The following is a 57671-nucleotide window of genomic DNA, read 5'->3' on the forward strand; positions in this document are numbered from 1 at the left end:
CGCATGGTCAGCCGAGCAGCCCCAGGGCCCGGTCGTAGAGGTCCAGCACCGCGCAGGCCACCGGGACCACGGAGACCACCAGCGCGGTGTCGGTCAGGTCGGCCAGCCGACCGAGGTACGGGGAGACCGGTCGCCGGGCGTACGTGGCGCCGGCCGCCACGGCGGCCAGGGCGAGCAGCAGCCCGCCGACGGCCAGCACGAGCCGTCCGGTCGGGTCGGCGGGCCCGGCGAGGACCACGCCGAGCAGGGCGTACCCGGCCAGGCCGGCGGCCACCGGCGGCAGCCGGTGCCGGACCGCCACGAAGAGCCGGGAGCGCAGCAGCAGCACGGCACAGCCGACCGCCGCCAGCACCCGGCCGGCCGGCCCGCCCGTGGTGGCCAGCACCGCCGTGGCGGCCACCGCCAGTACGGCGTGCCCGAGCAGCAGGCCACCCAGCACCTCCTCGGTCCGGGCCACCGCCGCGCGTACCCGCCTTCGGTCGGGCAGGTCGCGTACGCCCTCCGGACCGCCGGTGGGGGTGGCGGCCGGCAGGGTGATCGGCGGCAGCGGCACCTTCCCGAGCCGGAGGGCCAGCAGCGGCAGCCCGCCGAGCGCGAAGATCAGCACGCAGAGCAGCACGGCGGCGGTGCCGGCCGGGTCGAGCAGGAGGCCGCCGAGAGCGGCGGACGCGCCGGCCAGGCCGGTGGTCGCGCCGGCCACGAAGACCCGGCCGCGGCTGGCCACACCGAGCAGGCCGAGCACCGAAACCAGCAGCAGGGCCACCGAGCCGGCCAGCAGCTCCGGCGCGCCGACCCAGCGCAGCGGGGCGATCGGGCCGACCGGGTCGCCGGAGCCGACCGACAGGGCGCCGGCTGCGGCGGCCCAGGGCAGGGCGTACCCGCCGAGGGTGCTGCCGGCCGGGCCGTCGCCGTACGCCCGGGAGGCGGCGGTGCCGGCGAGCACGAGCAGCAGCGCCACCGCGACCGCCACGGGCCAGCCGGCGCGCTGGGCGGGGCCGGCGGCCAGCAGGGCGAGGAGCCCCACGGCCAGCGGCACGCCCGCCCCTGCCAGGGTGGCCGTCCGGGTGGCCGCGGGCGACCAGGCGGCGCCCCGCCGGCGGGCCCCGTCGGCGATCGCCTCGACGACGTCGTCGTACTCCAGTTCGGGCCACTCGGCCCGGGCCGGCACAAGGTGCAGCACCTCGCCGTCCCGTATCCCCTGGGGTAGCAGCGCCTGGGCGGTGGCCAGCACCGCGCCGTCGGTGCGCCGCAGCACCCAGCCGCCGTGCCGTTCCCCGTCGTCGGCCAGCCCCTTCCCGGCGTGCCGGAGCACCTCGGGCAGCAGCTCGGCCAGGGGGACCTGTTCCGGCAGGGCCACGTCCACCCGCCGCTGGGGCGCGCTTATGGTGACTCGCGCCAACCCGGGTGTCATCGAGGTCTCTCCATATCGAGCGGTACGGGTGACTGACGGATGACAGGACTTTACCTACCATGAGCCAGGCTCGGGTTACCGAGAGCCATCGGGAGGCTCAGTGTCCACAGTCGTCATCAAGCGGCCGGCGCGCCGCCCGGCGCCGGAGATCCCGGCCGGCGAGCTGCCCGTCGAGGCGCCGCCGGAGATCCCCGTGCTCACCGGGGGGCGCTGGCAGCAGGCCCTGATGGTGCTGCCCATGCTGGGCGGCACGGTGGCGATGGCGATGATGTTCGGCCGCGGCGGCGGGGCCTACTCGTACGTGGTGGGCGGCATGTTCGGCCTCTCCTCGGTGGCGATGCTGCTGACCTCGTGGGGCAGCGCCTCCGGCACTCCGCGCAAGTCCGAGATGATGGCCGCCCGCCGGGAGTACCTGCGCCACCTGGCCGCGCTGCGCCGCCGGGTCCGGGAAACCGCCGGGGCGCAGCGGGCGGGGCTCTACTACCGGCACCCCGACCCGGGCCGGCTCTGGTCGACCGTGGACAGCCACCGGATCTGGGAACGCCGGCCGGGCGACCCGGACTTCGCCGTGGTCCGGGTCGGGGTGGGCCCGCAGACCCTGGCCACCCCGCTGATCCCGCCGGTCACCCGCCCGTTGGAGGAGCTGGAGCCGATGACCGCGGGGGCGCTGCGACGCTTCCTCGACGCGTACTCGGTGGTGCCGAACCTGCCGGTGGCGCTGTCCCTGCGCAGCTTCGCGCGGGTCTTCGTCCGGGGCCCGGGCCCGCGACAACTCCAGCTCGGCGCGTCTGACACCGCGCAGCGACCTGGAGCCGTCGTGCGACGCGGCGCCGGCTCCCCGGCCGCGCAGGGGCTGGCCCGGGCCATGCTCACCCAGCTCGCCGTCTTCCACGCCCCCGACGAGCTGCTGATCGCGGTCTGCGCCGGACCGGAGCGGCGGGCGGACTGGGAGTGGGTGAAGTGGCTGCCGCACGCCCACCACCCCCGGCGGGTCGACGCGCTCGGGGCGGTCCGGCTGGTCACCAGCTCGGCCGTCGAGCTGGAGCGGCTCCTGGACGACGTGCTGGCCAGCCGGTCCCGGTTCAGCCCGGCCGGGCCGGCCACCGACGGCCCGCACGTGGTGGTGCTGCTCGACGGCGGCGACGTGACCGGGGCGACCGGCCTGGCCGGGGACGGCGGCATCGACGCGGTCACCGTGATCGACCTGGACACTTCGCCACCCCGCCTGCTCGACCGGTACGCCCTCCTCCTCGACCTGGCCGGCGGCCGCCTGCACTCGCACTCCGCTGAGGGGCACGCCGAGGTCGGCACCGCCGACATGCTGGAACCCGCCGACGCCGAGGCCGTCGCCCGCCGGCTCGCCCCGCTCCGGCTCGCCGGCGCGGTACGCGGACCGGACGTCCCGCCCGGTGCCGAGCCGGGCCTGCCCGAGCTGCTGGGCATCGGCGACCCGGAGAACTTCACCGCCGAGCAGGGCTGGGCGTCGCGGGCCGCGCGGGACCGGCTGCGGGTGCCGATCGGGGTGGGCAGCGACGGCGGCGCGATCGAACTGGACCTCAAGGAGTCGGCGCAGGACGGGATGGGACCGCACGGCCTGCTCATCGGCGCCACCGGCTCCGGCAAGTCGGAGCTGCTCCGCACCCTGGTGCTGGGGCTGGCCGCCACGCACAGCTCGGAGCAACTCAACTTCGTGCTGGTCGATTTCAAGGGCGGGGCCACCTTCGCCTCGTTCGAGCGGCTGCCGCACACCGCCGCCGTGATCACCAACCTGGCCGACGCGCTGCCCCTGGTCGACCGGATGGTCGACGCGATCAACGGGGAGCTCACCCGCCGGCAGGAGCTGCTCCGCCGGACCGGCAACTTCGCCAGCCTGCGCGACTACGAGCGGGCCCGGGCCGCCGGCACGCCGCTCGCCCCGCTGCCGTCGCTGCTGCTCATCTGCGACGAGTTCTCCGAGCTGCTCTCCGCCAAGCCGGACTTCATCGACCTGTTCGTTCAGATCGGCCGTTTGGGCCGGTCGCTCGGGGTCCACCTGTTGCTGGCCTCGCAGCGGTTGGAGGAGGGCCGGCTGCGCGGGCTGGACACCCACCTGTCGTACCGGATCGGGTTGCGCACGTTCTCGGCGCTGGAGTCCCGGACGGTGCTCGGGGTGCCGGACGCGCACGAGCTGCCCCGCACCCCCGGGCACGGCTACCTACGCTCGGGCACCGACCCGCTGGTCCGGTTCAGGGCCGCGTACGTCTCCGGTCCGGTCCGCCGCCGGGGCGGGCCGGTGAGCGCGGCCGGCGACGGTGCGCCGCGGCTGCTCACCTTCTCCACCCACCTGGTGCCGGTACCGGAGCCGCCCACCCCGGCCGCGCCGCCCGCCGAGGAGAAGGCCGCGGAGAGCCTGCTGGACCTGGTCGTGGCGCGGCTGGCCGGGCAGGGGCCGCCGGCACACCAGGTGTGGCTGCCGCCGCTGGACGAGTCCCCCACCCTCGACGAACTGCTCGGCCCGGTCGGTGTCGATCCGGTACGCGGGTTGGCCGTCGCGAACCCGGAGCTGCACGGCGCGCTCCAGGTGCCGGTGGCCGTGGTGGACAAGCCGCTGGAACAGCGCCGGGACCTGTTCTGGCTGGCCCTGGACGGGGCGGCCGGGCATGTGGCGGTGGTGGGAACCACCCGCAGCGGGCGGTCCACCCTGCTGCGCACGCTGGTCTGCGCGCTGGCGCTCACCCACACCCCGACCGAGGCGCAGGTCTACTGTCTCGACTTCGGCGGCGGGGCGCTCGGCGCGCTGCGCGACCTGCCGCACGTCGGCGGGGTGGCCGGGCGGACCGACGACACGGCCGTGCGTCGGACCGTCGGGGAGATCGCCGGCCTGCTCGCCGAGCGGGAGCGGCGCTTCGCCGAGGCGAGGGTGGAGTCGGTGGCCGCGTGGCGCCGGCGGCGGGCCGCGTCGCCGGCCGGCGGGCGGCCGGGCGCCGACCCGTTCGGCGACGTGTTCCTGGTGGTCGATGGCTGGAACACCCTGCGCAGCGACTACGAGGACCTGGAGCCCCTGGTCACCGAGCTGGCCACCCGGGGGCTGGCGTACGGGGTGCACGTAATGGCCAGTTCGCTGCGCTGGTCGGACTTCCGACCGGCGATCCGGGACCTCTTCGGCTCCCGCCTCGAGTTGCGCCTCGGCGACCCGGCCGACTCGGTGGTGAGCAAGCGGCAGTTCGCGGCGACCGTGCCGGAGGAGCGGCCGGGGCGTGGCATCACCGCCGGCGGGCTGCACTTCCTCACCGCCACCCCCGTCGTCAGCGGTCTGGGCGGCGAGACGGCGGACCTGGTCAAGGCGGTCGCCGGCGCGTGGGCCGGCCCGGCCGCGCCCCCGGTACGGCTGCTTCCGCCGGTGCTGCCGTACGCGGAGCTGGACCAGGGCGCGACCAGCGGGTTGGCCTTCGCGATCGGGGTGGCCGAGGCGGACCTGCGCCCGGTGGTGCTGGACTTCGCCGTCGAGCCCAACTTCGTGGTCTTCGGCGACGCCGAGTGCGGCAAGTCGTCGTTCCTGCGGGCGCTGGCCACCTCGATCGTCAACCGGTTCGCCCCCGAGCAGGCCCGGGTGATGCTGGTGGACTACCGGCGCAGCCTCATGGGCACGATCGAGACGCCGCACCTGATCGGCTACGGCACCGCCGCACCGCACACCACCGAACTGCTGGAGTCGGCGGCCGGCTACCTCCAAGGGCGGCTGCCCGGGCCGGAGGTCACCCCGGCCGAGCTGCGCAGCCGGTCGTGGTGGACCGGGCCGGAGCTGTTCGTGCTGGTGGACGACTACGACCTGGTGGCCGGCGGGCCGACCAACCCGCTGCGCGCGCTCGAGGCGCACCTGCCGCACGCCCGGGACGTCGGGCTGCACCTGGTACTGGCCCGCCGCGCCGCCGGTTCCGGCCGGACGTCGTTCGAGCCGATCGTCCAGCGGCTGCGGGAACTCTCCACCCCCGGCCTGGTGATGTCGGGCGGTCCGGAGGAGGGCCCGCTGGTCGGGCAGGTGAAGGCGGGGCCGCTGCCGCCGGGCCGCGGGCGGCTGGTGACCCGGCGCGAAGGCGTCCGGTTGGTCCAACTGGCCCACCTTCCGCCAGGGTGAGCGGTGTCCACGAGTTTCACCGTGGCGTCAGGGAAAACCGGTAATCTCCGAGCAGCATGGTCTTGTCGCGATGAATGGCTGGGGAATGTGACCAGGGATCGGCAGGCGGCTCCGGCCGCGACCCGACGCGCCGTCGGCCGCGCGCTGCTCGGCGTGGCGGCCACCGTGGCCGTAGTGGCGGGCCCGTGGGCGCCCCCCGCGCACGCCGCGACCGTGCTGGCGGAGCCGGCCTGGGTGGCGCCGGTGGAGTCCCCCGCCCGGGTCGACCAGGTCCGCGCGGAGCAGTGGCAGCTCGACCTGCTGAACGCGAAAACCGCGTGGCGGACGTCGACGGGGCGGGGCGTGGTGGTCGCGGTCGTCGATTCCGGGGTGGACGGTTCCCATCCGGACCTCGACGGCCAGGTGCTTCCCGGCATCGACCTGGTCTCCCCCGGCGGCTCCGAGGGTCCGGACCCGGTGGGGCACGGCACCACGGTCGCCGGCCTGATCGCCGGGCGCAACGACGACGACCGCGGCGTGGTCGGCCTCGCCCCGGATGCCAAGATCCTTCCGGTCCGGGTGCTCGACGACGAGAACCGGTACGACGACGCCCTGATCGTCGCCAAGGGGGTGCGCTGGGCGGTCGACAACGGCGCGCGTGTGATCAACCTGTCGCTCGGCGGCAGCGGGGACAGCCCGGCCCTGGCCGCCGCTCTCGACTACGCCTTCGCCCGGGACGTGGTGGTGGTCGCCTGCACCGGCAACCTCGCCACCTCGAACAGCCGGAAGGTCTGGTACCCGGCCCGGGAGCCCGGCGTGATCGCCGTCGCCGGCCTGGAGCGCAACGGCAGGGACCTCTGGTCCGGCTCGATCACCGGCCACGAGACGGTGCTGACCGCGCCCGCGACCGGGCTCAACGGGGCCCGCCCGGGCGGGTACTGGCGGATACAGGGGACGAGCTTCGCGTCGCCGCTGGTCGCGGCGACGGCCGCGCTCGTCCGCTCCCGCTATCCGCAGATGTCCGCCGGCGACGTCGTCAACCGGATGATCGGCACCGCGAAGGACCTCGGCCCCACCGGTCGCGACGACCGGTTCGGGTACGGGCTGGTGGACCCGGTGGCGGCGCTGGGCACCGACGTGCCGTTGATCGGGCGCAACCCGCTCGACGACAACGACTCCCCGGGCGTGGTGGGTTTCGGCCCGGCACCCGGCCCGGCCGGGGACACCCGGGCCGCCGGGCAGGGCGGCGACCCGTTCTACGCCGCTCCCTCACAGACCAGGTGGTCGGCCCGGGCGGCCGGCCAGGCGGCCGATTCGGCACCGGAGCGGCTCTGGACCGGCCTGGCTCTCTTCGTCGCCCTGGTCACCGGCGCCGCACTGATGATCCGCCGGTTCCGCCAGGCCCGCCGCTGACCGGCCGGTCTGACCGGCCCTCGGCTGGGTAGTGGACGACCCATGAACAGCTTGGGCACGGACCGGCGGTCCTGGCGTACCGCACGTCTCGATCCGGACCGGTCGCTGGGGCTGCGCCTCACCCTGGCGGCCGTCGCCGCCTTCCTGGTGCTGGTGCCGTTCGCCCTGCTGGCGCTCCTGGTGCTGGGCGCGTGGCCGCCGCTGTTCCGGCTCGACGCCGCCCTCACCGGCGCGCTGCACCGGTACGCGCTGGACCACCCGGCCTGGGTGGCCGCGATGAGCGTCTGGACCGACGTGTTCGCCCCCAACCCGTTGCGGGCGGCCGCCGCCGTGCTGGTGGCGTGGCTGCTGTACCGCCGGGCCCCGCGGCTGGCGCTCTGGGTGGTCGCCACGATGACCGTGGGCGGGCTGCTCGGCGGGCTGCTCAAGCTGCTGGTCGGGCGGCACCGCCCGGATCTGCTCGATCCGGTGGCCCGGGCGGCCGGCTACTCGTTCCCCTCCGGGCACGCGCTGAACGCGACCCTGGCCGCCGGGGTGCTGCTGCTGGTCTTCCTGCCGTACACCCGGAGGCGGCGGTGGCTGCGCTGGACGCTCTGGGTCGCGGCGGTGCTCCTCGCCGTGGTGACCGGGCTCAGCCGGATCGCGCTCGGCGTGCACTGGAGCAGCGACGTGGTCGGTGGCTGGGTGCTCGGCGCCGCGGTGGTCGCCGCCACGGCCGCGGCCTTCACCACCTGGCGGACGCGGGTCGGCCGGCGGCCGGTGCGTACCACCCGGGAGGGCGTGGAGCCGGAGCTGGCCGAGCCGGACCCGGACGGGACGCACGCGTAGTTCGGCACCGGTCGGGGTAAAGGGCGGCCCATGTCCGATGTCGTGGTCCAGGTCGCCAAGCGGGTCGTGCTGCCGGTGGCCCTGCTCTTCTCCGTCATGGTGGCGCTGGGCGTCCTGGTCACCCGGGTGCTCGCGAGGTCCTGGCCGTTCACCGTGGAGGACACGGTCAACCGTGAGCTGGCGGCCGACCGGACGCCGGGGTGGAACGACGTCTCGCTGGTGTTCAGCACGCTGGCCAGCACCCAGTTGATCGTGGTGGTGACCGTGCTGGTCGCGCTGGTGCTGCGGCTGGTGCTGCACCGCTGGCGGGAGCCGCTCTTCCTCTGCGCGGCGGTGAGCGCGCAGGCGCTGGTGTTCCTCTTCACCACGATGGTCATCGACCGGCACCGCCCGGCCGTCGAGCACATGGACGCCTCCCCGCCGACCTCCAGCTTCCCGTCCGGGCACACCTCCGCCGCAACCGCGCTCTACGTCGGTATCGCGGTGCTGCTGGCGCTGCGGGCGAAGCGCACCCCTGCCAAGATCACCTGGTGGGCGCTGCTGGTGCTGGTGCCGGTCGGGGTGGCGGTCACCCGGATGTACCGGGGCATGCACCACCCCAGCGACGTGGTGGCGTCCTTCCTCAACGGCGGCGCCTGCGTGGCGATCATGGCCCGCGCGGTGCTCGACCACACCCTCACCTGGGGTCGGGCCAAACTGCCGGTCGACAGCTCGGGCGACGACGTGGCCCCCGCCCCGGCGTCCGCCGGCTGACCGGGGCCGCCCGCCGGCCGGGCCGGGCGCCGCCCCCGCTCAGGTGCAGTCGCCCGTGCCGACCCCCCGGGTGCGCTCCGCGCCAGCCAGCGCGACCGGCCGGGCCTCGGCGGCGGTCACCGCGAAGCCGGTGTTCGGATCGTCCGCCGCCGCCGCGAAGATCACCCCGAGCACCAGCCCGTTCGAGGAGACCAGCGGTCCGCCGGAGTTACCGCTGCGGACCCACGCCCGGATGGTGTAGATCTCCCGCGTCACGTCCCCGGCGGAGTAGATGTCCGGGCCGGTGATCCGGTCGACGTCCCGGATCCGGGCCGGCCGGGCGTCGTACGGGCCGTCGAGGGGGAAACCCAGCACGATGGCGTCCGCCCCGCTGCCGGCCTGCCCGGCGGCGAAGCGCAGCGACGGGCCGGGCAGCCCCGGCACGTGCAGCACGGCCAGGTCCCGCTCCGGGTCGTAGACGATCACCTCGCCGTCGTACCGCTCGCCGCGCAGCTCGACGGCGACCGAGCGGGTACCGGCCACCACGTGTGCGTTGGTCATCACCCGGTCGTCCGCGTACACGAAGCCGGAGCCCTCGATGCGGCGGGCGCAGCTCGGCGCGGAGCCGAGCACCTTCACCACCGACCGCTGGCTGGTCTGCACCACCTGGGAGCCGGCGAGCGCCGGGTCGGGCGGGGCGACCTGGCGGGCGCGGGTCGGGGCGAGGCCGCCGAAGACGTCCGGGAAGCCGTTGGTGTCGACGGTGTCGCGCAGCGCGGTGGAGAGTTCCTGCGCCTTGTCCGGCAGGATCCGGTCGATCACGGTGAGCACGGCGCTGTTCCGGACCGAGGAGGCCACCCAGGGCACGGCCGACGAGCCCAGCGGCACCGCGACCAGCCAGGCAACCAGCATCACCGCGACGACCGAGACGAGGGCGCCGCCGATGTCGTCGAGCCGCTTGGCCAGGTCGTTGGTGATCGTCTGGCGCAGGTGCGAGCCGAGCCAGCCGGCGAGCGCCTGCCCCAGCACGGCGAGCCCGAAGATCGCGACGAGGGAGACCAGTACGCGGGTCCCGCTGTCGCTGAACTGCCGGGCTACCAGCGGGCCGACCTGGAGGCCGAGGAGCGCGCCCAGGAAGAAGCCGGAGAGCGACAGCGCCCCGATGGCGAAGCCCTGCCGGTATCCGCTGATCGCGAACACGAGCATGAGCAGCAGCAGGAGGAGATCCACGACGGACACCCGTCCAGGGTACGGGCAGCTGGCACGGGAGTCCCTGAGCGCTCGCTGAACGTGACGCTCAGGTAGGCGGCGGTGACCCGGCCCGGTTCAGCGGACCGGGCTCTCGTCGACCGCGTCGGTGCCGGCCGAGGGAGCCGGGGTGGCCCGGGTCGGCGGCAGCTCCACCACCCGGGAGCGCGGCCAGGGCCGGGCCCACCCGCCCATTTCCAGCAGCGTGTTCAGCACTCCGGCGGTGAAGCCCCAGACGAGCATGCCGCGTACCGAGAAGGCCGGGCCGATCCAGCCGCTCGGGTGGCGGACCCGCATCCGGTTCTCCGGGTCGACCAGCTCGGCGACGGGCAGCCGGGCCACGTGCGCCACCTCGGCCGGCTCGCGCGGGTGCACCGGGTGCGGCGCATGCCACCAGCCGAGCACCGGGGTGACCACGAAGTCGCTGACCGGGATCCACAGCTTCGGCAGCTGGGCCAGCACGGTGACGCTGCCCGGGTCGAGGGCGACCTCCTCGTTCGCCTCGCGCAGCGCGGTGGCGCTGGCGTCGGCGTCCTCCGGGTCGGCCGCGCCGCCGGGGAAGGCCGGCTGCCCGGCGTGGTTGCGCAGGGTGGCGGCGCGTTGCAGGACCAGCACGTCCGGGCCGGCCTGCGGTTCCTCGCCGAGCAGCACCAGCACCGCACTCTCCCGACCCCCGCTCTCCGGGGTGGTGAGCCGGGTGAAGTCCTCGGCGCGGGCGGTGCCGAGGCGGCCGAGCAGCGGGTCCAGCCAGGCCGGGGGCTGCCGGTGGGCGCTCATGCGGCCACCACGCCGTCGCGCTGGGCCGCCAGCTGACGCTCGCTCATGAGGCCACCGCCACGCCGAGGTGCCGGCGGACCAGCTCGGCCAGGCGGGCGTCGGTCAGCTGGCCGGTCGAGTCGATGTGCCGGATCCGGCCGTCCGACCCGACGAGAACGGTCAGCGGGAAGGCGTTGCGGCCGAGCGCCCGCTCGAAAGCGTCGCCCTGGTCGACCAGCATCGGAAACCGGACGCCGAAGTCCTCGCCGATGGACTGCGCACCGGCCCGGTTGTCCCGGCTGTTCACCCCGAGCACCTGCAACCGCCCGCCGGCCCGTTCGCTGAGCCGTTGGAAGGCGGGCAGCTCCTTGCGGCAGGGCGGGCACCAGGACGCCCACACGTTGATCACGGCCGGACCCTTGACGTCGCGCAGCGCGACCGGGCCGCCGCCGGTGAAGCAGGGGAAGGTCAGCTCGGGCAGCGGGTCGCCCGGCGTGCCGCTCGCCGTGGCGGCGGCGGAGGCCGGCGCGGCGGTCAGCGGCGCGCAGTCGGCGAACGGCGAGGGCCGTTCGGCCCGGGTCGCCGGGACCGGGCCGGGCCGCTCCCCGCCGGTGCCGGTGCAGCCCGCGAGGGCCAGCAGCGCCGGGACGAGCAGGTACGCGAGGCGACGGTTCACGGCACGTCCGCCGCTGCGGCCTGGCCCGGGACCAGGTCGGGGTCGATGCCGACGGCCGCCGCGAGATCCCGGGCACGGGGTCCCTTGAGCAGCTTGACCGCCGCCACCGGGTCGGTCGGCCCGGTGCCGTACGAGGGGCAGAGCTTGACCAGGGTGCAGGCGCCGCAGGCCGGCTTGCGGGCGTGGCAGACCCGCCGGCCGTGGAAGATGATCCGGTGCGACAGCATCGTCCAGTCGCGCCTCGGGTACAGCGCGCCGATGGCGTGTTCGATCTTGACCGGATCGGTTTCGCCGGTCAGTTTCCACCGCTGCACCAGCCGCTGGAAGTGGGTGTCGACGGTGATGCCGGGGACGCCGAAGGCGTTGCCGAGGATCACGTTGGCGGTCTTGCGACCGATGCCGGGGAGGGTGACGAGGTCGGCGAGCTTGCCGGGGACCTCCCCGCCGTACCGCTCGCACAGTTCGCGGCCCAGGTTGATCAGGGAGCTGGTCTTGTTGCGGTAGAAGCCGGTCGGCCGGATCAGTTCCTCCAGCTCGGCCCGGTCCGCCCCGGCGTAGTCGGCGGCGGTGCGGTAGCGGGCGAAGAGCTTCGGGGTGACCTCGTTGACCTTCTTGTCGGTGCACTGCGCGGACAGGATGGTGGCGACCGCCAACTCCAGTGCGTTGGAGTGGTCGAGTTCACAGTGCGCGTCGGGGTGCGTCTCGGTCAGCACCCGGCCGATCCGCCGGGCGCGGCGGGTGCGACCGAGGTCGGTCTCGGGGGTACGCGTGGTCACGCCGGTCAGCCTACGTCGCGCGGCCGGCCTGCCGGCGGGCCCACGCGGGCCGGGTCGGGTCAGGCGCCGGTGCCGGACGGCTCGCTGATCCTGCCCGCCTGGTCGAACTGGGCCCCGGACTTTGGGAAGTCGCCCCGGCTGACGTCGCGGACCAGGCCGAGGCCGTGGTGCTGCCGGTCGATCGCCGGCCGGCCGACGCCGTTCATCTGAGTGGAGGTGAAGGTGCCGTCGACGAAGCTGCCGTCCGCCTTGAGCGAGACCTTGAGCACCCCGCCCCAGCCGAGCCGGCCGGCGCTGTTCAGCGACTTCCCACCCCCGGCGAAGTTGCCCAGGCTGTAGGCGATCAGGCGGCCCTGGTAGAACTCCATGCCGCGCAGCACGTGCGGGCCGTGCCCGACGACCAGGTCGGCGCCAGCGTCGATCATCGCGTGGGAGAACTTGATCGGATCGCCCCGGTTCTCGCCGGCGTACAGCTCGGTGCCCGGCTTCACCCGGCTCTTGTCGGCGCCTTCGGCGCCCATGTGCACCTGGACCACGACCACGTCGCCCATGCTGGCCGCCTTGGTCACCACCTTCTTGGCCGACTCGATGTCGACGAGGCTGTTGGACCAGACGTACGACGAGAAGCCCGCCACCGCCACCTTGACGCCCTCGACGTCGACCACGGTGATCTCATCCGGCGCGCCGGTGTGCTCCAGTCCGTGCTCCTCCAGCGCGTGCTGGGTGTTCTCGTAGCCCCGCGGGCCGTAGTCGTAGCCGTGGTTGTTGGCCTGGTTGAGCAGTTCGAAGCCGGCGTCCTTGAGGTGCGCCGCGTACTCCGGCGGGGCGCGGAACTGGTAGCAGTTCTTCGGGTTCGGGCCGCACTTGCCGACGCCGGTGTCCTCGGTGAGCGGCTCCTCCAGGTTGCCCATCACCAGGTCGGCCTTGAGCGCCGCCTTGACGTCGTCGAAGAAGCCCTCGCCGTCGTTCGCCGGTAGCCGGGACGGGGCGTTGCCCATGATCACGTCTCCGGTGGCGGCCAGCGAGATCGCCTTCTCGGACTCGTCCACCGGCTGGGCCGGCTGCTCGACCTCGACCGGGTCGTCGCTCGCCGCCACGCCCGGCTGCCAGGCCGGCGCGTCGTCGGACTGCGGGGCGCAGCCGGCGACGAGCAGGGCGGCCAGCAGCGCGCCGAGAGCGATCGCAGGTCTGCGCCACGGTCGGGACGCGACCGCAGGTCCGCGCCACGGACGGAACGCCAAAAGGCCGGGAGCGTACATCGTCCGCGACGCTACCGCGCGGGAACGCCTCCGACGACGGCCGATCGGTCGGAAAACTTGTTCGGATCGCGCGGGCGGCCGGGTCAGCCGGCTCGCCGGTCGGACCAGGGGACGACGGGTCCGGCGCCGCCGGCCAGGACGGCCGCGTGCACCGCGCGGGCCAGCGGGGCACCCCAGGTCGACCGGGGACCCCCGTACGGGGCCGGTTCACCGTCGGCCGGACAGAGCAGGGTGACCGCGTCCGTCGGGGTGCCGGTGGCGGGTAGCCCCAGTTCCCAGATCGCCTGCGCCTTCGCCTCGGTGGCGGTGGCCACCGCGTTGATCAGGGCGGCCTCGCTGAGCCGGGCCGGGACGTACCCCACGATGTTGACCGTGCCGACGCGCTGGGCCGGGGCGGCGGGCACGGGGGCGGCGGCCCAGACCGGGGTGCCGAGCCCCACCGTCGCCCAGACCCGGACGCCGGTGTCGGCGCGGGCCACCACCTCGGCGACGTCGACGCCGGTCAGCAGGCCCACGCCGGGTCCGTCCAGGCCCAGGCCGTCGGCCATCTCGGCGAGGTGTTCGGCCGGGTCGTCCCGGTCGTACGACATCGGCACGGTCGCGTTGACCACCCACCGGCGGACGCCGATCCCCCCGCCCAGCGGGGCGGTGCCGACCGCCAGCAGCGGCACCTCCGCACGCCAAACCAGCAGCGGGATGTCCCACCCGACTTCGGGGCGGGTGGTCAGGAACGGCTCACTCAGCACGTCGCCGACCCTACGATCAGGGTGGGAACGGACGGCGGACACCCGGAGCGGGGGCGGGATCTTAGTCGTTGATCGGGTCGGGCGGGTTACGCCCAACGATCAAGATTCCAGGGGTGCACCTCTGATTCCTGCTCATGTGCGCCTAGACTGGCGGCGCGCGAGGGATCAGCGGACGGCGGACCCGGCCGACGGACGGCACGCGCAAGCGGAGGTGCGCGATGGACGAGGTACTGGCCCGCAGCGGGATCTTCCAGGGTGTCGACCCGGAGGCTGCCGAGGCGCTCGCCAAGGAGATGGAGACGATCGAGGTCCGCAAGGGCGAGGTCGTGTTCAACGAGGGCGAGCCCGGCGACAGTCTCTACATCCTCCTGTCCGGCAAGATCAAGGTGGGTCGCCGCGCGGCGGACGGCCGGCAGAACCTGATCGCCGTGATGGGCCCGTCGGACATGGTCGGCGAGCTGTCGCTCTTCGACCCCGGCCCGCGCACGGCGACGGCCACCGCAGTGACCGACACCCGCCTGGTCCGGCTGCGCAAGCAGGCGCTGCGGCCCTGGCTGAACAACCGGCCCGAGATCGCCGAGCAGCTGCTGCGGGTGCTCGCCCGCCGGCTGCGCCGGACGAACGACTCCCTGGCCGACCTGATCTTCACGGACGTGCCCGGCCGGGTCGCCAAGAACCTGCTCCAGATGGCCGGCCGGTTCGGCACCCGTGACGGCGGCGTGCTGCGGGTGACCCACGACCTGACCCAGGAGGAGATCGCCCAGCTGGTCGGCGCCTCCCGGGAGACCGTCAACAAGGCGCTCGCCGACTTCGCCTCGCGTGGCTGGCTGCGCCTCGACGGCAAGAGCATCATCATCCTCGACCCGGAGCGCCTGGCCCGCCGCGCGCGGGTCTGACCAGTCTGGCATCAGCTCCCGGCCCGGCCCGCCGTCGTGCGGTCCGGGCCGGTCCGGTTTTCGCCCGGCCCGGACCGTCGTGCCGTTCCAGGCGTCGGCGTTCCCGGCAGGCGGGGACGACAATGTCGCGCCCCCTCTGCCCGGCGCAGAATTCCTGGACTCCGCGGCGGCTCCGGGGCAGGGTGGGGTGATGCCTGAGCGGGTGGCAGTTCTCTCCGACATCCACGGCGCGCTGCCGGCGCTGGAGGCCGTGCTGGCCGAGCCGGACGTGGCCACGGCCGACCTGATCGTGCTCACCGGTGACATCGCCGCCGGACCGCAGCCGGTCGAGGTGCTGGACCTGCTCGGCAGCCTCGGCGAGCGGGCCTGCTGGGTCGGGGGCAACGCCGATCGGGAACTGGTCAAGGCCCGAGCCGGCAAGAAGTCTCCGATCGACGTCTCGAACTGGGCCGCCGAGCAGCTCCGCGACGACCAGGTGGCCCGGCTGGCCGCGCTGCCGCCGACCGTCACGCTGCCCGTCGCCGGCCTGGGCGAGGTGCTCTTCTGCCACGCGACGCCCCGTGACGACGAGGAGGTCGTGCTGGTCGACTCACGGCTCGACCGGTGGGCCGAGGTCTTCGCCGGCCTGCCGGCCGAGGTGGGCACGGTGGTCTGCGGGCACACCCACATGCCGTTCACCCGGCTCGTCGACCGCCGCCTGGTGGTGAACCCGGGCAGCGTCGGCATGCCGTACGGCGGGGCGGGTGCCTGGTGGGCGCTGCTCGGCCCGGGCGTGCAGCTGCGCCGCACCCGGTACGACGTGGACGCCGCCTGCGCCCGGGTGGCCGCCGAGTCCGGCTTCCCGGACGCCGCCGCCTGGTCCGCCGAGTATCTGCCGTCCCACCACTCCGACGTGGACGCGCTCACCGTCTTCGGTCCACGCGACGGCCGTTGAGCTGCCGCACCCGACGGGCCGGCCGGCCACGCCCGGCCGGGTCCAGCCGCCCGACGGTGGGTAGGGATGGGCCCGCTTTGGAGCCGACTCGTTCGTGAGGTCGCCGGGGACGCCGGCCGGGCGCCGCACTCCGCACGGCTCGCCCACCGCGTGGCGCCGAGCAGGCGGACCGGATGGGCCGGCGACGGCGCGAGATCGTGAATCGTTTGTGACATCAACTCCACAGTGGTGTCCGGAGCACTGGCCCTGCGACGGAGTGTCCTGGCGCCAATAAAAAGTCAGGCTTGACTGTTTGTTTCGGCGGCGGCACGCTGTCCCCGTGCCCACCGCACCGACCCGCGTCCCGCAACAGGAACGCAGCCGTGCCACCCAGGCCCGGCTGCTGGAGGCGACCGTCGACTGCCTGGTCGAGCACGGCTGGTCGGGCACCACCACCACCGTGGTCGCGGCCCGGGCGGGCGTCTCCCGGGGCGCGCAGCTGCACCACTACCCCACCAAGGCCGCCCTGGTCACCGCCGCCGTCGCCCACCTCGCCGAACGACGGGCGGCCGAGCTGCGCAACGAGGCCGAGGCCCTGCCGGCCGGCCCGCAGCGGCTCGACCGGGTGGTGGACCTGCTCGCCGCCGCCTTCACCGGGCCGCTCTTCGTCGCCGCCCTGGAGCTGTGGGTGGCCGCCCGCACCGACGCCGAGCTGCGGAAGGCGCTGGTGCCCCTGGAGGCACGGATCGGGCGGGAGATGCACCGGGCCACCGTCGACCTGCTCGACGTGGACGAGCGCCGGCCCGGCGTACGCGAGGCGGTGCAGGTCACCCTCGACCTGCTCCGCGGGCTGGGCGTGGCCAACCTGCTCAGCGACGACTCGGCCCGGCGCACCGCCCTGCTGCACACCTGGAAGCGCCAGCTCGCCACCCTGCTCACCACCGACGACGACCCGCCGGCGCAACGGAGCGCGCGGCCGCACTGACCCCCGGAGGCACCATGGTCGACCTGACAGCCCTGCTCGCGGATATGGCCGCCGAGTCCGAGCAGCTCGACGCCCTCGTCGCCGCGCTGCCACCGGAGGGATGGGCCCGGTCGACACCAGCACCGGGCTGGACGGTCGCCCACCAGATCGCGCACCTCGCCTGGACCGACGAGATGGCCCGCCTCGCCGCCACCGACGTCGAGGCGTTCTTCGCCTCCATCGCCGCCGCGCCGGACCCGACCCGGCTGGTCGACGACGGCGCCGAGTCCTTCCTCGCCCCACCCGCCGAGCTGCTCACCCGCTGGCGGGACGGCCGGACCGCGCTCGCGGCCATCCTGGCCGCCATGCTCCCCGGCGAGAAGATTGCCTGGTACGGCACCCGGATGTCGCCCGCGTCGATGGCGACCGCCCGGATCATGGAGACCTGGGCGCACGGCGAGGACGTGGCCGACGCGCTCGGCGTCACGCGAACCCCCACCGACCGGCTCCGGCACATCGCCCACCTCGGCTTCCGTACCCTCGGCCACGGCTTCGCCGCCCACGGCCGGCCGGCACCGACTGCGCCGGTACGGCTCGAACTCTCCGCCCCCGACAACACCACCGTCTGGGAGTTCGGCCCGGCGGACGCGGCCGACCGGGTCACCGGCCCGGCGCTCGACTTCTGCCTGCTGGTCGCCCAGCGTCGCCACCGCGCCGACCTGGCGCTCGTCGCCACCGGGCCGGTCGCCGACGAGTGGCTGGACGTGGCCCAGGCGTTCGCCGGCCCGGCCGGCGCCGGCCGGGAACCCACCGGGGTGACCGGGTGACCGGAGCGCTGCGGGTCGGCAACGCCTCCGGCTTCTACGGCGACCGCCTCTCCGCCTGGCGGGAGATGCTCGACGGCGGCGAGCTGGACGTGCTGACCGGTGACTACCTGGCCGAGCTGACCATGCTGATCCTCGGCCGGGACCGGCTGCGGGACCCGTCCCTCGGGTACGCGAAGACCTTCCTCCGGCAGCTGGAGGGCTGTCTCGGCACCGCACTGGACCGCGGGGTCACGCTGGTCACCAACGCCGGCGGGCTCAACCCGGCCGGGCTGGCCGCCGCGATCGGCGCGCTCGCCGACCGGCTCGGCCTCACCGTGCGGGTCGGGTACGTCGAGGGCGACGCCGTCGCCCGGCCGGACGCGCTGACCGCGAACGCGTACCTGGGGGCGTTCGGGATCGCGGCCTGCCTCGACGCGGGCGCTGACGTGGTGGTCACCGGCCGGGTCACCGACGCCTCGCTGGCGGTCGGCCCGGCGATCGCCCGCTTCGGCTGGGGCCGGGACGACCTGGACCCGCTGGCCGGAGCCACCGTCGCCGGGCACCTGATCGAGTGCGGCGCGCAGGTCACCGGCGGCAACTTCAGCTTCTTCACCGAACTGCCCGACGGCGGCCACCGGCCGGGCTTCCCGATCGCCGAGATCCACCCGGACGGCTCGTCGGTGCTCACCAAGCACCCGGGCAGCGGCGGCGCGGTGACCGTCGAGACGGTCACCGCGCAGTTGTTGTATGAGGTGGGCGGCCCGGCGTACCTGGGGCCGGACGTGGTGACCCGGCTGGACACGGTCGAGCTGCACCAGGACGGACCGGACCGGGTACGGGTCGCCGGAGTCCGTGGCACGCCGCCACCGGACACGCTCAAGGTGGGCGTCAACAACCTGGGCGGCTTCCGCAACTCGATGACGTTCGTGCTCTGCGGGCTGGACATCCCGGCGAAGGCGGCGCTGGTCCGGGCCCAGCTGGCGGAGGCGGTCGGCAAGGAGGGCCTGGAGTTCACCCTGGCCCGGACCGACCATCCGGACGCCCCCGACACCGAGACGGCGAGCGCCCTGCTGCACGTACACCTGCGGGACGGCGACAAGGCGCGGGCCGGACGGGCGTTCTCGGCGGCGGCGGTGGAGCTGGCGCTGGCTTCCTACCCGGGCTGCACGCTGACCACGTTGCCCGGCGACGCCACCCCGTACGGGGTCTTCACCGCCGACGCCGTGCCGCAGGGCGCGGTGTCGCACGTCGCGGTGCTGCCCGACGGGGTGCGGGTGCCGATCGCCCCGCCGGCCCGGACGGCGGCCGCGCCGGAGACCGCACCCCCGCATCTGCCAGGGGCGGTGGCGACCGCCGACCCCGCCGCGCCGACCGGCGGAGCCGGGTGGCCGGCGACGGGTCCGACCCGGCGGGCGGCCCTCGGTGAGGTGGTCGGGGCCAGGTCCGGGGACAAGGGCGGCGACGCCAACCTCGGGGTCTGGGCCCGGGCCGACGCGACCTGGGCCTGGCTGCGCGGCTGGCTCACCGTCGACCGGCTGGCCGAGCTCCTGCCGGAGACCGCCCCGCTGACCGTCGAGCGCTACGAGCTGCCGAACCTGCGCGCGATCAACTTCGTCATCCGCGGGCTGCTCGGGCGGGGCGTGGCAGCCTCCACCCGGTTCGACCCGCAGGCCAAGGCGTTCGGCGAGCTGCTCCGCTCGCGAGTGGTCGACCTGCCGGCGGGCCTGCCCGGCGGGCCGTCCGCGACCGTCGAGGAGGGACGCCCGTGACCATTGTCGACACGCCGGAACGCCGGCAGCTCCGCGAGCTGACCCGGGCCTTCGTGAAGAAGGAGGTCCTGCCGTACCTGGACGGCTGGGAGCGGGCCGGCGAGGTGCCCCGTTCGCTGCACGAGACCGCCGCGAAGATCGGCCTGCTCGGCATCGGCTTTCCCGAGAAGGTCGGTGGCAGCGGCGGCGACCTGCTCGACTCGATCGTGGTCACCGAGGAGATCATCCGGTCCGGCGGCTCGTCCGGGCTGGTCGCGGCGCTGTTCACGCACGGCATCGCGCTGCCGCACATGGTCGCCGCCTGCGGTGGCGGTGCCGACTCGGCCGACGCCGGGCCACAGCATCTCATCGACCGGTACGTCCGGCCGACCCTGGCCGGCACGATGATCGGCGCGCTGGCGATCACCGAGCCGGACGGCGGCTCCGACGTGGCGGGTATCCGCACCTTCGCCCGCCGGGACGGCGACCACTACGTGGTGAACGGGTCGAAGACGTACATCACCAGCGGCGTGCGGGCCGACTTCGTGACCACCGCCGTGTGCGCCGAATTTCCCCGGTCCGGCGAACTGCACCTGCTGGTGATCGAGAAGGGCACGCCGGGGTTCACCGTGGGCCGGCGGCTGGAGAAGCTGGGCTGGCACTGCTCGGACACCGCCGAGCTCTCCTTCGTGGACGTGCGGGTGCCGGTGGCGAACCGGGTCGGTCCGGAGGACACCGGATTCCTGGCGATCATGCAGCAGTTCGCCACCGAGCGGCTGTCCCTGGCCACGAGCGCGTACGCGACCGCGCAGCGCTGCGTCGAGCTGGCCACCCGCTGGTGTCGGGACCGGTCCACGTTCGGCCGGCCGCTGGCCGGGCGGCAGTTGATCCGGCACCGGCTGGCCGAGATGCACACCCGCGCCGAGGCCGCCCGGGCGTACGTGCACGACGTGGCGGAGCGGGTGGCCGCCAGTCAGCCGGTGGTGACCGAGGTGGCGATGGCGAAGAACATCGCCGTCGGGGCGTGCGACTGGGTCGTCGACCAGGCGCTGCAACTGCACGGCGGCTTCGGCTACCTGCGCGACGCCGAGGTGGAGCGGCACTACCGGGACGCCCGGATCCTCGGCATCGGCGGCGGCACCACCGAGATCATGAACGAGATCATCGCGAAGGGTCTGGGCCTATGACCACGCTGGACAGCGCCGTCGACCCGTCCTCGCCGGGCCACCTGGCCAATCGGGAGGCCCTGCTGGAGCGCCTCGGCGAACTGGAGGCCGCGCTCGATCAGGCCCGGGCCGGTGGTGGCGAGAAGTACGTGACCCGCCATCACCGGCGCGGCAAGCTGCTGCCCCGGGAGCGGATCGAGCTGCTGCTCGACCCGGACAGCCCGTTCCTCGAGCTGTCGCCGGTGGCCGCGTACGGCACCGACTTCCCGGTCGGAGCCAGCACGGTGACCGGCATCGGCGTGGTCGAGGGCGTGGAGTGCCTGATCGTCGCCAACGACCCGACGGTACGCGGCGGCGCGGTGAACCCGTGGGCTCTCGCCAAGACCCGGCGGGCCGGCGAGATCGCCCTGGCCAACCGGCTGCCGATGGTGAACCTGGTCGAGTCGGCCGGCGCGGACCTGCCCACCCAGGCGGAGATCTTCATTCCGGGCGGCCGGGTGTTCCGCGACCTGACCCGGCTCTCCGCCGCGAAGATCCCGACGGTCAGCGTGGTCTTCGGCAACGCCACCGCCGGTGGCGCATACGTCCCCGGAATGTCCGACTACACCATCATGATCCGGGACCGGTCGCAGGTGTACCTGGCCGGGCCGCCGCTGGTGAAGATGGCAACCGGCGAGGTCACCGACGACGAGTCGCTGGGCGGGGCGGCCATGCACGCCACGCGGTCCGGCCTGGCCGACTTCCTGGCCGAGGACGAGCGGGACGGCATCCGGCTGGCCCGGCAGTGCCTACGCCGGCTCAACTGGCGCAAGGAGGGACCGCCGCCGCGCAACCCGGTCCCGCAGCCGCCGAAGTACGACCCGGAGGAGCTGCTCGGCATCGCCAGCGCCGATCTCAAGGTGCCGTTCGACCCGCGCGAGGTGCTGGCCCGGGTGCTGGACGGCAGCGAGTTCGACGAGTTCAAGCCGAACTACGGCACTGCGCTGGTCACCGGCTGGGGCGAGCTGCACGGGTATCCGGTCGGGGTGCTGGCCAACGCCCGGGGCGTGCTGTTCAGCGAGGAGGCGCAGAAGGCCGCGCAGTTCATCCAGCTCGCCAACGCCGCTGACACCCCGCTGGTCTTCCTGCAGAACACCACCGGCTACATGGTCGGCACCGAGTACGAGCAGCGCGGCATCATCAAGCACGGCGCTCTGATGATCAATGCGGTGTCGAACTCGAAGGTCCCGCACCTGACGGTCAACCTGGGCGCCTCGTACGGGGCCGGCAACTACGGCATGTGCGGTCGGGCGTACGAGCCGAGGTTCCTGTTCACCTGGCCGAACGCCAAATCGGCGGTGATGGGGCCGGCGCAGCTCGCCGGGGTGCTGTCGATCGTGGCCCGGCAGGCCGCCGCGGCCCGGGGACGCGACTACGACGAGGACTCCGACGCCGCCATGCGGATGATGGTCGAGCAGCAGATCGAGTCCCAGTCCGGGGCGCTCTTCCTCTCCGGCCGGCTCTACGACGACGGGGTGATCGACCCCCGGGACACCCGTACCGTCCTCGGGCTCTGTTTGTCGGCGATCCACAACGGACCGGTACGGGGCGCCGACGGCTTCGGCGTCTTCCGGATGTAGCCGTGAGCGCGAGGAACGCAGCGAAGCGGAGTCCCGCAGTCGCGAACGAAAGGCAGGCACCCGTGAGCGCGAGGAACGCAGCGAAGCGGAGTCCCGCAGTCGCGAACGAAAGGCAGGCTCACCCCGGATGATCAACAGACTTCTCGTGGCCAACCGTGGTGAGATCGCCCGCCGGGTCTTCGCCACCTGCCGCGCGCTCGGCGTGGAGACGGTAGCGGTGCACTCCGACGCGGACGCCGACGCGCCCTTCGTCGCCGAGGCCGACCGGGCCGTACGCCTGCCCGGGCACACGCCGGCCGAGACGTACCTGCGGATCGACCTGATCCTGGACGCGGCCCGCAAGGCCGGCGCGGACGCCGTGCACCCGGGCTACGGGTTCCTCGCCGAGAACGCCGAGTTCGCCGGCGCGGTGACCGACGCCGGGCTGATCTGGGTGGGTCCGCCGGCCAAGGCGATCGCCGCGATGGGCGACAAGATGGCGGCCAAGGCGCTGCTCGCCGACGCGGGCGTCCCGATGCTGTCCACCTGGACCGACGCCGACCAGGTCACCGGCTTTCCGGTGCTGGTGAAGGCGGCGGCGGGCGGCGGCGGCCGGGGCATGCGGGTGGTCCGGGAAGCGGCCGGGCTCGCCGAGGCCGTGGCCTCCGCGCGCCGTGAGGCGGCCGCGGCGTTCGGCGACGGCACGGTCTTCATCGAGCGGTACGTCGAGGGTGGCCGGCACGTCGAGGTGCAGATCTTCGGCGACAGCCACGGCACGGTACTGGCCCTCGGCGAGCGGGACTGCTCGATCCAGCGCCGGCACCAGAAGATCGTCGAGGAGGCTCCGGCGGTCCTCGCCCGGGAGCTGCGGGACCGGCTGCACGCCGCGGCGGTGGCCGCCGGCCGGGCGGTGGAGTACGTCGGCGCCGGCACGGTCGAGTTCCTGCTCGGGCCCGACGGGGAGTTCTTCTTCCTGGAGATGAACACCCGCCTCCAGGTCGAGCACCCGGTCACCGAGGCGGTCACCGGACTGGACCTGGTCCGGCTGCAACTGCTGGTCGCCGAGGGCGAGCCGCTGCCGCTGGCGGCCACCCCGCCGGTGGACGGCCACGCGATCGAGGTACGCCTGTGCGCGGAGGACCCGGCCGAGGGCTTCCGCCCGGCCACCGGCACCCTGCACCGGTTCGCGATCCCCGGTGTGGTGGGCGAGTTCGACCCGACGAAGGGGCTGCGCCTCGACTCGGGCGTCACCGGCGGCTCGACGGTGAGCGTGCACTACGACTCGATGCTCGCCAAGCTGGTCGCCTGGGCGCCCACCCGGGCCGGGGCGGCCCGCGCCCTGGCCCGCGCGCTGGCCGGCGCCGAGCTGCACGGGGTGGCCACCAACCGGGACCTGCTGGTCCGCATCCTGCGCAGCCCGGAGTTCGCCGCCGTCGAGATCGACACCGGTTTCCTGGACCGGCACCCCGAGGTCTTCACCTTCCTGCTGCCGGCCGATCAACTCCCCCAGGTGGCCCTGGCGGCGGCACTCGCCTCGGCCGCCGACCGGCGCGCCGGGGCCCGCGTCCTCGGCGGACTGCCGTCGGGCTGGCGGAACGTGCCGGCGTTTCCGCAGTTCACCCGCTACGCCGGCACCGACGGCGAGGTCGAGGTCCGCTACCGGCTGGATCGCGCTGGCGGGCTCGCCGAGTGGTCGACCTCGACGGGAGTGTCGCCGGCCGTGACGCTCGTCGAGGCCACCCCGGACCGGGTGACCCTCGACGTCGACGGGCTGCGGAGAGTGTTCCGCGTACACCGAATGGGGTCGGAGTTCTTCGTGGACGGCCCGGACGGGGCGGCGAGCCTGACCGAGCTGCCGCGTCTCCCGCTGCCCACCACGGAGCTGGCGGCCGGGTCGCTGCTCGCGCCGCTGCCCGGCGCGGTGACCCGGGTGCACGTCGAGGTCGGCCGGCGGGTCGCCGCCGGTGACCTGCTGCTGACCCTGGAAGCGATGAAGCTCGAACACCCCGTGCTCGCCCCGACCGACGGCGTGGTGGCGGCACTGCCCGTTCCCGCCGGCGGCCAGGTCGACACCGGGACCGTGCTGGCCGTGGTTGACCCCGATGAGGAGGCCCCGCAGTGAACTTCGACCTCACCCCCGAGCAGGACCAGCTCCGCGACGCCGTCCGGGCCCTGGGCCGGAAGTACGGCCACACGTACTTCGTGCAGAAGGCCAGGGCCGGCGAGCACACCACCGAGCTGTGGCACGAGGCCGGCCGGCTCGGCTACCTCGGCGTCAACATCCCCACCGAGTACGGCGGCGGCGGTGGCGGCATCACCGAGCTGGCCCTCGTCTGCGAGGAGCTGGCCGCCGCCGGCTGCCCGCTGCTGCTGCTCGTGGTCTCCCCCGCCATCGCCGCCACCGTGATCAACAAGCACGGCACCGAGGAGCAGCGCAAGCGGCACCTGCCCGGGCTCGCCGACGGCTCCCAGAAGATCGTCTTCGCGATCACCGAGCCGGAGGCCGGCTCGAACTTCCACCGGCTCGGCACGGTGGCCCGCCGGGACGGCGACGACTGGCTGCTCTCCGGCCGCAAGTGCTACATCTCCGGGGCCGACGAGGCCGGCCACGTGCTGGTGGTGGCCCGGACCGAGGATTCCGCCACCGGCAAGCTGAAGCCGGCGCTGTTCATCGTGCCGACCGACGCGCCCGGGCTGGAGACGTCGAAGCTCGACATGGAGATCCTCTCCCCGGAGAACCAGTTCCTGCTCTACCTCGACGATGTGCGGGTGCCCGCCGACGCGCTGGTTGGTGAGTCGCTGGACGCCGGGCTGCCGGCGCTCTTCTCCGGGCTGAACCCGGAACGGATCACCGTGGCCGCGATGGGCGCCGGCACCGGCCGGTACGCCATCGAGCGGGCCAGCGGGTACACCGCCACCCGCAGGGTGTGGGGCGACCGGAGCATCGGCTCCCACCAGGGCGTCGCCCACCCGCTGGCGCACGCCGCGGTACAGGTGGAGCTGGCCCGCCTGATGATCCACAAGGCGGCCTCCCTGTACGACGCGGGCCGCGACCTGGAGGCCGGCGTCTCCGGCAACATGGCCAAGTACGCGGCCGGCGAGGCCGCCGCGCTCGCCGTGGACACCGCCGTGCAGGCGCTCGGCGGCGCCGGCATGACCACCGAGTACGGCGTGGCCACCTTGCTCGGCGCGGTGCGGGCCGGCCGGATCGCCCCGGTCAGCCGGGAGATGATCCTGAACTTCGTCGCCCAGCACGTCCTCGGCCAGGACAAGTCGTACTGATCCCCGCCGAAGGTCCCGCCGGGACCAGGTGGTCGAGTCGACGCGCGGGTCGACGCCGTCGCCACCACACCACCGCGTTCGCCCGGCCGGCCCGGTACGGCGGGTGCCCGGTCACCCGCCGTGCCCCGAGGGTCGGTCAACGCACCGTCAGCGTGCCGACCACCGGCAGCGGCGCGGCCACCGGCGGAAGCCGCTTCGGCTCGCCCCGGCCCGGCCCGGCCCGGCCGAGATGATCCTGCGTATCGAACGGACGGCCGAGCCGACCGCCCGGATCGGCCGGTTGACAGGTGGACGGCTTGGACGATCCTGTACGGGTGAGCCCGTTCCCGAAGCCCGATGCGCGGGCGAAGGCCGTCCTCGCGTCGCTCGCGGCAATGACGGTGCTGGCCACCCTGCTGGCGTGGCGCCCGGCCGGCGTCGTGGCGGTGGCCCTGGCCCTGCTCTGCGTCGTGCTCGGGATGATCGCCGGGGTGGCGGTGGCCGCCGCCCGTCAGTCCGATGGGGACACCCCGGCGGAGGGCCATCCGGGATCCGCCGGGTACGAGTTGGACGCCGACACGCTGGAGTCGCTGGACCCGCAGCTGATCGGAGAGCCCGGCACGGCGGGCGGGCACGGGGTCGACGCCGACACCCTGGACGCGCTGGACCCCCGGGAGGTCCGGGATCGCCGCCGGTGAACGACCTCAGCGACCGGTGAGGGTCGGCACGGCGAGCGCGTCGACGCCCCGACCGGCCAGGCAGCGGTAGGTGTGGTCCACGGCGGCCAGGGCCGGCGGCAGCACCTCCAGGTTCCACCCGGCCGTCTGCCGGATGCCGCTGACCAGGCGGAACGTGTTGACGTTGCAGATCCGCTGGACGGTCGGGTCCGCGACGACCGCGTCGTGCCCGGCCTCCGCCAGCGTCGCCGGCAGGTCGCCCTCGGCGTAGGTCTCCCAGGTGTGCCGGCCGTCGCACGGCACCCGGGCCGCCTCCGCGCGGTCCCGCCGCAGCCGCACCGGGCCGAAGCACTCCAGCTCAGGCGTGCAGCGGGCACCCACCGGCAGGTGCACACCCCCGGCCGCGCAGCCCGGCAGCACCGTGACCCCGGTCTGATCGACCACCCCGGTGGCCACCGCCGTCGGCGACACCACCGGCGGCGCGCCGCCGGCCAGCCACGCCCCGGCGGTGGCCGGCGCGGCCAGCGCGGCCACGGCCGCGCCGCCGAGGAACCAGCGACGCCGCCACCGCCGGACGGGGACCGGCGTGCCCGGGTGCTCGTTCTCCGCAGCCGGCCGCGGGGCCGGCTGCCCCGTCCGGCCCAGCGGGTAGGGCCCACCGCTGGTCGGGCCACCACTGACCGGGGCGCCGGAGACCGGCGCGCCGCCGACCGGGTAGGCACCCTCGATCGGGAGGGCGGCGAGCATCCCACGCAGCTCCACGGCGGACGGTCGCTCGTCCGGGTCGTTGGCCATGCCGAGCCGGAGCACGTCGATCAGCTCCTCCGGCACCCCCGGCAGGCCGGGGATCGGCTGGTGGAACATCTCCAGCACGGTGACCAGGCTCGGGTTGCGCTCGGACTGCCAGCGCGGGGGGCGGCCGTGCATCACCGCGTAGAGGGTGGCGCAGAGCGCGTACACGTCGACCGCCGGCGAGGGCGGGCTGTGGCTGAACATCTCCGGCGGCGCGTACGCCGGGGTGAGCACCTCCAGGGTGACCGAGGCGTCCCGCACCTCGGCCAGCACCGCCAGCCCGAAGTCGGCCAGCACCGCCGGGTTGAAGTGCGAGTAGAGGAGGTTCGCCGGCTTGACGTCCCGGTGCAGCACCCCCGCCGCGTGCGAGTGGGCGAGCGCGTCGGCGATCTTCACGCCCAGGTCGCGGGCCTCCACCGGGCCCAGCGGCGAGGTGCGCATCCGCTCCGCGTACGAGCCGTCGCAGAGCTCCATGATCAGATACGGGTGCTGGTCGACGGTGACCCCGACGTCGAAGAGGTCGACCACGTGCGGGTGCGAGGACATCTTGCCGGCGGCCCGTGCCTCGCGCAGGAACCGGGCCTGGTCGCGCTCGCTGTCCAGCGTGCGGTTCTCCACCTTGACCGCGACCTCGCGCCCCACCGAGATCTGGGTGGCCCGGTAGACGGTGGCGTAGCCGCCGCGGGCGAAGACCTCCAGGTCGGTCAGACCGGGCACGATGGGCAGCCGGAGCGCGCCGGGCGGGGTCTCGGTCACTGCTCGAAAATACCCAACGATCCGCGTCGCTCAGGACACCGCGTCGGTCGCCGGCACCGGCCCGGAGCCGACGGTCCCGCCCTCGACCGCCGGGGCGGAACCCGCCCGACGGCCGTCCCACCACAGGCCGGCGGCCGTCGCGACCGCACCCAGCCCTTCCCACGCCGCCACCGAGAAGAACCGGCCCGGGGCGACGCCGGTGAGCACGGTGATGCTGAAGACGGTGAACGTGACCAGCCGGAACCAGACGGTGAACCGGTAGAACACCCGCCACTCGGTAGCGGCGGCGAGCAGGTAGTAGACCCCCATGTTGAAGGAGGCCATCGAGGAGGCGGTGAGGAAGGTGCCGGTGTAGTCGCCCGCGGCCCGCTCGGCCGGCACCTCGAAACCGAGCATGCGCAGCTGTGCCTCCGGCCAGATCAGCCCGAGCGCGCCCAGCAGCACGGCCAGGGCCCCGAAGACCGCGATCGTCCAGCCGGCACCGGAGCGCGGCAGCCTCATCCGTCCTCCCCACCCTTGACCGCCGCCGTGGGCGGTCCCTGTCGACCCCACACGCTAGCCGCCCGCCTCCGACGAGCACATCCCCGAAACCGCCAAACCTGCCCGCACCAGCACACCGCACCACGCACCGTGCCCGCTGATTCACGAAAGCGTGGTCATCGGGCGCCGGATACCCACGCTTCCCGTGAATCAGCGGGGATCGGGGGTGGGGGTGAGGCGGGCGCGGAGGGACTCGGCGACGAGCCGTTCGCTGCGCTGCTCGGTGGCGTACGCCAGCCGAACCGCCTCCTCGGCGCTGGCCAGCGCCTCTGCCCGCCGGCCGCAGGCCGCCAGCGTCTCGGCCAGCACACAGGCCGCGATGACCTGGCTCCGGACGTCCTCGGCCGGCGCGCGCATCGCCCGCTGCGCCCAGTCCAGTGCCTGCTCACGCTGCCCGTGGGCGAGCAGCGCCGAGGCGTACCGGGCCATGGTCTGGCGGCGGGAGAAGAGCAGCGACGGGGTGTTGGCGGCCGCGGTGGCCACCGGGGCGAGCAGCCCCACCGCGGTGGCCGGGTCGCCGGCGGCGAGCCGGGCCATGGCGAGCAGCACCCGCGGTGCCACCTGGGCCGGGGCCTGCGGGTTGTGCGGCTCCACTGTGGTCAGCACCGACCGGGCGTCCCGCTCGGCGGTCTCGTGGTCGCCCATGTCCAGCGCCACGAAGCCGCGCAGCGTGCCGGCCATCCCGGTGAGCAGTGGGTGCGACGTCCGCCCCGCGTACGCCAGGGCGTCGGTGAGCAGGTCGGCGGCGTGCTCCGGCTCGCCCAGCCCGCGCGCCACCACCCCGCGTACGACCAGGGCGAAGCCCTGCCCCCAGTCGTCGCCGACCTCGGCGAACTCCCGGTACGCGCGGCGGGCGCCGCGGTCCGCCTCGGCCAGGTCGCCGAGCTCGGCGGTGGCGTACGCCTCGACTGCGCGGAGCGTGCCGACCGCCCACGCCTCGCCGACGCGCTCGCCGAACGGCAGGAAGACCTGCGCCATCCGGCAGGCCTCCCGGAGCCGGCCGGCGAGCAGCCGGGCGAACGCGGTCGTGCCGCGCAGCCAGGCCCGCCCGTACGGGTCCTTCAGCTGGGCGAAGAGCCGGGCGGCCCGGCCGAGCACCGCGTCGGTGCCGGCGAAGTCACCCCGGGTGGTGGTCACCCAGGCCAGGTTCTGCAACGACCAGGCCTGCCCGCGCGGATCCTTGGCGGAGAGGCTCACCTGGTAGGAGGCGGCGAGCCGGCTGCTCGCCTGGCCCAACCGGCCGGCGATGAAGTCGGCCATGCCGAGCCGGCGCATTGCCGAGGCGCGCAGCGTCGGCAGTTCGGCCGCGGTGGCCACCTGCAACGCCTCCTGCCAGCTGCGCTCCGCCCGGGCGGCGTCGCCGAGGGTCTGCTGGGCCTGCCCGGCCAGCAGCAGGGCGCTGGCCCGGATGGCCGCCGCGTCACCGGCGTTGGCGGCGATCTTCTCGGCGAAGGCGAGCGCGTCGGTCGGTCGGCCGATCTGGAGCAGCGCCCGGGCGTGCACCACCCGGTCGGCCAGCGGCAGCCCGTCGCGGGCCAGCTCGGCGGCGCGTTCGGCGTACTCGATGGCCAGGGCCGGCTCGCCCGAGCGCAGCGCGCCCCGAGCGGCCCGGCCGAGCGCGGCGACGCCGAGCGGGGCCACCGCGCGGGCCGGCGCGTCCGGGCGGAGCTTCACCGCGTCGGCGAGCGCGGCGGCCCGCTCGACGTGTTCGGCGACGAAGTCGTCCCGGGCGGTCTCACTGAACCCGCCGGGTGGCGCCGCGCCGGTGTCGATCCCCTCCGGGGCGGCCCAGTGGGCCAGTGCGGCGTGCCGGTCGGCCAGCTCGGCCTTGCTCACCCCGGCGTACGCGGCCTCCCGCATCAGCGGGGTGGCGAAGGCGTAGCCGGTACGGGTGCGGTGCAGCATTCGGCGTTGCAGCAGCTCCTCCACGGCCCGGTCCAGCTCGACCGCGGCCACCGCCGACGGCCGGCCGGCCAACCCGACGCGCTGCTCGCGGAGCGCCTCCAAGGCGCCGGCGGGCACGGTGTCGCCGACCACCGCCGCGTCCCGCAGCACCGAGCGGGCGTCCGGCGGCAGCGCGTCGATCCGCGCGGCGAGCACCGCGGCGAGGTCGCGGGAGAGCAGCCGGCTGCCCAGCGAGCCGGGGGCGAGCCGCCAACCGACGTTGGCGCCCCGGCCCGGACCGGCGGTCAGCGCACCGCGCTCCAGCAGCAGGGTGACCAGTTCGGCCAGGTAGAACGGATTGCCCTGCGCGGTGGCCAGCAGCCGGTCCGCGTCGACCTGCGACAGCTTGCCGCCGCCCAGGTAGCTGGTGAGCAGCCGGGAGGCGTCGGCGCCGCGCAGCGGTGGCAGCGCGTGCACCTCGGCGTCCGCGACCCGGGTCAGCGCGCCGGCGGTACGCACCAGCTCGGGCCGGCCGAGCAGCAGCACCAGCACCGGGCCGCTGAGCCGGGACAGGGTCAGCCCGAGCGCGTTGATCGTCTCGGCGGTCGCGTCGTGCAGGTCGTCCACGACGATGACCAGCGGCGCCTCCACGGCGAGCGCGCTGAGCAGGTCGGCGACCGCGTTCGGCACCGCCTCGGCGTCGGGGGGCGCGGCGGCGGTGCTCCACTCACCCTGGTCGGTAGGGCCGCCGGCGGCGGGAAGTTCCGCGTACCCGAGCAGGGCCAGGAGCTGGTCGACGGCGATCGGGGGGAGGTCGCCGGAGAGCCGGCCGAGGCGTTGGCCGAGCCGGCGCAGCCGCTCCTCGACGGCCGGCCGGGTGAGTGCCGTGGCCGGGTCGTTGGGCAGGCCGACCGCCGCCCGGACCAGGTCGGCGAGGGGGGCGAGCCGGCGCCGCTCGCCGAACGCGGCGCAGCGCACGGAGAGCACCCGGGCGCCGGTGTGCGCGGCGTAGCGGCCGGCGCCCACGTCGTAGCCCGCGGCGAGGCGTTCCACCTCGGCCGCGAACCGGGACTTGCCGATCCCGGCCTCGGCGGTCATCAGCAGCACCCGGGGTTCGCCACGGTCGATCACCTCGGCGAGCCGGCCGGCGACCCGGCCGATCTCGGTCTCCCGGCCCACGAAGGGGGCCTCGTCGCCGAGGCCGGACCGGGTACCCGGGGCGTCCAGGAGCCCCAGCAGCTCGTACGCCTCGACCGGCTCGCGCTTGCCCTTGAGCCGCAGCGGACGCAGCGCCCGCCAGGAGGCGACGTGCCGGGTGGCGGCGGCGGTCCGCGCCCCGGCGTAGACCGCGCCGACGGCGGCGGCGTCCGCCAGCCGGGCCGCGGTGTTCACCGTGTCGCCGATGACCGTGTACTCGATGGCGGCCTGGATGCCCGCGATGACGTCGCCGGTGTTCAGCCCGACCCGCAGGCCGAGCGGCGCGCCGCCGCCCCGCTCGTCGTCGAGCACCCGGCGCACCGCCCGCTGCATGGACAGCGCCGCCCGGACGGCCCGCTCGGCGTCGTCCTCGTGCGCCACCGGCGCCCCGAAGACCGCCATGATCCCGTCGCCGGTCAGCTTGTCGACGTGCCCGCCGAAGGTCTTGACCGCGCCGGCGAGGGCGGCCAGCACCCGGTCGGTGACCGCGCCGACCCGTTCCGGGTCGAGGTCCTCCGACCAGGAGGTGAAGTCGGAGAGGTCACCGAAGAGCACGGTCACCACCCGCCGCTCCGCCGTCGGCAGGGTGGCCGCGGCGGGCAGCGCCGCCCCGCAGTTGTGGCAGAACTTCGCCCCCGGGACGGCGAGCGTGCCGCAGACCGGGCAGGTCACGGTTGCTCCACTCCGAGGTATTCGAGCTGGGCGCGGACCGACCACTCGGCCGCCCACCAGAGCGACCGGTCGACGTCGGCGTAGACCTTGGCGACCACCTCGGGCGCGGTGGTCGCGCCCTCGGCGACCGCCGCGCGCACCTGGTCGAGGCGGGCCCGCCGGTGGGCCAGGTAGAACTCGGCCGCCGCGCCGCAGTCGGCGAGCGCCGGGCCGTGCCCGGGCAGCGCCGGAACCCCCCGGTACGTGGAGAGCAGCTCCAGGCTCGACAGGTAGTCCCCCAGATGCCCGTCCGGGTGGGCGACCACGGTGGTGCCCCGGCCCAGGATGGTGTCGCCGGTGAGCACGACCCGCTCGTCGCCGTGCGCGACGAGGAAGCAGACCGAGTCGGCGGTGTGGCCGGGGGTGTTCAGCAGGTCGATCGCCAGTCCGAACCCGCCGAACGATTCGCCGGGCTCGGTCAGCGGCTCACCGCCGATGGTGTGCGCGGGGTCGACCGCGAGCACGTGCGTACCGCCGAGGAGCTCGCTCAGCCGGGCAGCGCCCTCGGTGTGGTCGGGGTGTCCGTGGGTGATCAGCACGAACCCGACCGGTGCGTGTGCCGCGATCGCGGTCAGGTGCGCCTCGTCCGCCGGCCCCGGGTCGACCACGATCGCGTGCTCCGCGCCGGGGGCGCGGAGCACCCAGGTGTTGGTGCCGTCGAGCGTCATCGGCCCCGGGTTCGGTGCGCGCAGCAGCGTCACCCACCCCGGCAGCTCGTCCGCGAGAGCACCCGCCGCCCCGGTCACATGCCCACCCATGGCAGCGATCGTACGACCCCGCCGACCACTCCCCGCGATCTTGCGGTTTCGGCCTGTGTTTTGTGCCCGTTCGCGCCTTTGGTCGGGCGGAACCGCAAGATCGCGGGGAGAAAGGGGGTGGGACAGGTCAGGCGACCTCGACGATGACCTCGACCTCGACGGGGGCGTCGAGCGGCAGCTCGGCGACGCCGACCGCGCTGCGGGCGTGCCGGCCGGCCTCACCGAAGACGGCGCCGAACAGGTCGGAGGCACCGTTGATCACGCCCGGCTGGCCGGTGAAGCCCGGCGCGCTGGCCACGAAGCCGGTCAGCTTCACGACCTTGACCACGTTCTCCAGGCCGACGAGCGAGTCGATCGCGGCGAGGGCGTTCAGGGCGCACCGCTGCGCCAGGTCCTTCGCCTGCTCGGCGGAGACGCCGTTGCCGACCTTTCCGGTGGCGAGCAGCTTGCCCTCCGCCATGGGAAGCTGGCCCGAGACGTAGACGTGCTGCCCGGACTGGACGGCCGGCACGTAGCTGGCCACCGGCGGCACGACCTCGGGCAGGTTCAGGCCAAGCTCGGCGAGCTTCGCGTGCGGTCCGTTCGACATGCCGCTCACACCTTCGGACGCTTGAGGTAGGCGACGAGCTGCTCCGGGTTCGGGCCGGGAACCACGGAGACCAGTTCCCAGCCGTCCTCGCCCCAGTTGTCGAGGATCTGCTTGGTCGCGTGGACCAGCAGCGGGACCGTGGCGTATTCCCACTTCTGCATCGGGTGAAGGCTCCCTTGCCTGGCATGGACTTCGGTCAGGCACAGCCTACGGTCCGGCGGTACTAGCGGGACGCGGGACGCTGCCCCGGGGGCGCGGGCGGTTCGCCGCAGGGCCCCTCGTGGTCGTACGGCTGCGGGCACCGGGTGCGGTCGGGCAGCAGCAGGTCGCAGAAGACGCGGTGCCGGTTGTTCTGGTCGTCGGCGGTGGAGACGGTCGTCTCGCCGGCGTCCACCTCGGCGAGAAAGCCCAGCGAGGTGGCCACGGTGCCGGCCAGCGCGGTGGCCGCCGCCAGGTCGGCGACCCGGACCGGCAGGTGGATGACGTATCCCGGTCCCTCGTCGTCCGGGCGGCGCTCGCCGAGGCGGACCAGCGTGCGGAGCGACTCGACCGGCTGGCGGTACGACCGTTCGTTGAACGACAGTCCCGGCCCGGGGCCCTCGACCCCGCCGGGCGGGAACTGGACTCGAGGGCCGTTCTCCGCGTCGCGCATGTACTGCCTCCGGGCGTCGCACCTGGTCAGAGTCACCACATCCGGCCTGGACCCACTGCCCGGTCCGGCCCCCGCCTCGCGACGAACGTAGGACCTTCCGGGAGTCCCGGCAACGGGACGCGCACGCCCGGTCACGTCCAGTCGCATATGCGACACCTCTCTCGCCCGGAAGGCGACGGCGTGTTCACGCTTCCGGCGACGCGACGCGGCATCCGGTGGCGTACGGGGGCTGGCAAGTCGGCCATCGACCGCTACCCTTCCGGTCTGGACGGGCGACCCCGCTCGCCCGCCGTGCTCGATCATGCGTCGTCGCCTGGGGCGGCGACGGCGCCGCACCCCGGGGGAAGACATGACCCAACCGCCCATCGGCGGCGCCGCCGCGCCCGGAGACCCGTCGCCCGAGCAGCCGCCCGCCGGCGCCACGCCGCCCGCCGGGGCCTTCCCGCCGCCGGCGCCCGGGGCTTTCCCGCCTCCGCCGCCGCCTTCCGGGGCCTTCCCGCCTCCGCCGGTGCCCGGGGCTTTCCCGCCTCCGCCCGCCGGGGCCTTCCCGCCGCCGGCGCCCGGGGCTTTCCCGCCTCCGCCGCCGCCTTCCGGGGCCTTCCCGCCGCCGGCGCCCGGCTACCCGCCGTACCAGCAGGCGGCCGCCCCGAAGAAGCGGCGCGGCCTGCTGATCGCCTCGATCGTGCTGGCCGCGGCGGTGCTGCTCTGCGGTGGCGGCGGCACGGCCGCGTTCCTCACCCTGCGCAACGCGGAGGACGGCCAGGGCGCCAAGCAACCGGCGGTCGCGGTGGACGGCTTCCTCACCGCCGTCTACAAGGACCGGGACGCCCGCAAGGCCGCCACCTTCGTCTGCACCGCCGCCCGGGACGACAAGAAGATCGCCGCCAAGGTCGCCGAGGTGAAGAAGTACGCGACGCAGTACCAGAACCCGCGGTTCCGCTGGACCACCCCGAAGGTGGACAACGAGACCGGCGACCGGGCGACCGTCACCACCCGGGTCACCATGACCACCTCCGACGAGAAGGTCGCCGACCAGGACCTGCGCTTCACCGTGGTGCGGAAGACGGGATGGTGGGTCTGCGAGGTCGCCTGACCCCCCGGGTGGGGCTGGCTCGACCCGCCACGCCCCCACCGCCCGTCCCGCGCGGGCTCTAAGCTCGACGAGTGGCAGCAGCTGAGCAGCCGGCCGACCCGGCCGGCACCGGGTGGCCGGCCCGCCTGCACGTGGTGACCGGCAAGGGCGGCACGGGCAAGACCAGCGTGGCCGCGGCGCTGGCCCTCGGGCTGGCCGCCGGCGGCCGGCGCACCCTGCTGGTCGAGGTGGAGGGGCGGCAGGGCATCGCCCAGCTCTTCGGCACCGACCCGCTGCCGTACGAGGAGCGGCACCTGACCGACGCTCCCGGCGGCGGTGAGGTGCGCGCCCTGGCGGTGGACGCCGAGGAGGCGCTCCTGGAGTACCTGGACATGTTCTACAAGCTCGGCGCGGCCGGCCGCGCGCTGCGCAAGCTCGGCGCGATCGACTTCGCCACCACCATCGCCCCGGGCCTGCGGGACGTGCTGCTCACCGGCAAGGTCAAGGAGGCCACCACCCGCACCAGCGGCCAGCGCCGGACCTACGACGCGGTGGTGCTGGACGCCCCGCCGACCGGGCGTATCGGCCGGTTCCTCAACGTGACGGCGGAGACCGCCCGGTTGGCCAAGGTCGGCCCGATCAAGACCCAGAGCGACGGGGTCTCCGCGCTGCTCCGCTCGCCGATGACGGCCGTGCACGTGGTGACCCTGCTGGAGGAGATGCCGGTCCAGGAGACGGTCGACGCGATCGCGGAGCTGACCCAGCTCGGTTTCCCGGTCGGCCGGGTGATCGTCAACGGGGCCCGCCGCCGGGTGCCGGCCGGCCGCCCGGTGACCGCGGCGGAGCTGAAGCGGGGGCTGGCGGCCGCCGGCCTGCCGACCGACGGCCGGACCGTCGCCGGGCTCGTCGAGGAGGCCCGGGACCAGCAGGTCCGCCGGGAGCTCGAGGACTCGCTCCGGGCCGACCTGGTGGATCTGGGCCTGCCCCTGACCGAGCTGCCGCTGCTCCCCGACGGGGTGGACCGGGCCGGGCTGGAGACGCTGGCCGCGACGCTCGTCCAGGCGGATTGACTCACACCTGCGGCCGGCACGGAGCAGAGACACCCCCGAGACCGATACGCTCGATTGGTGCCTTCCGAAGACGCGGCGCCACCGCTGGACGTCGACCAGATCCTCGCCGACCCCGGCGTGCGCATCGTGGTCTGCTGCGGAGCCGGCGGAGTGGGCAAGACGACCACCGCGGCGGCGTTGGCGCTGCGGGCGGCCGAGCAGCACGGCCGGCGGACGGTGGTGCTCACCATCGACCCGGCCCGCCGGCTGGCCCAGTCGCTCGGCCTGACCGAGCTGGACAACAGACCGCGCCAGGTCAAGGGCATCGACGTCGAGGCCAGCGGCGGCGAGCTGCACGCCATGATGCTGGACATGAAGCGCACCTTCGACGACGTGGTGCTCCAGCACACCGATCCGGCGAAGGCGGCGGAGATCTTCGCCAACCCCTTCTACCAGGCCATGAGCTCGACCTTCGCCGGGACGCAGGAGTACATGGCGATGGAGAAGCTGGGCCAGCTGCACGCCCGCGGCGAGTGGGACCTGATCGTGGTGGACACCCCGCCGTCCCGCTCGGCGCTGGACTTCCTCGACGCCCCGGCCCGGCTCTCCCGCTTCCTCGACGGCCGGATGCTGCGGCTGCTGCTCGCGCCGGCCCGCAGCGGGGGGCGGAGCATGTTCAGCCTCGTCACCGCGAGCTTCGGGATGTTCTCCAAGGTGGTGCAGAAGGTGATCGGCGCGCAGCTGCTCACCGACCTCTCCGGCTTCGTCGCCGCACTGGACTCGATGTTCGGCGGCTTCCGGCAGCGGGCCGAGCAGACGTACCGCATCCTGCAGGCCCGGGAGACGGCGTTCCTGCTGGTCGCCGCGCCGGAGCCGGACGCGGTCCGGGAGGCGGCCTACTTCGCCGGCCGGCTGCGCGAGGAGCGGATGCCGCTGGCCGGCCTGGTGCTCAACCGGGTGCACGAGCCGGCGGCACCGCGGCTGAGCGCCGCCGACAGCCTGGCCGCCGCCGAACGGCTGGCCACCGAGGGCGGGCACGAGGGCACCGTCGAGGCGCTGCGGGCCCACGCCGCGCTGGCCCAACAGGCGGTACGCGAGCAGCGGGTGGCGGCCCGGTTCACCGAGGCGTTCCCGGCGGTGCCGGCGGTGTCGGTGAAGGCGCAGCCCGCCGACGTGCACGACGTCGACGGGCTACGGACGATCGGCGAGGCGATCAGCCGGCGCTGAGGCGCGACGACCGACCCGCGAGACGATCAGTTGGCGGTGGTGACCAGGACCTTGTCCTTGCCGGCCTTCTCCTTGGCGTTCTTCTTCATGGCGGCCTCGAACATCTTCCGCCAGCTGGTCACCTGCGGGTGACGGCGCAGCAACGCCCGGCGTTCACGTTCGGTCATGCCACCCCACACACCGAACTCGATCCGGTTGTCGAGCGCGTCGGCCAGGCACTCGTACCGAACTGGGCAGCTCCGGCAGATCCTCTTCGCCACGTTCTGTTCGGCGCCCTGTACGAACAACGCGTCCGGGTCCCCGTTCTGACATGCCGCCAGTGACGGCCAGTCAGTGATCATGCCCATCTGTACACGTCCCCCCTTGCTGTGCCTACCGACTTCGCGCGACCAGCCCTCGAATCAACCCCCCGGTCATCCGGCCGGCCTCCCCAGGGCGGCCGGATGACGTGCGGCTGTCGCCGCCACCATCATGCTGTGTAGTTGGCCGATTACGCAACGTTGTCGGCTAAATCCATCATTCCGGACACTCCCGGCTTCCCGGGCTTTCGCCCGCCGTCTACCCGGCCGGAGTACGTGAAAACGCTGCGGCGCTCCCCCATTCGGGGGAGACTTTCGCCAGGTTCACGCAACCACGCACCAGGGCTCGTGCGTTTAGCACAACGAGGCCGGCACGCGCTGGAAATGGGGAAAGTTCCCCGCGCGCCCCTCGTTCCCTACTCGCGTACCCTGTCGAGGTGACCTGGATGCGGAAACGTGACCACAACGTGCTGACCAACGCCGCATCGCTGCTTGTCTGTGGCCTGCTGGCCGGCGTGGTGGTCGCAGCGGCGGCCTTCCCCGCGGTGGCGATGTCCGGACTGGCGGCGAAGGCGGGGGCGGAGACCTTCGGTGCCCTGCCCAAGGAGCTGACGGTGGCCCGCGCCCCGCAGATCAGCTATCTGCTCGCCGCCGACGGCAAGACGCCACTCGCCACGATGTACGACGAGAACCGCCGCGACGTGAAGCTCAAGGACATCTCGCCGCTCATGCAGAAGGCGATCATCGCGGCCGAGGACCACGACTTCTACCAGCACAACGGCGTGGACCTCAACGGCGTGGCCCGGGCGTTCGTCAACAACCAGTCCGCAACGAACTCGCGGCAGGGCGCGTCGACGCTCACCATGCAGTACGTCCGGCTGGCCATCTCGTACTCGGCGACGCACCCGGCCGACGTGGTCGCGGCGACCGAGGACACCAGCGCCCGCAAGCTGCGCGAGATGCGCTACGCGCTCCAGATCGACAAGGAGCTCACCAAGGACGAGATCCTGGAGCGCTACCTGAACATCGCCGCCTTCGGCAACGGCGCGTACGGGATCTACGCGGCCAGCCAGGTCTACTTCGGCAAGCCACCGAGCAAGCTCGACATCCAGGAGTCGGCGATGCTGGCCGGCATGGTGAAGGCACCCACCGCGTTCGACCCCACCACCAAGGCCGGTTACCCGGACGCGGTCGGGCGGCGTGACTACGTCATCCAGAACATGGTGACCATCGGCGCCATCACCCAGGAGCAGGCCGACCAGGCCAAGAAGATCAAGCTGGTGGTGAAGGACAAGCGCACCCCGAACGGCTGCGTCGCCACCAACACGCAGAGTTGGGGCTTCTTCTGCGACTACTTCTACCGCTGGTGGCTGCAGCAGGAGACGTTCGGCTCGACCTCGTACGACCGGGAACGCCGGCTGAAGAGCGGCGGCTACACCATCACCACCAGCCTCGACGTGCAGGCCCAGAAGGCCGCCGACAGGGCGGTCCGCAACCACCTGGGCGTGAACAGCAAGGCGGCCCGGATGGTCGCGGTGATCGAGCCGGGGACCGGCCGGGTACGCGCGGTCGCGGTCAACCGCAACTTCAAGATCGACGACCCGAACCACCCGCAGAACAAGCTCTCCAGCGACCCGAAGAAGGCCAAGAAGAAGATCCGGGGCAACTACCCGAACACGGTCAACCCGCTGATCACCGGTGGTCCCGGCATCACCGGCTACCAGGCGGGCTCGACCTTCAAGATCTTCACGCTGGTGGCCGCACTGGAAAAGGGCTACCCGCTCAGCTACACGATCAACGCGCAGCAGCAGTTCAAGTCCGAGTACATCATCGACTCGAGCAACCCGGCCGCCTGCAAGGGCACGCACTTCTACTGTCCGGTCAACGCCAGCAAGGCGATGGCCGGCGTGCACAACATGTGGAGCGGCTTCGGCTTCTCGGTCAACACCTTCTTCGTCGCCCTGCAACAGCAGGTCGGTGCCGAGAACGTGGTGAAGGCCGCGCAGAAGCTGGGCATCACCTTCCGCGCGTCGAGCGACGCCAAGTTCGCCGCGAACAAGGACGCCGCGCACCAGTGGGGCGCGTTCACCCTCGGTGTCTCGCAGACCACTCCGCTGGAGCTGGCCAACGCGTACGCCACCCTGGCGGCGGACGGCAAGTACTGCGAGCCGATCCCGGTGCAGGAGATCCGGGGACCGGACGGCGACAAGCTCGACATCGCCAACCCGCACTGCGAGCAGCGGATCAGCACCCAGGTGGCCCGGGCCGCGGTCGACGCCGCCCGCTGCCCGGTCGGTGACCACTCCTCCACCTCGAAGTGCAAGACCGCCACCGCGGGCAACGTCCGCCGGATCGTCAACGCCCCGGTCGCCGGCAAGTCCGGCACCACCGACTCGGAGAAGACCTCCGCCCTGGTGGCGATGACCAAGCAGTACGCGGTGGCCGGCATCGAGGCCGACCCGGACTGGCCGCAGACCACCCAGAAGATGGGCCACGACGTCCCCACCGGCATCAACCCGGCGGTGTACGAGACGCTCCGCGACGCCATGAAGGGCAAGAAGCGGATCGAGTTCACGCCGCCCAGCGGGAAGATCATCGAGGGCGACCAGCGCTCCATCCCCGACGTGAAGTGCCAGTCGATCGACACCGCCAAGTCGCGGCTGCGCGGCGCAGGCTTCGAGGTGGTGGTGGCCAGCAGCCCGGTCCCGTCCGACTGCCCGAAGGGCAGCGCCGCCGGCACCAGCCCGGACGGGCGCACCATCAAGGGCGGCGTGGTGACCATCGAGGTCAGCGCGGGCGGCGGCCAGCCGAGCGGACCAGGGACCCCGACGGATCCGACACCGGGCAGCACCAAACCCGGGCGACCACGAGGCTGATCCGGACGACGGCAAGGGCGGGCACCCCAGGTGGGGTGCCCGCCCGTTCTTCGTCGTCGGCGCGCGCCGGTCCTCGGCGGCCTCACCCGCCGCCGGTGGCCGCCGGCGCTCCGGTCAGAGGCCGAGCTGCCGGCGTACCTCGGCGGCGACCCGGCCGCCCTCGGCCCGGCCCGCCACCGCGCCCTGGGCCGCCTTCATGGCCGGGCCCATCTGCGCCTTGCCGGTGAAGCCACCGGCGGCGAGCGCGCCCCCGACCAGCTCGGCCAGCTCGGCGTCGGAGAGCTGCTTCGGCAGGTAGCGCTCCAGCACCTCGCCCTCGGCGGTCTCCTTGCCCGCCTGCTCGGCGCGACCCGCGTCGGCGAAGGCCGCCGCCGCCTCGCGCCGCTTCTTGGCCTCCTTGGTCAGCACAGCGAGCACCTCGTCGTCGCTGAGCTCGCGCTTTTCCTTGCCGGCGACCTCGGCGTTGCCGACGGCCGCGATGGCCATCCGCAGGGTGGAGGTGGTCAGCTCGTCGCGCGCCTTGAGGGCGGCGCGCATGTCGGCGGTGAGACGGTCCTTCAGCGTGCTCATGAACGGTCAAACTACCCTGGACGCCATGCGAAAGCGCACACTATTCCGGCTCGGGGCCGGGACCGTCGCCGCCGGTGCGGCCACCCTGGCGTACGCGTCGCTCATCGAGCGCAACATGTTCACCCTGCGCCGGTACGACGTACCGGTGCTCGCCACGGACGCCGAGCCGCTGCGCGTACTGCACCTGTCGGACCTGCACATGACGCCCAACCAGCGGCGCAAGCAGGACTGGGTGGCCTCGCTGGCCGCGCTCGACCCGGATCTGGTGGTGGTGACCGGGGACAACATGGCCCACCCGGACGCCGTGCCGGGCGTGCTGCGGGCCCTGCAACCGCTGCTCGACCTGCCCGGCGCCTTCGTCTTCGGCTCGAACGACTACACCGGGCCGGTCTGGAAGAACCCGTTCACCTACTTCCTCCCCGACCGGGAGTACTCCGAGGGCGTGCCGCTGCCGTACGAGGAGCTGCGGGACGTCTTCACCGGCGCGGGCTGGGTCGACCTGAACAACGCGCGAACCACCCTGAAGGCCGGCGGCCGGGAGATCGAACTGGTCGGCGTGGACGATCCGCACGTCGAGCGGGACGACTACGACGCGGTGGCCGGGCCGGTCAGCGCCGGCCCGGCCCTCTCCGTCGGCGTGGCCCACTCCCCGGAGCCCGCGGTGCTGGACCGGATGGCCGCGGACGGCTTCGGCCTGCTGCTCGCCGGCCACACCCACGGCGGCCAGGTCTGCGTACCCGGCTACGGCGCGCTGGTGACCAACTGCGGGCTGCCCCGTTCGATGGCCCGCGGGTTGCACCGCTGGCCCGGCTCGGACTCCTGGCTGCACGTCTCCGCCGGCCTCGGTACGCACCCCACCGCGCCGGTCCGGTTCGCCTGCCCGCCCGAGGCGAGCGTGCTCACCCTCATCCCCCGCTGATCTTCGGGGAAGGGGGTACCGAGTTTGACCCTCGGGGCGGGTGGGCTACTATTTGTCGGCACGCCTCGGGGTGTGGCGCAGTTTGGTAGCGCGCTTCGTTCGGGACGAAGAGGTCGTCGGTTCAAATCCGGCCACCCCGACCAGAGGTAAGAGCAGGTCAAGGCCCCTCCACGGAGGGGTCTTGATTCGTTTCCGGGCTCGACCGTGCCCTGTCTGGACCGGTGCGGTCGTCCGGCGCCCCGGGGCCTCCGGCCGGACCGCGCCCTCGGCTTGCGGTGTTCCGGGGTGTCACCGAGCGCCGGCACCCCGCCTTGCCGCATCGCGAGTCGATCAAGCGGGGCACCCCGGATCGGCGCACGGTGCTGTGCCGGCCACCCGACGCCTTGGACGCGCGGCGGCGAGACACCCTAGGATCGCCGATCATGGGGGACGGTGCGGTGGTGCTGTGGGTGCACGGTGGCGGTTGGCATTCGCGCGAGGACACGGACGTGTCGTTGTTCGAGAATCTCGGCCTGCGGCTGGTGCACGCCCGTTACCGGCTCAGCGGCGAGGCGACCTGGCCCGCGCAGCTCGACGACCTGCGTGCCGAGGCCCGCGCCGCCCTCGTGCCGGGGATTCCGCTGGTCGTGGCCGGGGCTTCGGCCGGTGGACACCTCGCCCTGCACCTCGGCCTGCGCGGGGTGGACCGGCCCGGCGACGTCGACGCGGTGTTGGCCTTCGAGCCCCCGGTCGATCCGCTCGCCCCGGACTGGCCCCGGGCCCGCGCCGAGGGGAACCCGTGGCACCAGTTGCTCGGACACGTACCCGCGCCCGGCGATGCGGGCACCCTCGACTGCGCGGTCACGTCACACCTCGGCGCCGGCACCCCGGTGCTGCTCGCGCACGGCGCGAACGACCTTGCCGTGCCGCCCACCCAGACGCTCGGCCTGGCCACGGCGCTGCTGGCCGCCGGTCACCCGACGCAGCTCATGATCACCGATACCGGGCACGGCCAACTCGATCTCCACCGTCCCGATGTCGGCGCGTTCGTGCAGCGCTTCCTCGCCCACCGGGGCTACCTCTGAACCGTGGACGGTGCACGCCTCGGGAGTGGTGCCGGAAGCCGTACCGAGAGAAGTCGCGTAGCTGGGGTCGTGGTCGCGGGAGCACGTGGCCAGGCTGCGGGCAGCGTACGGGCTGCTCCGGTGGCCTGGCACGGCGCCGGGACGCTGCTCCGCCCGTCCTGAGCGGCCCGCGCCGGGCGGCGGCGGGGCCGGCTCAGTCGTGCAGTTCGGTGCGGGCGACCTCGGCGAACGCGGCGGTCAGGTAGCCGCCCAGCGGGCGGCCGGCGGCGGCCAGCAGGTCGGCGACGAGCAGCGGGGCATGCCCAGCGATCGCGGCCGGGTCGGGTGGCGCATCGTCGTCGGACGGGTCGTACACGCCGAGCGCACCGGCCAGCAGCACCAGCAGCACGTGCGGGTCGACGTCGGGCCGCCACGCGGCTGTGGACCGCACGCAGCGCTCCAGCACCCGCCGGACGTCGTCGCCGTCCAGCCCGTCCGGGTGGGTCTCCTCCAGCAGCAGCCGCACCACCCCGCCGAGCACCAGGCCGGCGCGGTCGGCGGCGGTGAGCCGTACGACCGCCGGCCCGTACGCCTCGGCGTCCCGCTCGTGGGCGGCGGCGACCGCCTCGGCGGCCGCATCGGCGATCTCCCGGGCGGGTGCGGGCAGGTGTCGCCAGGTCGTGGTCACCGGGCCAGCATGGCAGACGGCGTGTGCTTGCTCACCCACCGGCTCTGCCCAGCGCAGCAGGGGCGGTAATCCGCTCGCGGGTTGTCAGACCTTACGCGGACAATCCAGCCATGCTGCGCCGCGCCCTACCTGCCCGCCCGGAAGCCCGTCGGATCCTGATCGGCACCCTGCTGTCGGCCGTCGGGCGCGGCCTGACCCTGCCGTTCCTCTTCATCTACCTCACCGACGTCCGCGGCCTGACCGACAACCAGGCCGGCCTGGTGATCGGCTGGTTCGGCGCGGTGACCCTCGTCCTGTCCCCGCTGGGCGGGACGCTGATCGACCGGTTCGGCGCCCGCCGGGTGGTGCTGCCCGGCCTGTTGGTCGAGGCGGTCGGCACGGCCTCGCTCGCGCTGGTCCACTCCGTCGGGACGGCGTTCGCGGTCAGCACGCTGATCGCGGTCGGCGGCTCGGTGCTCTGGTCCGGCCAGACCACGATCCTCGCCTCGCTGACCGGCGACGGCGAGCGGCAGCGGGTGTTCGGTCTCCAGTTCGCCCTGCTCAACCTCGGCATCGGGATCGGTGGCCTGATCTCGGGCGCAATCGTCGACGTGGCCCGCCCGGTCACTTTCCAGGCCATCTACCTGCTGGACGCGCTGAGCTACCTGACGCCGGGCCTGATCCTGCTGACCCTGCCGCACGTCGGGCACCGGCTGGCGCAGGCCCGGGAGGCCGGCGCCGGGCGGGCGACCGGGGGGTACCTCACGGTGCTGCGGGACCGGCCGTTCCGGCGCCTGGTCCTCTTCGGCCTGGTGCTCACCACCTGTGGATACGCGCAGATCGAGGTGGGCTTCACCGCCTACTCGGTGCGGGTGGTGGAGGTGACGCCCCGGGTGGTGGCCTGGGCTCTCGCCTGCAACACCGTGATGATCGTGCTCTCCCAGCTGCTGGTGATCCGCCGGATGGAGGGGCGCAGCCGGACCGGTGCGCTCGCCGCCGTGGGCGCGGTCTTCGCCACCGCGTGGCTGGTCCTCGGCGCGGCCGGCGTGATCGGCACGGGCAACGCGCTGCTCGCCGCGCTCGGCGTGGTGGCCTGCTCAGCCATCTTCGGCTTCGGCGAGACGATGCTGTCACCGGTGATGCCGGCGCTGACCAACGCCCTCGCCACCGACGAGCTGCGTGGCCGCTACAACGCGATGAGTTCGATGATCTTCGGGATCAGCGGGATCATCGGCCCGGTCACCGCCGGCCCGCTGATCGGCGCCGCGCACGGGCGGCTCTGGGTGGCGGTGGTGGTCGGGGGTTGCCTGACCGCCTCGGCGCTGGCCCTGTCGCTGCGTCGGCTGCTCACCCCCGCCCAGGACGGCCGCCTGACCGCCGACCTGGTCGCCCGGGAGCCGGCGGCGGTCTCGGTCTGACCCGGCGTCGGGCGGGCGGCGCGTGCGGGCCGCCCGCGGCGGGCAGGCCGGTACGCGAACGGGCCCCGGAGCGGATGCTCCGGGGCCCGTCGTCGTGCCGGGTCCGCGTCAGGCGGCGGGGACCTCGGCGGTGGTCTGGATCCGGTCCAGCGCCGGCGGGGAGACCGGCGACTTCTCGGTCAGGTACGCGGTGAAGGCGTCCAGGTCGATCATGCCGGTGACGGCGTTCGTGCCACCGGTGAGGACGCTGAAGCCGTCACCACCGCCGGAGAGGAAGTTGTTCACCGTGACCCGGTAGGTCGCGGTGTCGGTGACCGGGGTGCCGTTGATGGTGAGGCTGCCCCGGACCACCCGGCTGCCGCTGCACGGGTCGCCGGCGGCGGCGGTGGTGCCGTTGGTGTCGACGACGTAGTGCACGGTCGAGGACGCGTACAGCACGCGGGCGACGGTGAACTGCTGCTCCAGCAGGCAATAGAGCTGGGCGCCGGTCAGGTCCAGGGTCACCAGGTTGTTGGTGAACGGCTGGACGGTGAACGCCTCGGCGTAGGTGACCGGGCCGGCGTCAAGGTCGGCGCGGACACCACCGGGGTTCATGAACGCGGCGACTGCGTTCTGCTCGTTGTCGGTGGCGGCGAGCTGGGCGTCGGCGATCAGGTTGCCCAGCGGCGACTCACCGGTCTGGTACGTCGGCTTGCCGTTGGCGTCGACCCCGGTCTGGTACAGGTTCTCCTGGGTCTTGGTGATCGCGGTGGTGGTCTCGCCGACCACCTTGTCGGCCACCGGGCCGAGCGCGGTCTTGTACCGGTTGATCAGCTCGGTGCTGGCCGGGTCCTTCGGGACGTCCCGGGTGACCACGACGTTGTTCGCCGAGGCGCTGACGATGTCCTTGGTACGTCGGTCGATCTTCAGGTCGATGTCGGTGACCAGGCGGCCGAAGGAGCTGGCGCTGGTGACCAGCTTGCCGTTGATGTTGCAGTTGTACGCGGCGTGGGTGTGGCCGCTGACGATCACGTCGATGGCCGGGTCCATCCGGTTCGCGATGTCGACGATCGGGCCGCTGAACCCGGTGCAGTCGTTGATGCCGCCGCCGTTCTGCACGCCACCCTCGTGCAGCAGCACGACGATGGCCTGCACGCCCTTGGCCTGCAGGATGCGGGCGTACTTGTTGGCGGTGTCCGCCTCGTCGGCGAAGGACAGGCCGGCGACGCCCTGCTGGCTGACGATCTGCGGGGTGCCCTCCAGGGTCATCCCGATGAAGCCGATCTTGACGCCGTCGATCTTCTTGATGCCGTAGGGCGGCAGCAGGGGCTGGCCGGTGGCGGTCTTGAAGGCGTTCGCCGACAGGTACTGGAACTTGGCGCCCTCGAACGGGGTGCCGTCGGCGCAGCCGTCCACCGGGTGGCAGCCGCCGTTCTGCATCCGCAGCAGCTCGGTGGCGCCCTCGTCGAACTCATGGTTGCCGACGCTGGTGAACTCGAGCCCGGCGAGGTTCATCTCCTCGATGGTCGGCTCGTCGTGGAAGGCCGCGGAGAGCAGCGGGGAGGCGCCGATCAGGTCACCGGCCGCGACCGTGACGGTGTGCTCCCGCTCCTCCTCGGTGGCGCCCCGCAGCATGTTGAGCTGGGTGGCCAGGTATTCCGCACCGCCGGCGGCCTGCCCGGCGATGGTGCCGCTGGAGCCGCTCGGGGGCTCCAGGTTGCCGTGGAAGTCGTTGAGGGCGAGCAGCTTGACGTCGACCGGCTTCGGGTCGGCCTCGGCCTGGTTGGGGTTGACGGCGACCGCGGTGAACGCGGTCGCGGCGAGCGCGGCCAGGCCGACGGCGGCCCGACGCATCCCGGGGACGGACATGGAACTCCTCGTGAGATTCGGCGCGTGGCTGTCCGGACGATGGTTCGCCCGGCGACCCTGATCCGTGCCGTGACAGGGGTCGTCGCGAGGGCGGCTGTCGGGGGAACGCCGCCCTGCCGGGGCAAGCTTCTCATCCACCGGGCGATCGGTCGACCGAGGCGGCACCGCAGAATCATGAATTGGCAGGCCGACCCGTAGCGGTATGCCGGACGAGTCCGATATGACGGGCAGGTGAATTCCTTCACGGCCCCCCGCTGTCACAGGTCTCGGTTAGAAAGTAGCCATGACGTCGAACGGGACCACCTGGACGGTGGGCAGGGTGCGGTCCGCCGACGGCACCGCCATCGCCTACGAGTCCGCCGGGGAGGGCCCGCCGATCGTTCTGGTCGGCGGGGCCTTCAACGACCGGAGCACCACCCGTCCGCTGGGCGCCGCCCTGGCGTCCGACTTCACGGTGTACGGCTACGACCGGCGGGGTCGGGGCGGCAGTGAGGACACCGGGCCGTACGCGGTGCAGCGGGAGATCGAGGACGTGGCGGCCCTGATCGAGCGGGCGGGCGGCACGGCGTATCTCTACGGCCTGTCGTCGGGGGCGATCCTGGCCGCGTACGCGACGGGCGAAGGGCTGCCGGTGACCGGGCTGGCGCTCTTCGAGCCGCCGTTCCAGGCCGGCCCGCACGGGGGCAGCAAGCCGGGGCTGTCCGACCGGCTGACCGAGCTGGTCTCCGCCGGCCGACGGAGGGACGCCGTCGAACTGTTCCTCACCGACGCGGTCGGCGTGCCGGCCGAGGCGGTCGCCGGGATGCGCGGCGCACCGGAGTGGTCCTGGATGGAGGGGTTGGCGCACACCCTGGCGTACGACACCACGGTCACCGGGGACGGCGCCCTGCCCGCCGGCCGGCTCGCCGCGATCACCGTCCCGACCGTGGTGCTGGACAGCACCGGCAGTCCGGAGTGGTTGCGGGACGCGGCCGCGGCGACCGCCGGGGCGATTCCCGGCGCCACCCACCTCAGCCTGGCCGGCGGCTTCCACGAGGTGCCACCCGAGGCCCTGGCCCCCGCGCTGCGCGACGCGCTGCTCGGCTGAGGGCCACGAGCGCGCGGCGCCGGCTCCGAGGGACGAGGAGCCGGCGCCGCGGGTCGTTCCATGTCATCGGGAACCATTACGCATGACAACCTCTGACCCGGCAAATACATCCCTCGGGACGATCGGGCGCACCCGAAAGTTGATCACGCGGCGACGACCCGGCATCGGAATCCCACTGTCCGAACTCGACCATCGGGCCGAGAGTGCGGCAGCCCGCGCCGCCCGGTCGATCCGTCGGGCCCCGGAGGACCATACTGGGCGTCCGAATTGGAGCAGAGGTGAGAATCCCTGCTCGGTCTCCAGGTCCACCTGAACGAGGTGGTCCTCGACATCACCGCGCAGCAGGGTGCGGGCAGCCTGCTCTGCGCGGTCGCCGGCGTGTTCCAGGGCACCGGCGGCACGGGGGGCGCCCTGAACGGGCTGGTCGCCCTGCTCAACCGGATCCTCTCCATCCTCTGACCCCACCCGGTCACGGGAGCTGACGGCGAGCCGTCGGGACGCGTTCCCGGCGGCCCCGCCGCGTCCGGACGCCAGGACCGACCGCCCCCGCCACCACCCGCCGGAGCCGGGCCCGGGACCAGTGGCCGCGTACGCCCGGCCGGCCGGCCAGGTAGGCGGTGATCCGGCCGGCGTCCCAGCCGTGCGCCTCGCGCAGCCCTCGGACCAGCGTCCCCAGGTAGACCGGGGCGGGCGCGGTCCACTCCACCTCGGCCGCCCGCACCGGCGCGGTGAAGGTGAGCATGGGCAGGCCGTCCCGCGTGCCGACCCGGAGCAGGGTCTCGTAGCGGCCCGGGCCCAGGGTGGCCCGACCGCGCGCCGCCGCCGCGTGGACCAGGTCGAGGTCCGCGCCGGGTGGCCGGTACATCTCCTGGGCGGCGATGTCGGCGAACTGCTCGGCCGTCACCAGGTAGCCGCGCACCGCCGCCCGCCCGGGCAGCTCCGGGTCGTAGAACGCCATCCCGCCGGTCCAGGCCCGTGACTCGCCGGCGAAGTAGACCCCGCCGGGGACCAGCGCCGGAACGGCTCGGCGCGGTGGCCGACAGTCCCGACAGCCCGGGTACGTGCGCAACCCGCCGGACGGGCGTCCCCCGGCGAGGTACCGCAGCAGCCGCGCGGAGTGCAGGTTCGACCCGTACGCGACGTACCAGAGCCGGTCCATCCGGTCAGAACCCGCAGGTCCGTCCGGCGGCATGGCTCACCTGGACGGTGTGCGTGACACAACCGCCGTCGCTCACCTGGTGCAGCAGGAAGCCGGTCGGCTCGGCGACCATCCAGATCTCCGGATCGTCGGTCATGGTCAGGCTCACCTGCATCCAGGTGCTCGGCGCGGTGGTCAGCACCGTGCCGGCGAAATTGCCGGTCACCGCCCGGTGCAGGTGGCCGGCGGCGACGCGTACGACGTGGGGGTGGCGGCTGATCACCGCGGCGAACGTATCGGCGTCGGTGAGCCGGATCGCGTCCATGGCCGGGATGCCGACCGCGACCGGGGGATGGTGCAGGCACACGACGGCGGGCACCTCGGGGCGGCCGGCGAGCACCCCGTCGAGCCAGCCGAGCTGCTCATCGCCGAGCCGCCCGGCGTGGTCCCCGGGGGCGAGGGAGTCGAGCATCACGACCGTGACGTCCGGGTGGTCGACGTGGTAGTAGGCCGAGAAGCCACCGCCCAGGTACGGGGTGCCGCCGAAGGCGTCGAGCAGCGACTCCCGGTCGTCGTGGTTGCCGGCGGCGAGGTGCACCGGCAGCGGGAACCGCCCGATGATCTCGCGGAGCGCGACGTACTCGTCGGGACGGCCGTTGTCGACCAGGTCACCGGTGATCACCACGCAGTCGGGACGGGGGCGCAGGGCCAGCACCCGACCGAGGGCCCGGTGCAGCCCGGTGGCCTGCTCGGCGGCGCGCGGTCCGGTGGTCACGTGCGGGTCGCTGAGCTGGGCGATGAGCATCGAACGCCTCCTCGGGACCGGGACCCCCACGCTATCGCCGACCGCCCCCGCCACGCGGCCCGGGCGCATCCACAGGCCGCGTCCACACCCTGTGGATAGCACATGTGTACGAAGGCCGACGAGCCGTCCGCTGAGTACCCTTGATCGCACCCCTCCCCCTCCGACCAGGAACGACGTGGATCACGAGCGAGTCGTCCGAGACGTCACGGTCCGCCTGCCGATGGCGTCGACCGCGCTGGAGGCGTGTCAGTGGACGACCACCGCGCTCGCCCGGTACACCCCCGCGACCATCTCGGTCCTGCTCCAGGTCCACGACCGGCTCCGCTGCGTCGCGGCCACCGGCGCCTGGCAGGTCTTCTCGACGGTGCCGCCCAAGACCGGCATCGTCGGCCGGGTGTACGCCTCGGGCGAGGCGGCCGTCGTCGCCGACGTCACCAGCGACCCCGACTACCTGCCGGTACGCCCCGACGTGACGGCCGAGATCTGCGTACCGGTGCTGGACCCGGCGGGGCGCGCGCTCGGCGTGCTCGACCTGCAGTGGAGCGGCCCGGTCGAGGTGGAGCGCTGGCGGGAGACCGCGCAACGGGTGGCCGGGCAGCTGGGCGCCCGGATCATGATGCTCGGCGGCCCGCCGGCGGAGAGCCGCAGCGAGAAGCTGCTCCGGTACGCCGCCGCGATGACCGCCGCCCCCACCGACTGGGATCTGATGGCCGCCGCGATCACGGCGGCCCGGGACGTCTCGGGGCTCTCCGCCGCCGTGCTGCTCCTCACCGGCCGGCGCGGACCCCGCCTCGGTGCGCCCACCGACCCGCCGGGTGAGCTGGAGTCGCGGGTCCGGGCCGAGCTGACCGGGGCCGGACCCGACGCGCTCGGCCGCATGATCGCCCGGGCACACCGGAACGGCTCGGCGTACACGCTCGGCGAGGCGGGGCATCCGCCGACCGAGGACTACCTGCCGCTCGCCCGGGCCGGGGCACGCACCCTGGCGGCGGTGCCGGTCGGGCCGCCGGACGGCGGTGGCCTGCTGCTGATCGCCGACGAGCGGCTGCTGCGCCCCGACCCGACCACGGTCAACCTGATGGAGCTGCTGGCCGGGCAGGCGTGGACCTGCCTCGACCGGCTGCGTACGCTCGCCCGGCTGCGCGAGCAGGCCAGCTCCGACCCGCTCACCGGGCTGCGCCACACCGGACCGTTCGGCCAGCGGATCGCGAGCGCCACTCCGGGGCGTACGGCCCTGCTGGCGATCGACGTGGACGGGTTCAAGGACGTCAACGACACGTACGGACACCAGGCCGGGGATCGGCTGCTGGTGGGGCTGGCCCGGGCGCTGGAAGGGGCGCTGCGGCAGGGCGACGAGCTGTACCGGACCGGGGGCGACGAGTTCGTCGCGGTGATCGAGGTGAGCCGCCCGGAGGAGGCGGTACGGATCGCCGAGCGGCTGACCGAGGCGGCCCGGCGTACCGGCCGGACCATCAGCGTCGGTGTCGCCCTGCCCGGCCCCGGTGAGACGCCGGAGCGCACCCTCCGCCGCGCCGATCAGGCCCTCTACGCGGTCAAACGCCAGGGCCGCGACGGCGTCCGCCTGGCCGCCGCCTGATCCCCACCCGCACGACACGAACTCCTTTCGGGCCTGGTCACGCTCGCCGAGTCACGGAGACACCGAGCGGAGGCCGCGGGACGGGCGTTCGAGGCCGCCACGATTACGGGCGGGTCAGCTCCTTGGCGAGCAGCTCGGCGATCTGGGCGGTGTTGAGGGCGGCACCCTTGCGGAGGTTGTCGCCGGTGACGAAGAGGTCGAGGGCGCGCGGATCGTCCACCGCCCGGCGGATGCGCCCGACCCAGGACGGGTCGGTGCCCACCGCGTCGATGGGCATCGGGAACTCGCCCGCCGTCGGGTCGTCGACCAGGATCACGCCGGGCGCGTTGCGCAGCGCCTCCCGGGCGCCCTCGGCGTCCACCTCGGTGGCGAAGACCGCGTGCACGGCGACCGAGTGGCCGGTCACCACCGGCACCCGTACGCAGGTGGCGGAGACCTTGAGGTCGGGCAGCCCGAGGATCTTGCGCGACTCGTTGCGCACCTTCAGCTCCTCGGACGACCAGCCGCCGTCGGCCAGCGAGCCCGCCCAGGGCACCACGTTGAGCGCCAGCGGGGCCGGGAACGGGCCCAGCTCGTCGCCGACCGCCTGCCGCACGTCGCCGGGACGGGAGCCGAGCACCCGGTCCCCGGCGACCTTGCCGAGCTGGGCGTGCAGCGCGTCCGCACCGGCCTGCCCCGCCCCGGACGCCGCCTGGTACGAGGCGAGCACCAGCTCGCGGAGCCCGTACTCGCGGTGCAGCGGGGCGATCGCCACGATCATCGCCAGGGTGGTGCAGTTGGCGTTGGCGATGATCCCCTTGGGCCGGTTGCGCACCTGATCCGGGTTGATCTCCGGTACGACCAGCGGCACGTCCCGGTCCATCCGGAAGGCGCCGGAATTGTCCACCACCACCGCGCCCCGGGACACCGCGACCGCCGCCCACTCCGCGGAGACCTCGTCCGGCACGTCGAACATCGCCACGTCGACGCCGTCGAACGCCTCGGGCGTGAGCGCCTGGACGGTCAGCTCCTCGCCCCGGCACTGCACCCGCCGCCCGGCCGACCGTTCGGAGGCGAGCAGCCGGATCTCACCCCAGACGTTGCGGCGCGAGGAGAGGAGCTGGCACATCACCGTGCCGACGGCACCGGTCGCCCCGACCACGGCGAGGGTGGGCAGCGACGCCATGCCGGCTACCGCCCGGTGCCCGCGTAGACCACGGCCTCGGTGTCGCCGCCCAGGTCGAAGGCGTCGTGGATGGCCCGGACCGCCTCGTCCAGGTCGGTGTCCCGGCAGACCACGGACACCCGGATCTCGGACGTGGAGATCATCTCGATGTTGACCCCGGCCGCGCCGAGGGCCGCGAAGAAGCCGGCCGCGACGCCGGGGTGCGAGCGCATGCCGGCACCGATCAGGGACACCTTGCCGACGTGGTCGTCGTAGAGCAGGCCCTTGAACTTGACCGACTCCTGAATCTTGCTGAGCGCGGCCATCGCGGTCGGGCCGTCGGTCTTGGGCAGCGTGAACGAGATGTCGGTGCGCCCGGTGCCCTCGGTGGACACGTTCTGCACGATCATGTCGATGTTGATCTCGGCGCCGGCCACGGTCTCGAAGATCTTCGCGGCGGCGCCCGGCTCGTCGGGCACCCCGACAATGGTGATCTTCGCTTCGCTGCGGTCGTGGGCGACCCCGGTGATCAGTGCCTGTTCCACGGGAAGGTCCTCCATCGATCCGGTGACCATGGTGCCGGTGTTGGTCGAGTATGACGAACGGACGTGGATCGGCAACCCCGCGCGCCGGGCGTACTCGACGCTGCGCAGGTGCAGCACCTTGGCGCCGCAGGCGGCCAGCTCCAGCATCTCCTCGTAGGTGATGTTCTTGATGTGCCGGGCGTTCGGCACGATCCGCGGGTCGGCGCTGAAGACGCCGTCCACGTCGGTGTAGATCTCGCAGACGTCCGCGGCGAGCGCAGCGGCGAGCGCCACGGCGGTGGTGTCCGACCCGCCCCGCCCCAGGGTCGTGACGTCCTTGGTGTCCTGCGAGACACCCTGGAAGCCGGCCACGATGACCACCGCGCCCTCGTCCAGCGCGCCCTTGAGCCGCCCCGGTGTGACGTCGATGATCCGCGCCTTGCCGTGCACCGAGGTGGTGATCACGCCGGCCTGCGAGCCGGTGAACGAGCGGGCCTCGTACCCGAGGTTGTGGATGGCCATGGCGAGCAGTGCCATGGAGATCCGCTCCCCGGCGGTGAGCAGCATGTCCAGCTCGCGGCCGGGCGGCAACGGGCTGACCTGGTTGGCCAGGTCGAGCAGCTCGTCGGTGGTGTCCCCCATCGCGGAGACCACCACGACCACGTCGTCGCCGGCCTTGCGGGCGGCGACGATGCGCTCGGCCACCCGCTTGATCCGCTCGGCGTTGGCGACGGAGGACCCGCCGTACTTCTGCACCACGAGTGCCACGACGGTGCACTCCCTCCCAGCGACGACCCTGAGCGTGCCGACGCCGCCGGGTTCCGGTCCGGCGGCGCGTGTCAGACCACCCCAGGGTATCGGGCGGCGCGCGGTGCCGGGCCGGGTGATCCCACCATCCGGCCCGGCGTGGGGCGGCTCACCAGGGACGGACGCGCCGGCCACGAATGCCGCGACACGCCGGCAGGGCAGCCGTACGGCGGGCTCCCCGGAGCCGTGCGCGCACCGCAGAATGTCACGGTGCACGCTCACCTCCGCGCGGGCCGGCGACTGACCGGCGTTCTGGCGATCACCCTGTCGGCGCTGCTGGCCGCCTGCACCGCCGACCCGCCGGCACCGGCCCCGACCAGCACCGCCGACGTCGCCCCGGCCGAGGTGGACGCCGCCCGCGACGAGCTGGCCGCGCTGGCCGCCGCCGCCCAGGACCGGCACCTGACCGCCACCTACACCTTCGCCACCGCGGACGGGCCGGACCGGACGGTCACGGTGACCAGCGCGAAAGACGACACCTGGCGGGTGGACGTGCCCGGCTGGGGGCGGGGCGGCACGGTGGACGTCTCGCTCGCCGCGACCGCGGACGGGCTGTTCCAGTGCGCGCTCCCGTCGGCCGGACACTCCGCGCCGCCGAGCTGCGTACGCCTCGGCGACCCGGACGACAGCGTGCCGCGGAAGCTGGATCCCCGGGTGCAGCACCCGTTCACCGACTGGCTGGAGGTGCTCACCGACCGCCGGGCGCCGCTGGCGGTCTCGCCCGCCGAGCCGCCGCCCGGCGCGGCCGGCGAGTGCTACTCGGTCGAGTCGACCTCGGCCTCGCTGAACGCCCCGCTGGACGTGGGCATCTACTGCTACCGGCCGGACGGCACGCCGAGCGCGGTGCGGGCCGCGTTCGGCACGCTGCGGCTGGCCGGCGAGCCGGGTCCGGCGCCGGCCACGGTGCAGCTGGCCGGGCCGGTCGTCGACGGCGATCCGGTCGGGCGGGAGGCACCGACGCCGGACGACAGTTCCAGCGCGGGAACGCCCTGACCGGGTTGTCCGTTACGGGTGCTCTCAGACACATCTGACCCACCCGCCCGAGCGGACGAAACCCCCATCGGGGACGCTTCACCACATGGCCGATCTCACACCGCTGCTCGCCTTCCGCTGGAGTCCACGGGCCTTCGACCCGGACGCAGAACTCACCGGGGACGAGGCGGCCTCCCTGCTGGAGGCCGCCCGCTGGGCACCGTCGGCCGGGAACGCGCAGCCGTGGCGATTCGCCCTCGGCCACCGACAGGACGAGACCTGGAAGCGGATCCTCATCAGCCTGCCGGAACGCGACCAGGACTGGGCCCGGCACGCCTCCGCCCTGGTGGTCGGCGCACACGTCGGTGACTCCGACGCCGGCGGCCACGAGCGGGCCGCGTACGACCTGGGCCAGGCGGTCGCCCACCTGACGGTGCAGGCCGGCGCGCTCGGGCTGCACGTGACTCAGGTCAGCAACTTCGACCGCGGCGGTCTCGCCACCGAACTGGACCTGTCGGCCGGGATCCGGCCCCTGGTGGTGGCGGCCGTCGGCCGCCTCGGCGACCCGTTCGCTCTCCCCGCCGACCTCCGCGACCAGGAGACCGCCCTGCGCCGTCGTCACCCCCTGGCCGCGCTCCTCCTCCCCTGACCCTCGGCCACTCGGGACCCCCGGCGTTGATCGACTCGGGGTGCGCCCATGCCGGTGGCTCCCGGCGTCAGGACAGCGCGGGTTGCCGCAACCCGGGCGGAGCCGGCCGGCGCGGGGACGGCCGGGCGGGCGAGACGGCCGCGCGGAGCGGGCGGCTGAGGGGTCAGGTGCCACGGGCGGCGCCGAGGAGGGCCATGCCGACCTCGGTGTTGCGGTAGAGGACGTGCCGGCCCTGGCGGGACCGGGCGACCAGGCCCGCGGCGTGCAGCGCGGACAGGTGCTGCGACACGTTCCCGCAGGACATCCCGGTACGTCGGGCCAGGTCGGTGGTGGTGGCCGCCGAATCCAGCAGGTGCAGCAGCGCGGCCCGACCGGAACCGACGACCCGGGCCAGCGAATCACCGGGCGCGGCGGCCACCGCCTCCCAGAGCGTGCCCACCGCGCGGACCGGGTACGTGCCGGCGGGCGGCGAGTCCTCCAGCAGGTTCCACAGCACCCGGCGGTCGGTGAAGACGCCCGGGTTGAGCGCCAGCCCGCGCCCGCCCAGGTCGAAGTCCCGCTCGAACGGATCGTCGCTGACCACCCGGTCGCCGAGCCAGCGCAGGCTCGGGTGGAGCTGGCCGAAGAGCCGGCCGGCGCCATTGTCGGCGAGCTGGGTCGCGCGGTGGGCGACGTCCGCCTCCAGCAGCGCACGCATCCGGGGCCAGTCCGGGGCGACGGCCTCGTCGTACCAGACCCGCACAGCGGTGACGAGCTGCGGCAGCAGCCCTCGCGGGTCGCCGAGCAGGGCCCGTCCGAACGGGCTCAGCGGCCGCTTCGGAGTGGTGGCGAGCAGGTCCCGGACCACCACCTCCGGCGGCGTGGCGGCGATCTGGTCGAGCTGCTCGGCCAGCTCCACGTCGGGCCGGGGCGCCGCCGGGGTGAGGAAGTCGGGCAGCCAGCAACGAGGGCGGGTCAGCTCCACCAGCGGCCGTACCCGGACGGCCACCTCCGGCCGGCGGAGCGTCACCCGGGCCCGGTCGACCCAGGGCAGGTGCACGGCGTGCCGGACGGGATCGTCCAGCGCCCACATGCTGGAGACCGTCTCCCACACCGGTGAGACGGTGAACCGCACCCCCGCGACATCGGCCGGCTCGAACCGCAACTCGGACACGCGCACCCCCGAGAATTCGCCTCAGCCTAAAAGGCTCGACAGGGCCGTGGGGGGCACGCTTGGCTCACCGGCCATGGGGGCCAGTGACGCCATCCGCACCGCCGTCCGGCACGTCGTACCGCCGGCCGGCCTGACCCGCGCCCTGGCCGTGCAGGCCATGGTGTACGCCGTCGGCCACGGTCTCTTCCAGGCCGGCAGCGCGGTCTTCTTCACCCGGGCGCTGGGGCTCAGCCCGGCCCAGGTGGGTCTCGGCCTCTCGCTGGCCGCCGGGGTGTCCCTGCTCGGCACCGTGCCACTGGGCGCCCTCACCGACCGGTACGGCTCGCAGGGGGTCTGGCTGGTCGGCCTGCTCGTCGAGGCGGCCCTCTTCGCGTCGTACCCGTTCGTGGGGGGCTTCGCCGGGTTCCTCGCCGTGGTGGCCGCGCTCGCCGTGGTGGACGCGGCGACCGGCGTGGCCCGGCAGGTCTACTCGATCAACGTGCTGCCGCCGGAGGAGCGGGTGACCGCGCTGGCGTACCAGCGCTCGTCGCTGAACGTCGGCTTCGGGCTGGGCGCGGTGATCAGCGGCGTGGTGCTGGCCCTCGACACCACCGCCGCCTACCGGGGAATGGTCTGGTTCAACGGAGCGATGCTGCTGGTCACCGCGGTCTTCGTCGGCCGGCTGCCCCGCGTGCTGCCCGGGCAGCCGGGGAGCACGCAGCGGGCCAGCCGGCTGGCGGTCTTCCGGGACCGGCCGTTCCTGGCGGTGGCGCTGCTGTCCGGGCTGCTCGGTTCGCACGGCACGCTCTATCTGGTGGTGCTGCCGCTCTGGATGCTCAGCCACACCGACGCGCCCCGCGCGCTGATCGCCGCGCTGGTGCTGCTGAACACGGTCCTCGCGGTGCTGCTCCAGGTCCGGGCCAGCCGGGGTGCCGACACCACCACCGGCGCCGCCCGGGCGCTGCGCGGCGGCGGCCTGCTG

The 57671-nt window shown here is 73.9% G+C and carries 51 protein-coding genes and 1 tRNA gene (1 of these 52 running past the window's edge); 28 read left to right on the forward strand and 24 right to left on the reverse strand.

Annotated elements, in window-relative coordinates:
* Positions 1-7: 7 nt before the first annotated feature.
* Positions 8-1411, reverse strand: a complete 1404-nt coding sequence (eccD, locus tag ACL02O_RS15305; protein ID WP_412818729.1) for a type VII secretion integral membrane protein EccD — start codon at positions 1409-1411, stop codon at positions 8-10.
* 100 nt (positions 1412-1511) lie between these two features.
* Here eccD and eccCa point away from each other — a divergent pair, with 100 nt between their 5' ends.
* From eccCa to ACL02O_RS15325, 4 genes are all read left to right on the forward strand, one after another.
* On the forward strand, positions 1512-5525 hold the full coding sequence (gene eccCa / locus ACL02O_RS15310; RefSeq protein WP_412818730.1) for a type VII secretion protein EccCa: 4014 nt from the start codon (positions 1512-1514) through the stop codon (positions 5523-5525).
* Between the two features lie 87 nt (positions 5526-5612).
* Positions 5613-6917 (forward strand): type VII secretion-associated serine protease mycosin, encoded by a 1305-nt coding sequence (mycP, locus tag ACL02O_RS15315; protein ID WP_412818731.1) that lies wholly within the window; start codon positions 5613-5615, stop codon positions 6915-6917.
* A 42-nt stretch (positions 6918-6959) separates the two neighbouring features.
* Positions 6960-7745: a phosphatase PAP2 family protein gene (locus ACL02O_RS15320; protein WP_412818732.1), complete on the forward strand. Its 786-nt coding sequence runs from the start codon at positions 6960-6962 to the stop codon at positions 7743-7745.
* A 30-nt stretch (positions 7746-7775) separates the two neighbouring features.
* Positions 7776-8498 carry a phosphatase PAP2 family protein gene (locus ACL02O_RS15325; RefSeq protein ID WP_412818733.1) on the forward strand — a complete coding sequence of 241 codons (723 nt, stop codon included), beginning with the start codon at positions 7776-7778 and terminating at the stop codon, positions 8496-8498.
* A 39-nt stretch (positions 8499-8537) separates the two neighbouring features.
* Here the strand turns inward: ACL02O_RS15325 and ACL02O_RS15330 are convergent, their stop codons facing one another.
* The 6 genes from ACL02O_RS15330 to ACL02O_RS15355 form a co-directional block, all read right to left on the reverse strand.
* Complete coding sequence (locus ACL02O_RS15330) at positions 8538-9716, reverse strand: MarP family serine protease (protein WP_412818734.1); 1179 nt, start codon at positions 9714-9716, stop codon at positions 8538-8540.
* A gap of 87 nt (positions 9717-9803) precedes the next feature.
* Positions 9804-10502 carry an NUDIX hydrolase gene (locus tag ACL02O_RS15335; RefSeq protein WP_412818735.1) on the reverse strand — a complete coding sequence of 233 codons (699 nt, stop codon included), beginning with the start codon at positions 10500-10502 and terminating at the stop codon, positions 9804-9806.
* Between the two features lie 43 nt (positions 10503-10545).
* Positions 10546-11157 (reverse strand): TlpA family protein disulfide reductase, encoded by a 612-nt coding sequence (locus tag ACL02O_RS15340; protein WP_412818736.1) that lies wholly within the window; start codon positions 11155-11157, stop codon positions 10546-10548.
* Positions 11154-11933: an endonuclease III gene (nth, locus tag ACL02O_RS15345; protein WP_412818737.1), complete on the reverse strand. Its 780-nt coding sequence runs from the start codon at positions 11931-11933 to the stop codon at positions 11154-11156. The genes ACL02O_RS15340 and nth overlap by 4 nt, the downstream gene beginning before the upstream one ends.
* Before the next feature lie 59 nt (positions 11934-11992).
* A complete protein-coding gene (locus ACL02O_RS15350; protein ID WP_412818738.1) occupies positions 11993-13174 on the reverse strand; it encodes a CapA family protein in 1182 nt (393 codons plus the stop codon).
* Positions 13175-13275: 101 nt separating this feature from the next.
* Positions 13276-13938, reverse strand: a complete 663-nt coding sequence (locus tag ACL02O_RS15355; RefSeq protein ID WP_412818739.1) for an adenosylcobinamide amidohydrolase — start codon at positions 13936-13938, stop codon at positions 13276-13278.
* A 218-nt stretch (positions 13939-14156) separates the two neighbouring features.
* Here ACL02O_RS15355 and ACL02O_RS15360 point away from each other — a divergent pair, with 218 nt between their 5' ends.
* The 9 genes from ACL02O_RS15360 to ACL02O_RS15400 all read left to right on the forward strand — a co-directional run bounded on the left by ACL02O_RS15360 (position 14157) and on the right by ACL02O_RS15400 (position 25311).
* The gene (locus tag ACL02O_RS15360) at positions 14157-14834 is read left to right on the forward strand and encodes a Crp/Fnr family transcriptional regulator (RefSeq protein WP_007073398.1); all 678 of its coding nucleotides are present in this window, start codon (positions 14157-14159) and stop codon (positions 14832-14834) included.
* A 190-nt stretch (positions 14835-15024) separates the two neighbouring features.
* Positions 15025-15768, forward strand: coding sequence for a metallophosphoesterase family protein (locus ACL02O_RS15365; RefSeq protein WP_412818740.1), 744 nt, complete (start codon positions 15025-15027; stop codon positions 15766-15768).
* A 319-nt stretch (positions 15769-16087) separates the two neighbouring features.
* Positions 16088-16732: a TetR/AcrR family transcriptional regulator gene (locus tag ACL02O_RS15370; protein ID WP_412818741.1), complete on the forward strand. Its 645-nt coding sequence runs from the start codon at positions 16088-16090 to the stop codon at positions 16730-16732.
* 14 nt (positions 16733-16746) lie between these two features.
* Positions 16747-17538: a TIGR03084 family metal-binding protein gene (locus tag ACL02O_RS15375; RefSeq protein WP_412818742.1), complete on the forward strand. Its 792-nt coding sequence runs from the start codon at positions 16747-16749 to the stop codon at positions 17536-17538.
* A complete protein-coding gene (locus ACL02O_RS15380) occupies positions 17535-19286 on the forward strand; it encodes an acyclic terpene utilization AtuA family protein (RefSeq protein WP_412818743.1) in 1752 nt (583 codons plus the stop codon). Before ACL02O_RS15375 ends, ACL02O_RS15380 begins: the two co-directional genes overlap by 4 nt.
* A complete protein-coding gene (locus ACL02O_RS15385; protein ID WP_412818744.1) occupies positions 19283-20452 on the forward strand; it encodes an acyl-CoA dehydrogenase family protein in 1170 nt (389 codons plus the stop codon). The genes ACL02O_RS15380 and ACL02O_RS15385 overlap by 4 nt, the downstream gene beginning before the upstream one ends.
* Positions 20449-22050, forward strand: a complete 1602-nt coding sequence (locus ACL02O_RS15390; protein WP_412818745.1) for an acyl-CoA carboxylase subunit beta — start codon at positions 20449-20451, stop codon at positions 22048-22050. Before ACL02O_RS15385 ends, ACL02O_RS15390 begins: the two co-directional genes overlap by 4 nt.
* A gap of 127 nt (positions 22051-22177) precedes the next feature.
* Positions 22178-24151 (forward strand): ATP-binding protein, encoded by a 1974-nt coding sequence (locus tag ACL02O_RS15395; protein WP_412818746.1) that lies wholly within the window; start codon positions 22178-22180, stop codon positions 24149-24151.
* Complete coding sequence (locus tag ACL02O_RS15400; RefSeq protein WP_412818747.1) at positions 24148-25311, forward strand: acyl-CoA dehydrogenase family protein; 1164 nt, start codon at positions 24148-24150, stop codon at positions 25309-25311. Before ACL02O_RS15395 ends, ACL02O_RS15400 begins: the two co-directional genes overlap by 4 nt.
* Before the next feature lie 136 nt (positions 25312-25447).
* Here ACL02O_RS15400 and ACL02O_RS15405 read toward each other — a convergent pair whose 3' ends face one another.
* Complete coding sequence (locus ACL02O_RS15405; protein ID WP_412818748.1) at positions 25448-25702, reverse strand: hypothetical protein; 255 nt, start codon at positions 25700-25702, stop codon at positions 25448-25450.
* Here ACL02O_RS15405 and ACL02O_RS15410 point away from each other — a divergent pair.
* The gene (locus tag ACL02O_RS15410; RefSeq protein WP_412818749.1) at positions 25686-25988 is read left to right on the forward strand and encodes a hypothetical protein; all 303 of its coding nucleotides are present in this window, start codon (positions 25686-25688) and stop codon (positions 25986-25988) included. The two genes, ACL02O_RS15405 and ACL02O_RS15410, sit on opposite strands and share 17 nt — an antisense overlap.
* A 6-nt stretch (positions 25989-25994) precedes the next feature.
* Here the strand turns inward: ACL02O_RS15410 and ACL02O_RS15415 are convergent, their stop codons facing one another.
* The 7 genes from ACL02O_RS15415 to ACL02O_RS15445 all read right to left on the reverse strand — a co-directional run bounded on the left by ACL02O_RS15415 (position 25995) and on the right by ACL02O_RS15445 (position 33846).
* Positions 25995-27515, reverse strand: a complete 1521-nt coding sequence (locus ACL02O_RS15415) for a serine/threonine-protein kinase (protein ID WP_412818750.1) — start codon at positions 27513-27515, stop codon at positions 25995-25997.
* Between the two features lie 30 nt (positions 27516-27545).
* Positions 27546-28016, reverse strand: coding sequence for a hypothetical protein (locus ACL02O_RS15420; RefSeq protein ID WP_412818751.1), 471 nt, complete (start codon positions 28014-28016; stop codon positions 27546-27548).
* A gap of 189 nt (positions 28017-28205) precedes the next feature.
* The gene (locus tag ACL02O_RS15425; RefSeq protein WP_412818752.1) at positions 28206-31808 is read right to left on the reverse strand and encodes an adenylate/guanylate cyclase domain-containing protein; all 3603 of its coding nucleotides are present in this window, start codon (positions 31806-31808) and stop codon (positions 28206-28208) included.
* Positions 31805-32605, reverse strand: a complete 801-nt coding sequence (locus tag ACL02O_RS15430; RefSeq protein WP_412818753.1) for an MBL fold metallo-hydrolase — start codon at positions 32603-32605, stop codon at positions 31805-31807. The genes ACL02O_RS15425 and ACL02O_RS15430 overlap by 4 nt, the downstream gene beginning before the upstream one ends.
* A gap of 127 nt (positions 32606-32732) precedes the next feature.
* Complete coding sequence (locus tag ACL02O_RS15435; RefSeq protein WP_412818754.1) at positions 32733-33194, reverse strand: RidA family protein; 462 nt, start codon at positions 33192-33194, stop codon at positions 32733-32735.
* Positions 33195-33199: 5 nt separating this feature from the next.
* Positions 33200-33355 (reverse strand): DUF4177 domain-containing protein, encoded by a 156-nt coding sequence (locus tag ACL02O_RS15440; RefSeq protein WP_412818755.1) that lies wholly within the window; start codon positions 33353-33355, stop codon positions 33200-33202.
* A gap of 62 nt (positions 33356-33417) precedes the next feature.
* On the reverse strand, positions 33418-33846 hold the full coding sequence (locus ACL02O_RS15445; RefSeq protein ID WP_412818784.1) for a hypothetical protein: 429 nt from the start codon (positions 33844-33846) through the stop codon (positions 33418-33420).
* Positions 33847-34354: 508 nt separating this feature from the next.
* Here ACL02O_RS15445 and ACL02O_RS15450 point away from each other — a divergent pair.
* From ACL02O_RS15450 to ACL02O_RS15460, 3 genes are all read left to right on the forward strand, one after another.
* Positions 34355-34939 (forward strand): Rv0361 family membrane protein, encoded by a 585-nt coding sequence (locus ACL02O_RS15450; RefSeq protein ID WP_412818756.1) that lies wholly within the window; start codon positions 34355-34357, stop codon positions 34937-34939.
* Positions 34940-35010: 71 nt separating this feature from the next.
* Positions 35011-35988 carry an ArsA-related P-loop ATPase gene (locus tag ACL02O_RS15455; RefSeq protein WP_412818757.1) on the forward strand — a complete coding sequence of 326 codons (978 nt, stop codon included), beginning with the start codon at positions 35011-35013 and terminating at the stop codon, positions 35986-35988.
* A gap of 54 nt (positions 35989-36042) precedes the next feature.
* Positions 36043-37194 (forward strand): ArsA family ATPase, encoded by a 1152-nt coding sequence (locus ACL02O_RS15460; protein WP_412818758.1) that lies wholly within the window; start codon positions 36043-36045, stop codon positions 37192-37194.
* Between the two features lie 26 nt (positions 37195-37220).
* On the opposite strand, the gene ACL02O_RS15465 is transcribed toward ACL02O_RS15460, so the two are convergent.
* Complete coding sequence (locus ACL02O_RS15465; RefSeq protein WP_046564004.1) at positions 37221-37541, reverse strand: WhiB family transcriptional regulator; 321 nt, start codon at positions 37539-37541, stop codon at positions 37221-37223.
* Positions 37542-37939: 398 nt separating this feature from the next.
* Between ACL02O_RS15465 and ACL02O_RS15470 the strand changes: the two genes are divergently transcribed.
* Positions 37940-40369, forward strand: coding sequence for a penicillin-binding protein (locus ACL02O_RS15470; protein WP_412818759.1), 2430 nt, complete (start codon positions 37940-37942; stop codon positions 40367-40369).
* Between the two features lie 114 nt (positions 40370-40483).
* Here ACL02O_RS15470 and ACL02O_RS15475 read toward each other — a convergent pair whose 3' ends face one another.
* Complete coding sequence (locus ACL02O_RS15475; RefSeq protein WP_412818760.1) at positions 40484-40939, reverse strand: GatB/YqeY domain-containing protein; 456 nt, start codon at positions 40937-40939, stop codon at positions 40484-40486.
* Positions 40940-40964: 25 nt separating this feature from the next.
* Here ACL02O_RS15475 and ACL02O_RS15480 point away from each other — a divergent pair, with 25 nt between their 5' ends.
* The 3 genes from ACL02O_RS15480 to ACL02O_RS15490 all read left to right on the forward strand — a co-directional run bounded on the left by ACL02O_RS15480 (position 40965) and on the right by ACL02O_RS15490 (position 42922).
* Positions 40965-41858, forward strand: coding sequence for a metallophosphoesterase (locus ACL02O_RS15480; protein WP_412818761.1), 894 nt, complete (start codon positions 40965-40967; stop codon positions 41856-41858).
* Between the two features lie 66 nt (positions 41859-41924).
* A tRNA-Pro gene (locus ACL02O_RS15485) sits at positions 41925-42001 on the forward strand.
* A gap of 279 nt (positions 42002-42280) precedes the next feature.
* Positions 42281-42922 carry an alpha/beta hydrolase fold domain-containing protein gene (locus ACL02O_RS15490; RefSeq protein WP_412818762.1) on the forward strand — a complete coding sequence of 214 codons (642 nt, stop codon included), beginning with the start codon at positions 42281-42283 and terminating at the stop codon, positions 42920-42922.
* Positions 42923-43115: 193 nt separating this feature from the next.
* Here ACL02O_RS15490 and ACL02O_RS15495 read toward each other — a convergent pair whose 3' ends face one another.
* Positions 43116-43589, reverse strand: coding sequence for a hypothetical protein (locus ACL02O_RS15495; protein ID WP_412818763.1), 474 nt, complete (start codon positions 43587-43589; stop codon positions 43116-43118).
* Between the two features lie 110 nt (positions 43590-43699).
* Here ACL02O_RS15495 and ACL02O_RS15500 point away from each other — a divergent pair, with 110 nt between their 5' ends.
* Entirely contained in the window at positions 43700-44986 is a 1287-nt protein-coding gene (locus ACL02O_RS15500) for an MFS transporter (RefSeq protein ID WP_412818764.1), read from the forward strand.
* A gap of 108 nt (positions 44987-45094) precedes the next feature.
* Here ACL02O_RS15500 and ACL02O_RS15505 read toward each other — a convergent pair whose 3' ends face one another.
* Entirely contained in the window at positions 45095-46834 is a 1740-nt protein-coding gene (locus tag ACL02O_RS15505; protein WP_412818765.1) for a bifunctional metallophosphatase/5'-nucleotidase, read from the reverse strand.
* 283 nt (positions 46835-47117) lie between these two features.
* Between ACL02O_RS15505 and ACL02O_RS15510 the strand changes: the two genes are divergently transcribed.
* On the forward strand, positions 47118-47921 hold the full coding sequence (locus tag ACL02O_RS15510) for an alpha/beta fold hydrolase (RefSeq protein ID WP_412818766.1): 804 nt from the start codon (positions 47118-47120) through the stop codon (positions 47919-47921).
* Positions 47922-48239: 318 nt separating this feature from the next.
* Positions 48240-48380 (forward strand): hypothetical protein, encoded by a 141-nt coding sequence (locus ACL02O_RS15515; RefSeq protein ID WP_412818767.1) that lies wholly within the window; start codon positions 48240-48242, stop codon positions 48378-48380.
* Positions 48381-48390: 10 nt separating this feature from the next.
* On the opposite strand, the gene ACL02O_RS15520 is transcribed toward ACL02O_RS15515, so the two are convergent.
* Complete coding sequence (locus ACL02O_RS15520; protein WP_412818768.1) at positions 48391-49080, reverse strand: histone deacetylase; 690 nt, start codon at positions 49078-49080, stop codon at positions 48391-48393.
* A 4-nt stretch (positions 49081-49084) separates the two neighbouring features.
* Positions 49085-49864: a phosphodiesterase gene (locus ACL02O_RS15525; protein ID WP_412818769.1), complete on the reverse strand. Its 780-nt coding sequence runs from the start codon at positions 49862-49864 to the stop codon at positions 49085-49087.
* Positions 49865-50084: 220 nt separating this feature from the next.
* On the opposite strand from ACL02O_RS15525, the gene ACL02O_RS15530 reads away from it, so the two are divergent.
* Complete coding sequence (locus ACL02O_RS15530) at positions 50085-51461, forward strand: GGDEF domain-containing protein (protein ID WP_412818785.1); 1377 nt, start codon at positions 50085-50087, stop codon at positions 51459-51461.
* A gap of 103 nt (positions 51462-51564) precedes the next feature.
* On the opposite strand, the gene ACL02O_RS15535 is transcribed toward ACL02O_RS15530, so the two are convergent.
* Both ACL02O_RS15535 and ACL02O_RS15540 read right to left on the reverse strand, forming a co-directional pair.
* The gene (locus ACL02O_RS15535) at positions 51565-52626 is read right to left on the reverse strand and encodes an aspartate-semialdehyde dehydrogenase (protein WP_412818770.1); all 1062 of its coding nucleotides are present in this window, start codon (positions 52624-52626) and stop codon (positions 51565-51567) included.
* Between the two features lie 5 nt (positions 52627-52631).
* A complete protein-coding gene (locus ACL02O_RS15540) occupies positions 52632-53897 on the reverse strand; it encodes an aspartate kinase (protein WP_412818771.1) in 1266 nt (421 codons plus the stop codon).
* A gap of 249 nt (positions 53898-54146) precedes the next feature.
* Here ACL02O_RS15540 and ACL02O_RS15545 point away from each other — a divergent pair, with 249 nt between their 5' ends.
* Together ACL02O_RS15545 and ACL02O_RS15550 are read left to right on the forward strand one after the other, a co-directional pair.
* Positions 54147-54929: a hypothetical protein gene (locus ACL02O_RS15545; RefSeq protein WP_412818772.1), complete on the forward strand. Its 783-nt coding sequence runs from the start codon at positions 54147-54149 to the stop codon at positions 54927-54929.
* Positions 54930-55014: 85 nt separating this feature from the next.
* Positions 55015-55557, forward strand: coding sequence for a nitroreductase family protein (locus ACL02O_RS15550; RefSeq protein WP_412818773.1), 543 nt, complete (start codon positions 55015-55017; stop codon positions 55555-55557).
* Positions 55558-55720: 163 nt separating this feature from the next.
* Here ACL02O_RS15550 and ACL02O_RS15555 read toward each other — a convergent pair whose 3' ends face one another.
* Entirely contained in the window at positions 55721-56710 is a 990-nt protein-coding gene (locus ACL02O_RS15555) for an ArsR/SmtB family transcription factor (RefSeq protein ID WP_412818774.1), read from the reverse strand.
* 73 nt (positions 56711-56783) lie between these two features.
* On the opposite strand from ACL02O_RS15555, the gene ACL02O_RS15560 reads away from it, so the two are divergent.
* Positions 56784-57671: the 5' portion of an MFS transporter gene (locus ACL02O_RS15560; protein ID WP_412818775.1), read on the forward strand. It continues 390 nt past the right edge of the window; only the first 888 of its 1278 coding nucleotides appear in the window; its start codon is at positions 56784-56786; its stop codon lies beyond the right edge, outside the window.

This window comes from Micromonospora mangrovicola (assembly GCF_047200535.1).
In the GTDB taxonomy this organism is placed as follows: domain Bacteria; phylum Actinomycetota; class Actinomycetes; order Mycobacteriales; family Micromonosporaceae; genus Micromonospora.

Bases quoted from the DNA above. Each gene is read 5' to 3' on its own strand.
- ACL02O_RS15360 (WP_007073398.1), top strand. From the start codon at position 14,157: ATGGACGAGGTACTGGCCCGCAGCGGGATCTTCCAGGGTGTCGACCCG.
- ACL02O_RS15320 (WP_412818732.1), top strand. From the start codon at position 6,960: ATGAACAGCTTGGGCACGGACCGGCGGTCCTGGCGTACCGCACGTCTC.
- ACL02O_RS15465 (WP_046564004.1), bottom strand. From the start codon at position 37,541: ATGGGCATGATCACTGACTGGCCGTCACTGGCGGCATGTCAGAACGGG.
- ACL02O_RS15525 (WP_412818769.1), bottom strand. From the start codon at position 49,864: ATGCTCATCGCCCAGCTCAGCGACCCGCACGTGACCACCGGACCGCGC.
- ACL02O_RS15325 (WP_412818733.1), top strand. From the start codon at position 7,776: ATGTCCGATGTCGTGGTCCAGGTCGCCAAGCGGGTCGTGCTGCCGGTG.
- ACL02O_RS15475 (WP_412818760.1), bottom strand. From the start codon at position 40,939: ATGAGCACGCTGAAGGACCGTCTCACCGCCGACATGCGCGCCGCCCTC.
- eccD (WP_412818729.1), bottom strand. From the start codon at position 1,411: ATGACACCCGGGTTGGCGCGAGTCACCATAAGCGCGCCCCAGCGGCGG.
- ACL02O_RS15500 (WP_412818764.1), top strand. From the start codon at position 43,700: ATGCTGCGCCGCGCCCTACCTGCCCGCCCGGAAGCCCGTCGGATCCTG.
- ACL02O_RS15510 (WP_412818766.1), top strand. From the start codon at position 47,118: ATGACGTCGAACGGGACCACCTGGACGGTGGGCAGGGTGCGGTCCGCC.
- ACL02O_RS15470 (WP_412818759.1), top strand. From the start codon at position 37,940: ATGCGGAAACGTGACCACAACGTGCTGACCAACGCCGCATCGCTGCTT.
- ACL02O_RS15445 (WP_412818784.1), bottom strand. From the start codon at position 33,846: ATGCGCGACGCGGAGAACGGCCCTCGAGTCCAGTTCCCGCCCGGCGGG.
- ACL02O_RS15410 (WP_412818749.1), top strand. From the start codon at position 25,686: ATGACGGTGCTGGCCACCCTGCTGGCGTGGCGCCCGGCCGGCGTCGTG.
- ACL02O_RS15420 (WP_412818751.1), bottom strand. From the start codon at position 28,016: ATGAGGCTGCCGCGCTCCGGTGCCGGCTGGACGATCGCGGTCTTCGGG.
- ACL02O_RS15520 (WP_412818768.1), bottom strand. From the start codon at position 49,080: ATGGACCGGCTCTGGTACGTCGCGTACGGGTCGAACCTGCACTCCGCG.
- ACL02O_RS15430 (WP_412818753.1), bottom strand. From the start codon at position 32,605: ATGGGTGGGCATGTGACCGGGGCGGCGGGTGCTCTCGCGGACGAGCTG.
- ACL02O_RS15480 (WP_412818761.1), top strand. From the start codon at position 40,965: ATGCGAAAGCGCACACTATTCCGGCTCGGGGCCGGGACCGTCGCCGCC.
- ACL02O_RS15390 (WP_412818745.1), top strand. From the start codon at position 20,449: ATGACCACGCTGGACAGCGCCGTCGACCCGTCCTCGCCGGGCCACCTG.
- ACL02O_RS15435 (WP_412818754.1), bottom strand. From the start codon at position 33,194: ATGTCGAACGGACCGCACGCGAAGCTCGCCGAGCTTGGCCTGAACCTG.
- ACL02O_RS15490 (WP_412818762.1), top strand. From the start codon at position 42,281: ATGGGGGACGGTGCGGTGGTGCTGTGGGTGCACGGTGGCGGTTGGCAT.
- ACL02O_RS15505 (WP_412818765.1), bottom strand. From the start codon at position 46,834: ATGTCCGTCCCCGGGATGCGTCGGGCCGCCGTCGGCCTGGCCGCGCTC.
- ACL02O_RS15530 (WP_412818785.1), top strand. From the start codon at position 50,085: ATGGCGTCGACCGCGCTGGAGGCGTGTCAGTGGACGACCACCGCGCTC.
- ACL02O_RS15365 (WP_412818740.1), top strand. From the start codon at position 15,025: ATGCCTGAGCGGGTGGCAGTTCTCTCCGACATCCACGGCGCGCTGCCG.
- ACL02O_RS15375 (WP_412818742.1), top strand. From the start codon at position 16,747: ATGGTCGACCTGACAGCCCTGCTCGCGGATATGGCCGCCGAGTCCGAG.
- ACL02O_RS15335 (WP_412818735.1), bottom strand. From the start codon at position 10,502: ATGAGCGCCCACCGGCAGCCCCCGGCCTGGCTGGACCCGCTGCTCGGC.
- ACL02O_RS15550 (WP_412818773.1), top strand. From the start codon at position 55,015: ATGGCCGATCTCACACCGCTGCTCGCCTTCCGCTGGAGTCCACGGGCC.
- ACL02O_RS15440 (WP_412818755.1), bottom strand. From the start codon at position 33,355: ATGCAGAAGTGGGAATACGCCACGGTCCCGCTGCTGGTCCACGCGACC.
- ACL02O_RS15535 (WP_412818770.1), bottom strand. From the start codon at position 52,626: ATGGCGTCGCTGCCCACCCTCGCCGTGGTCGGGGCGACCGGTGCCGTC.
- ACL02O_RS15395 (WP_412818746.1), top strand. From the start codon at position 22,178: ATGATCAACAGACTTCTCGTGGCCAACCGTGGTGAGATCGCCCGCCGG.